This window comes from Aeromonas bestiarum (assembly GCF_000819745.1).
Lineage (GTDB): Bacteria > Pseudomonadota > Gammaproteobacteria > Enterobacterales > Aeromonadaceae > Aeromonas > Aeromonas bestiarum.
Window position 1 is genome coordinate 94,671 of sequence record NZ_CDDA01000030.1, and the last position, 56,664, is coordinate 151,334.

General features: G+C 60.9%; 55 protein-coding genes and 1 riboswitch (2 of these 56 running past the window's edge). Of the genes, 31 read left to right on the top strand and 24 right to left on the bottom strand.

All coding sequences use genetic code 11. From position 1 onward, the window contains the following. Positions 1 to 824, top strand: partial view of a heme biosynthesis HemY N-terminal domain-containing protein gene (locus BN1118_RS15525; protein WP_043134970.1) — the 3' portion only. It extends 340 nt beyond the left edge of the window; the window shows 824 of its 1,164 coding nt (coding positions 341–1,164); its start codon lies beyond the left edge, outside the window; the stop codon is at positions 822 to 824. A gap of 155 nt (positions 825 to 979) precedes the next feature. Here the strand turns inward: BN1118_RS15525 and BN1118_RS15530 are convergent, their stop codons facing one another. Both BN1118_RS15530 and glpX read right to left on the bottom strand, forming a co-directional pair. Then, positions 980 to 1,231, bottom strand: coding sequence for a YkgJ family cysteine cluster protein (locus tag BN1118_RS15530; RefSeq protein WP_043556964.1), 252 nt, complete (start codon positions 1,229 to 1,231; stop codon positions 980 to 982). 184 nt (positions 1,232 to 1,415) lie between these two features. Then, positions 1,416 to 2,426: a class II fructose-bisphosphatase gene (glpX, locus tag BN1118_RS15535; RefSeq protein WP_043134967.1), complete on the bottom strand. Its 1,011-nt coding sequence runs from the start codon at positions 2,424 to 2,426 to the stop codon at positions 1,416 to 1,418. A 218-nt stretch (positions 2,427 to 2,644) separates the two neighbouring features. Between glpX and BN1118_RS15540 the strand changes: the two genes are divergently transcribed. From BN1118_RS15540 to BN1118_RS15570, 7 genes are all read left to right on the top strand, one after another. After that, positions 2,645 to 3,709 carry a porin gene (locus BN1118_RS15540; RefSeq protein ID WP_043134966.1) on the top strand — a complete coding sequence of 355 codons (1,065 nt, stop codon included), beginning with the start codon at positions 2,645 to 2,647 and terminating at the stop codon, positions 3,707 to 3,709. A gap of 132 nt (positions 3,710 to 3,841) precedes the next feature. Further along, positions 3,842 to 4,756, top strand: a complete 915-nt coding sequence (locus BN1118_RS15545; protein ID WP_043556965.1) for an ABC transporter substrate-binding protein — start codon at positions 3,842 to 3,844, stop codon at positions 4,754 to 4,756. Positions 4,757 to 4,986: 230 nt separating this feature from the next. Beyond that, positions 4,987 to 7,029 carry a TonB-dependent receptor gene (locus tag BN1118_RS15550; RefSeq protein ID WP_043134963.1) on the top strand — a complete coding sequence of 681 codons (2,043 nt, stop codon included), beginning with the start codon at positions 4,987 to 4,989 and terminating at the stop codon, positions 7,027 to 7,029. Between the two features lie 65 nt (positions 7,030 to 7,094). Continuing rightward, positions 7,095 to 7,715: a PepSY-associated TM helix domain-containing protein gene (locus BN1118_RS15555; protein WP_043134961.1), complete on the top strand. Its 621-nt coding sequence runs from the start codon at positions 7,095 to 7,097 to the stop codon at positions 7,713 to 7,715. A gap of 177 nt (positions 7,716 to 7,892) precedes the next feature. Further along, the gene (locus BN1118_RS15560; RefSeq protein ID WP_043556966.1) at positions 7,893 to 8,930 is read left to right on the top strand and encodes an acyltransferase; all 1,038 of its coding nucleotides are present in this window, start codon (positions 7,893 to 7,895) and stop codon (positions 8,928 to 8,930) included. Between the two features lie 128 nt (positions 8,931 to 9,058). Beyond that, on the top strand, positions 9,059 to 9,631 hold the full coding sequence (locus BN1118_RS15565; protein WP_043556967.1) for a hypothetical protein: 573 nt from the start codon (positions 9,059 to 9,061) through the stop codon (positions 9,629 to 9,631). Positions 9,632 to 9,758: 127 nt separating this feature from the next. Continuing rightward, positions 9,759 to 10,193, top strand: coding sequence for an N-acetyltransferase (locus tag BN1118_RS15570; protein ID WP_043556968.1), 435 nt, complete (start codon positions 9,759 to 9,761; stop codon positions 10,191 to 10,193). Here BN1118_RS15570 and BN1118_RS15575 read toward each other — a convergent pair. Further along, positions 10,190 to 10,558 carry a winged helix-turn-helix transcriptional regulator gene (locus BN1118_RS15575; protein WP_043556969.1) on the bottom strand — a complete coding sequence of 123 codons (369 nt, stop codon included), beginning with the start codon at positions 10,556 to 10,558 and terminating at the stop codon, positions 10,190 to 10,192. The genes BN1118_RS15570 and BN1118_RS15575 overlap by 4 nt on opposite strands. Positions 10,559 to 10,679: 121 nt before the next feature. Here BN1118_RS15575 and BN1118_RS15580 point away from each other — a divergent pair, with 121 nt between their 5' ends. Continuing rightward, on the top strand, positions 10,680 to 10,985 hold the full coding sequence (locus BN1118_RS15580; RefSeq protein WP_043556970.1) for a monooxygenase: 306 nt from the start codon (positions 10,680 to 10,682) through the stop codon (positions 10,983 to 10,985). A gap of 23 nt (positions 10,986 to 11,008) precedes the next feature. Here BN1118_RS15580 and BN1118_RS15585 read toward each other — a convergent pair whose 3' ends face one another. Then, the gene (locus BN1118_RS15585; protein ID WP_043556971.1) at positions 11,009 to 11,629 is read right to left on the bottom strand and encodes an outer membrane beta-barrel protein; all 621 of its coding nucleotides are present in this window, start codon (positions 11,627 to 11,629) and stop codon (positions 11,009 to 11,011) included. 247 nt (positions 11,630 to 11,876) lie between these two features. On the opposite strand from BN1118_RS15585, the gene BN1118_RS15590 reads away from it, so the two are divergent. Then, on the top strand, positions 11,877 to 12,515 hold the full coding sequence (locus BN1118_RS15590) for an exopolysaccharide biosynthesis protein (protein ID WP_042868709.1): 639 nt from the start codon (positions 11,877 to 11,879) through the stop codon (positions 12,513 to 12,515). Positions 12,516 to 12,581: 66 nt separating this feature from the next. Here BN1118_RS15590 and BN1118_RS15595 read toward each other — a convergent pair whose 3' ends face one another. Both BN1118_RS15595 and BN1118_RS15600 read right to left on the bottom strand, forming a co-directional pair. After that, a complete protein-coding gene (locus tag BN1118_RS15595) occupies positions 12,582 to 13,634 on the bottom strand; it encodes an amino acid permease (RefSeq protein ID WP_244463628.1) in 1,053 nt (350 codons plus the stop codon). 695 nt (positions 13,635 to 14,329) lie between these two features. After that, entirely contained in the window at positions 14,330 to 15,220 is an 891-nt protein-coding gene (locus BN1118_RS15600; RefSeq protein WP_043556973.1) for a sensor domain-containing diguanylate cyclase, read from the bottom strand. A 370-nt stretch (positions 15,221 to 15,590) separates the two neighbouring features. On the opposite strand from BN1118_RS15600, the gene BN1118_RS15605 reads away from it, so the two are divergent. The 3 genes from BN1118_RS15605 to BN1118_RS15615 all read left to right on the top strand — a co-directional run bounded on the left by BN1118_RS15605 (position 15,591) and on the right by BN1118_RS15615 (position 17,333). Further along, positions 15,591 to 15,908, top strand: coding sequence for a DUF6968 family protein (locus BN1118_RS15605; protein WP_043556974.1), 318 nt, complete (start codon positions 15,591 to 15,593; stop codon positions 15,906 to 15,908). Positions 15,909 to 16,054: 146 nt separating this feature from the next. Continuing rightward, the gene (locus BN1118_RS15610; RefSeq protein ID WP_043556975.1) at positions 16,055 to 16,468 is read left to right on the top strand and encodes a GNAT family N-acetyltransferase; all 414 of its coding nucleotides are present in this window, start codon (positions 16,055 to 16,057) and stop codon (positions 16,466 to 16,468) included. A gap of 262 nt (positions 16,469 to 16,730) precedes the next feature. Beyond that, entirely contained in the window at positions 16,731 to 17,333 is a 603-nt protein-coding gene (locus BN1118_RS15615) for a DUF642 domain-containing protein (RefSeq protein WP_043556976.1), read from the top strand. Positions 17,334 to 17,431: 98 nt separating this feature from the next. Here BN1118_RS15615 and BN1118_RS15620 read toward each other — a convergent pair whose 3' ends face one another. Beyond that, positions 17,432 to 18,013 carry a hypothetical protein gene (locus BN1118_RS15620; RefSeq protein WP_043134944.1) on the bottom strand — a complete coding sequence of 194 codons (582 nt, stop codon included), beginning with the start codon at positions 18,011 to 18,013 and terminating at the stop codon, positions 17,432 to 17,434. A gap of 236 nt (positions 18,014 to 18,249) precedes the next feature. Here BN1118_RS15620 and BN1118_RS15625 point away from each other — a divergent pair, with 236 nt between their 5' ends. From BN1118_RS15625 to BN1118_RS15640, 5 genes are all read left to right on the top strand, one after another. Next, on the top strand, positions 18,250 to 18,885 hold the full coding sequence (locus tag BN1118_RS15625) for a Vat family streptogramin A O-acetyltransferase (protein ID WP_043556977.1): 636 nt from the start codon (positions 18,250 to 18,252) through the stop codon (positions 18,883 to 18,885). A gap of 22 nt (positions 18,886 to 18,907) precedes the next feature. Continuing rightward, entirely contained in the window at positions 18,908 to 19,486 is a 579-nt protein-coding gene (locus BN1118_RS15630) for a GNAT family N-acetyltransferase (protein ID WP_052449208.1), read from the top strand. Between the two features lie 304 nt (positions 19,487 to 19,790). Then, positions 19,791 to 20,018 carry a DUF2188 domain-containing protein gene (locus BN1118_RS21305; protein ID WP_084214146.1) on the top strand — a complete coding sequence of 76 codons (228 nt, stop codon included), beginning with the start codon at positions 19,791 to 19,793 and terminating at the stop codon, positions 20,016 to 20,018. A 15-nt stretch (positions 20,019 to 20,033) separates the two neighbouring features. Further along, positions 20,034 to 20,666 (top strand): hypothetical protein, encoded by a 633-nt coding sequence (locus BN1118_RS15635; protein ID WP_043556978.1) that lies wholly within the window; start codon positions 20,034 to 20,036, stop codon positions 20,664 to 20,666. A gap of 108 nt (positions 20,667 to 20,774) precedes the next feature. Beyond that, the gene (locus BN1118_RS15640) at positions 20,775 to 21,836 is read left to right on the top strand and encodes a hypothetical protein (RefSeq protein WP_043556979.1); all 1,062 of its coding nucleotides are present in this window, start codon (positions 20,775 to 20,777) and stop codon (positions 21,834 to 21,836) included. Between the two features lie 412 nt (positions 21,837 to 22,248). On the opposite strand, the gene thiH is transcribed toward BN1118_RS15640, so the two are convergent. The 9 genes from thiH to BN1118_RS15685 all read right to left on the bottom strand — a co-directional run bounded on the left by thiH (position 22,249) and on the right by BN1118_RS15685 (position 32,097). Further along, complete coding sequence (gene thiH / locus BN1118_RS15645; RefSeq protein WP_084214148.1) at positions 22,249 to 23,484, bottom strand: 2-iminoacetate synthase ThiH; 1,236 nt, start codon at positions 23,482 to 23,484, stop codon at positions 22,249 to 22,251. A 35-nt stretch (positions 23,485 to 23,519) separates the two neighbouring features. Further along, complete coding sequence (locus tag BN1118_RS15650; protein WP_043556982.1) at positions 23,520 to 24,287, bottom strand: thiazole synthase; 768 nt, start codon at positions 24,285 to 24,287, stop codon at positions 23,520 to 23,522. Between the two features lies 1 nt (position 24,288). Beyond that, positions 24,289 to 24,501 (bottom strand): sulfur carrier protein ThiS, encoded by a 213-nt coding sequence (gene thiS / locus BN1118_RS15655; RefSeq protein ID WP_043556983.1) that lies wholly within the window; start codon positions 24,499 to 24,501, stop codon positions 24,289 to 24,291. Further along, the gene (locus BN1118_RS15660; protein ID WP_043556984.1) at positions 24,498 to 25,271 is read right to left on the bottom strand and encodes a HesA/MoeB/ThiF family protein; all 774 of its coding nucleotides are present in this window, start codon (positions 25,269 to 25,271) and stop codon (positions 24,498 to 24,500) included. Before BN1118_RS15660 ends, thiS begins: the two co-directional genes overlap by 4 nt. Continuing rightward, positions 25,261 to 26,835: a thiamine phosphate synthase gene (gene thiE, locus BN1118_RS15665; RefSeq protein ID WP_043556985.1), complete on the bottom strand. Its 1,575-nt coding sequence runs from the start codon at positions 26,833 to 26,835 to the stop codon at positions 25,261 to 25,263. Before thiE ends, BN1118_RS15660 begins: the two co-directional genes overlap by 11 nt. Further along, complete coding sequence (gene thiC / locus BN1118_RS15670; RefSeq protein ID WP_043556986.1) at positions 26,832 to 28,838, bottom strand: phosphomethylpyrimidine synthase ThiC; 2,007 nt, start codon at positions 28,836 to 28,838, stop codon at positions 26,832 to 26,834. The genes thiE and thiC overlap by 4 nt, the downstream gene beginning before the upstream one ends. A gap of 279 nt (positions 28,839 to 29,117) precedes the next feature. Beyond that, positions 29,118 to 29,231, bottom strand: a riboswitch (TPP riboswitch). Positions 29,232 to 29,336: 105 nt separating this feature from the next. Continuing rightward, a complete protein-coding gene (gene aerA, locus BN1118_RS15675) occupies positions 29,337 to 30,818 on the bottom strand; it encodes a beta-barrel pore-forming toxin aerolysin (protein WP_043556987.1) in 1,482 nt (493 codons plus the stop codon). 295 nt (positions 30,819 to 31,113) lie between these two features. Further along, on the bottom strand, positions 31,114 to 31,593 hold the full coding sequence (locus BN1118_RS15680; RefSeq protein WP_043556988.1) for a hypothetical protein: 480 nt from the start codon (positions 31,591 to 31,593) through the stop codon (positions 31,114 to 31,116). A gap of 87 nt (positions 31,594 to 31,680) precedes the next feature. Then, positions 31,681 to 32,097, bottom strand: a complete 417-nt coding sequence (locus BN1118_RS15685) for a hypothetical protein (protein WP_043556990.1) — start codon at positions 32,095 to 32,097, stop codon at positions 31,681 to 31,683. 90 nt (positions 32,098 to 32,187) lie between these two features. Here BN1118_RS15685 and BN1118_RS15690 point away from each other — a divergent pair, with 90 nt between their 5' ends. Beyond that, entirely contained in the window at positions 32,188 to 32,856 is a 669-nt protein-coding gene (locus BN1118_RS15690) for a response regulator transcription factor (RefSeq protein ID WP_043556991.1), read from the top strand. On the opposite strand, the gene BN1118_RS21865 is transcribed toward BN1118_RS15690, so the two are convergent. Next, complete coding sequence (locus BN1118_RS21865) at positions 32,835 to 33,098, bottom strand: hypothetical protein (RefSeq protein WP_156995053.1); 264 nt, start codon at positions 33,096 to 33,098, stop codon at positions 32,835 to 32,837. The genes BN1118_RS15690 and BN1118_RS21865 overlap by 22 nt on opposite strands. 24 nt (positions 33,099 to 33,122) lie before the next feature. Between BN1118_RS21865 and BN1118_RS15695 the strand changes: the two genes are divergently transcribed. Continuing rightward, positions 33,123 to 34,382, top strand: a complete 1,260-nt coding sequence (locus BN1118_RS15695; RefSeq protein WP_043556992.1) for a sensor histidine kinase — start codon at positions 33,123 to 33,125, stop codon at positions 34,380 to 34,382. A gap of 88 nt (positions 34,383 to 34,470) precedes the next feature. Here BN1118_RS15695 and brnQ read toward each other — a convergent pair whose 3' ends face one another. From brnQ to metH, 3 genes are all read right to left on the bottom strand, one after another. Continuing rightward, entirely contained in the window at positions 34,471 to 35,805 is a 1,335-nt protein-coding gene (gene brnQ, locus BN1118_RS15700) for a branched-chain amino acid transport system II carrier protein (RefSeq protein ID WP_043556994.1), read from the bottom strand. Between the two features lie 513 nt (positions 35,806 to 36,318). Further along, the gene (gene rimK / locus BN1118_RS15705) at positions 36,319 to 37,215 is read right to left on the bottom strand and encodes a 30S ribosomal protein S6--L-glutamate ligase (protein WP_043134929.1); all 897 of its coding nucleotides are present in this window, start codon (positions 37,213 to 37,215) and stop codon (positions 36,319 to 36,321) included. 239 nt (positions 37,216 to 37,454) lie between these two features. Continuing rightward, entirely contained in the window at positions 37,455 to 41,150 is a 3,696-nt protein-coding gene (metH, locus tag BN1118_RS15710) for a methionine synthase (RefSeq protein ID WP_043556996.1), read from the bottom strand. Between the two features lie 203 nt (positions 41,151 to 41,353). On the opposite strand from metH, the gene BN1118_RS15715 reads away from it, so the two are divergent. Next, positions 41,354 to 42,631 carry a cation:proton antiporter gene (locus BN1118_RS15715; RefSeq protein WP_043556997.1) on the top strand — a complete coding sequence of 426 codons (1,278 nt, stop codon included), beginning with the start codon at positions 41,354 to 41,356 and terminating at the stop codon, positions 42,629 to 42,631. Positions 42,632 to 43,096: 465 nt separating this feature from the next. Beyond that, complete coding sequence (locus BN1118_RS21870; protein WP_098980954.1) at positions 43,097 to 43,273, top strand: hypothetical protein; 177 nt, start codon at positions 43,097 to 43,099, stop codon at positions 43,271 to 43,273. A gap of 152 nt (positions 43,274 to 43,425) precedes the next feature. On the opposite strand, the gene BN1118_RS15720 is transcribed toward BN1118_RS21870, so the two are convergent. After that, entirely contained in the window at positions 43,426 to 43,947 is a 522-nt protein-coding gene (locus BN1118_RS15720) for a GNAT family N-acetyltransferase (protein ID WP_043556998.1), read from the bottom strand. 118 nt (positions 43,948 to 44,065) lie between these two features. After that, positions 44,066 to 44,887, bottom strand: a complete 822-nt coding sequence (locus tag BN1118_RS15725; RefSeq protein ID WP_043134925.1) for an HDOD domain-containing protein — start codon at positions 44,885 to 44,887, stop codon at positions 44,066 to 44,068. 174 nt (positions 44,888 to 45,061) lie between these two features. On the opposite strand from BN1118_RS15725, the gene BN1118_RS15730 reads away from it, so the two are divergent. Continuing rightward, complete coding sequence (locus BN1118_RS15730; RefSeq protein WP_043134924.1) at positions 45,062 to 45,325, top strand: hypothetical protein; 264 nt, start codon at positions 45,062 to 45,064, stop codon at positions 45,323 to 45,325. Positions 45,326 to 45,432: 107 nt separating this feature from the next. Further along, positions 45,433 to 46,278, top strand: coding sequence for a KPN_02809 family neutral zinc metallopeptidase (gene ypfJ, locus BN1118_RS15735; RefSeq protein ID WP_043556999.1), 846 nt, complete (start codon positions 45,433 to 45,435; stop codon positions 46,276 to 46,278). Between the two features lie 64 nt (positions 46,279 to 46,342). Here the strand turns inward: ypfJ and aphA are convergent, their stop codons facing one another. Beyond that, positions 46,343 to 47,053, bottom strand: a complete 711-nt coding sequence (gene aphA / locus BN1118_RS15740) for an acid phosphatase AphA (RefSeq protein ID WP_043557000.1) — start codon at positions 47,051 to 47,053, stop codon at positions 46,343 to 46,345. Between the two features lie 293 nt (positions 47,054 to 47,346). Between aphA and BN1118_RS15745 the strand changes: the two genes are divergently transcribed. The 5 genes from BN1118_RS15745 to BN1118_RS15765 are packed head-to-tail and all read left to right on the top strand — an operon-like array spanning position 47,347 to position 53,835. After that, positions 47,347 to 48,570, top strand: a complete 1,224-nt coding sequence (locus BN1118_RS15745; protein ID WP_043557001.1) for a PAS domain-containing protein — start codon at positions 47,347 to 47,349, stop codon at positions 48,568 to 48,570. Between the two features lie 15 nt (positions 48,571 to 48,585). Continuing rightward, the gene (locus BN1118_RS15750; protein WP_098984970.1) at positions 48,586 to 48,957 is read left to right on the top strand and encodes an STAS domain-containing protein; all 372 of its coding nucleotides are present in this window, start codon (positions 48,586 to 48,588) and stop codon (positions 48,955 to 48,957) included. Positions 48,958 to 48,962: 5 nt separating this feature from the next. Further along, entirely contained in the window at positions 48,963 to 50,027 is a 1,065-nt protein-coding gene (locus tag BN1118_RS15755; RefSeq protein ID WP_043134917.1) for an ATP-binding SpoIIE family protein phosphatase, read from the top strand. Next, the gene (locus BN1118_RS15760) at positions 50,028 to 52,694 is read left to right on the top strand and encodes a response regulator (protein WP_043557002.1); all 2,667 of its coding nucleotides are present in this window, start codon (positions 50,028 to 50,030) and stop codon (positions 52,692 to 52,694) included. 10 nt (positions 52,695 to 52,704) lie between these two features. Next, entirely contained in the window at positions 52,705 to 53,835 is a 1,131-nt protein-coding gene (locus BN1118_RS15765; RefSeq protein ID WP_043134915.1) for an HD-GYP domain-containing protein, read from the top strand. On the opposite strand, the gene BN1118_RS15770 is transcribed toward BN1118_RS15765, so the two are convergent. Then, positions 53,832 to 54,515, bottom strand: a complete 684-nt coding sequence (locus BN1118_RS15770) for a Dph6-related ATP pyrophosphatase (protein ID WP_043557003.1) — start codon at positions 54,513 to 54,515, stop codon at positions 53,832 to 53,834. The two genes, BN1118_RS15765 and BN1118_RS15770, sit on opposite strands and share 4 nt — an antisense overlap. Positions 54,516 to 54,762: 247 nt before the next feature. On the opposite strand from BN1118_RS15770, the gene BN1118_RS15775 reads away from it, so the two are divergent. Further along, entirely contained in the window at positions 54,763 to 56,079 is a 1,317-nt protein-coding gene (locus BN1118_RS15775) for an MFS transporter (RefSeq protein WP_043557005.1), read from the top strand. A gap of 135 nt (positions 56,080 to 56,214) precedes the next feature. After that, positions 56,215 to 56,664: the 5' portion of a MarC family NAAT transporter gene (locus BN1118_RS15780; RefSeq protein WP_043139769.1), read on the top strand. It continues 267 nt past the right edge of the window; 450 of the gene's 717 nt are visible here — the first part of the coding sequence; its start codon is at positions 56,215 to 56,217; the stop codon falls past the right edge of the window.

A 56,664-nucleotide genomic window follows, 5' to 3' on the forward strand; every position in this document is an offset into this window, starting at 1 on the left:
GCGACACACCGCTGCTCAACTACCTGAGCGCCGCCAAGGCCGCCCAGGCCCGTGGCGATGACGTACGCCGGGATCAATACCTGCAAAAAGCGCAGGAGGAGAACCCCAAGGCCGAGCTGGCGCTGACCCTGACCCAGACCCAGTTGCAGATAGAACAGGGCCAGTACGATACGGCGCTGGCCATGCTGGAATCCGTCTATGCCCTCAACCCCCGCCACCCCATGGTGCTGGATCAGCTGCGTCAGGTACACCTGGCGCGCGAAGACTGGACGGCCCTCATCGACCTCATCCCCGCCCTGCACAAGGTGGGCAAGCTGACCCCCAAACAGGAAGAGGATCTGCTGCATCAGGCCTGGCGTGGCCGGCTCAAAGCCGCCAGCGATGCCCTCGATACCCTGCGCCCTGTCTGGCAGGATCTGCCGCGCAAGCTGCGCCAGGATCCGGATCTGCTGGCCTGCTATGGGGATCGGTTGCGTCAGCTGGGGGCCGACAACGAAGCCGCCGAACTTTGGCTGGATGCGCTGCGCAAGCAGGTCTCCCCCCAGTTGCTGACCCGCCTGCCCAGGCTCAAGCTCGACAACTACCAGCCCATGCTGACCCTGTTGCAGAAGATCCAGGATCAACCGGGTGTCGACGCCGCACTGGCCCAGACCTATCTGCTGGCCGGCCAGCTGGACGACGCCCAGCGACTGCTGGAGCAGGCGGTGGCCAAGGCACCGAGTGCCGCGGTCTACCACGCCCTCGGCCAGGTAATGGACAAGCGCCGCCTCACCAACAAGGCCAACGAATACTATCGGCAGGCCCTGCAACTGGCCGACGTCTGACGCCAGTCCGTCGTGAAATAAAGAGAGGCCGCAGTTGCGGCCTCTCTTTATTGGGATTGCTCCGAATGGCTGCTCTCCCTTCTCCCCTCGCGGGATAAGGGGGAACCAGCAACCACCCTCACCCAGCCCTCTCCCTGAGGGAGAGGATCAAGGGTTCAGGCCGTCAGCCGCTCCAGCTCACCTATGAGCCAGATGGCTTCCTCCCTGTGATAGCCGCACACATCCGGCATGGGTCTAAAACCGCTGCACACCAGGGGGCGATCCGGCTGGTCGAAGATCTTGCAGCCCAGCCGCACATCGAGCTGGACGCAGGGCACCCCGGCCGGTTTGCCGGCGGGCATGCCCGGAATGGCACTGCTGATACTGGGGGCAATGCAACAGGCTCCACAACCTTGACGACATTCCATGTAACGCTTTCCTGTGCGTGGCGAACCAGTCTATCAAAGGGCCGCAATTCCCCTTAGCCTTATCCCCCGCGCCCGTGAAATAGTGGCCAGTCAGAGGGATCTGTCAGCCCGCAGACAATAAAAAGCCCGACGGCGGCAGCGGTCGGGCTCTTTATGTTGCAACAGCAGGTTCAACCCACTCTCATCAGAGAATGATGTCGCGCACCACGCTGTCTTTGCGATCCAGGAAGTGGATCGACTTGATGCGACGAATGGTGCGTGACTTGCCACGGATCAGCAGGGTTTCCGTGGTCGCCATGACGCCATCGCTGGTGATGCCATCCAGCAGATCACCCTTGGTGATGCCGGTGGCCGAGAAGATGACGTTGTCATTCTTGGCCAGGTCTTCCAGCTTGAGCACCTTGCTCAGGTCTATGCCGAGCGCCTCGCAGCGGGCAATTTCCTGCTCGCCCAACGCACGCACTTCCGGGCTGTCGCCCTTGACCTTGTGACGGGGTATCAGGCGAGCCTGCATGTCACCATCCAGCGCACGGATCACCGCCGCCGAGATCACCCCTTCCGGCGCGCCGCCGATGCCATACAGCATGTCGACTTCGCTGTCCGGCAGACAGGTGAGGATGGAGGCGGCCACGTCGCCATCGGGAATGGCAAACACCCGCACGCCCAGTCCCTGCATCTCCTTGATAGCCTTGTCGTGACGCGGCTTGGCCAGGGTGATCACGGTCAGGCGGGAGAGCGGCTTGCCCAGCGCCTTGGCCACGGCCTTGAGGTTCAGCTCGAGGGCCTGATCCAGGTCGATGGCACCCTTGGCCTTGGGACCCACGATCAGTTTTTCCATGTACATGTCGGGCGCCTTGAGGAAGGAGCCCTTGTCGCCGACTGCCAGCACGGCCAAGGCGTTGGCCTGGCCCATGGCGGTCATGCGGGTACCTTCGATCGGGTCGACCGCGATATCCACGGCGTCACCCAGACCCGTGCCAACCTTCTCGCCTATGTAGAGCATGGGGGCTTCGTCAATTTCACCTTCGCCGATCACAATCTCACCATCGATCTGGATCTGATTGAGGATATGGCGCATGGCCGCTACGGCCGCCCCATCGGCGATATTCTTGTCACCACGTCCGAGCCACTTGTAGCCAGCCAGTGCAGCCGCTTCCGTCACTCGGGAAAACTCGATTGCCAGTTCACGTCTCATCGCATATCCAACCTTTGGAGCTCGAAAACGGGCGGCATTCTATCACAAGGGCAAACCTTTGCGCGCAAAAGTGGCGGATCGCCACACAAATCACGGCCCTTCACCAAACTGACATCAAATCGCCACCGACACGTCACTTGAGTGTCACCCCGCTGTCATCCCCCTCGCCTAGCATGGCCCCGTCTTTAAAACAAAAGCTTGCAACACAAGGGATTAAGATGAAAAAGCTGACTGTAGTGGCACTGGCTCTCACCGCGGCCTTCCAGGCGCAAGCCGTTGAAGTTTATAAAAATGACACCACCACCCTGGATCTGTACGGCCGCATCTATGCCGGCCAGTTCTTCGGTGACAAGAAGGAAGGGGTCGACACCACCCATCCGAACGGCACCCAGGAGTACAGCGACAAGCAGGGCGCCAACCAGTTTGTCCGCTTCGGCGCCAAGGTGGATAGCCAGATCAACAGCCAACTGAAGGCGCTGGCCCAGTACGAAGTGCAGATGTACATCAACGACAGCGAGAAGACCATCAGCGAGAACTCCGACAACCTGCGCACCCGTCTGGCGTTCGCCGGTGTCGGCGCCGACTGGGGCAACATCACCTTCGGTCGCCAGAAGGGGGCCCCCGGCTTCCTGGCCGACTGGACTGACGTCTCCCTCTCCGATGGCTACGGCAACGAAGCCCTCGGCGCCAAGACCGATACCTTCGCCACCAACCGCGCCGGTTCAGTGCTGAAATACTCGGGTCTGTTCAACGGCTTCCAGGTCGACACCAGCTACAAGTTCGATGGCGGTGACACCGAAGAGACCACCAGCAAGGACAGCGATGCCGCCTACGGCGCCGCCGTGGCCTACACCTTCCCGTTCAACCTGGCGCTGGGTACCGCCTACAACGTGGGTATCCGCGACAAGAACGGGGAAGAGGATGCCAAGCTGTGGCTGCTCTCCGCCAAGTACGACAACAAGGCCGTCTATGCCGCCCTGAGCTATGCGGACGGCACCGACTTCCTGGCCACCGGCAAGGATCACACCGGCTGGGAAGGCGCGCTGGGCTACAACTTCGAGAACGGCTTCGGCCTGATGGCGCTGTGGAACAAGCAGAAGGTGGAGCAGGACGGCAAGAGCGATTACGACTCCATCGACTACTACACCCTGGGCGCCCAGTACAAGTTCAACAAGAACCTGCGGGTCATCGGCGAGTACCGCATCAACAACCTGGACAGCCAGGAGAGCGGCAAGCTCAACGTCAAGGATGACTTCCAGCTGGCAGCCCGTTACGACTTCTAATCTCGGCTCTCAGTCAGAAAACAGCGCGCCGGCTTATGCCGGCGCGCTTTTTGTTGGCCCGCAAAGGGATGCAGGCCAACCGCCGTCCGGCTCATGATCTAGGCTCAACAGAACCACGAAGAGGAGATCATCATGCCGTTACGCCTGCTCATCTGCTGCTGCCTGTTGCTCGCCCTTCCCGTTCAGGCGCTGACCATCGCCATGGTGCTGTGGCGCGGCGAAACAGATGCCGAGCGGGGCTTTCGCGCCGAGCTGATCCGGCTCGGCCATCAACCCACCTTCGTCACCTTCAACGCCAATCAGGATCGCGCCGCCTTCGCGACCCAGCTGCGCCAGCAACTGCTGCCCTCCCTCGCCGACTACGACTACATCTACTGCTTCGGCACCACAGCCACGACCATGGTCAGGAGCCTGATCGGCGATCGCAAGCCGCTGATCTTCAACATAGTGTCTGACCCTGTCGGGGCCGGGATCCTGTCGGAAGACAAGGCGGACAACCGTATGGTGGCCGGCACCAGCAACCTGGTGCCCATGGCACTCCAGCTCGCCAACGCCCGCCAGCACCTGCCCACCGACAAGGGACTGCTGCTGCCCTTCAACCCCCGCGAGCAGAACACCCTGCTGACCGGTGAACTGCTGCTGCGCGAAGCCAAGCGCTATCAATGGGATCTCACCACCTGGCGCATAGCGCCTGACAAGCGGCGGCTGGCCGGCGAGCTCAAGCGTCTGCAACAGGATGCCCGCCAGCGCATCGTCTTCCTCGCCGCCGACAGCTATCTGCTCTCCATCGCCCCCGAGCTGCTGGCCGCCCTCAACGAGGCGGGCATCCCCACCATCTGCAGCGCCGAGCTGTTTGTCGAGCACGGCTGCACCGTCGGCACCATCAGCAGCTATGAAACCCTGGGCCGGATGACGGCCAACATCATCCACCGCAACCTGCAGGGCACGCCGCTGCAAGACATTCCACTGCAGACGGATCCGGCACCCCGGCTGGTGCTGGGCAAGCAGCTGGCATCCGCCGGCAACCAGGGCACCCAGAGCCGCTGACCACCCGGCCTGTCCCATGGGGCCCAAACCGCCCCTGACACCCAGTGGCACGGCGCTGCCGGCCGCTGCGTTCCATCCGATCCCCTTGCCAATACTCATCACATCTTTATGTTGCAGAGCTAATGAAAATCAATATCATTAGCATCCTCTCGCAGGAGAGAAACCAATAATTATAAATAAATCAATAAGTTCAGACCATCAGGTCGCTTCCTCAAGAGTCAACACGCAACATGTACACACCCAATCACCCACGCGCCCTGCTGGGCGTCGCTCTGCTGGCCCTGAGTGCCGGCGCCCGTGCCGAAGACGAGACCATGACGGTCGTCGGCAAACGCAGCCAGCATGAAGAGGTCGCCACCGCGACCCGTACCAACACCCCGGCCAAGCTGGTACCGCAGGCCATCGACAGCGTCAAGGCCAGCGAGCTGACCGCCTTCGGCCAGCCCACCCTGAGCGAGGCCCTGACCGGCATCCCCGGCGTCAACGCCAGCGGCGACACCCGCTTCGATGGCGTCAACATCCGCGGCTTCAGCGCCAGCAACGACTTCTATCTGGACGGTTTTCGCGATGACATGCAGTACACCCGCGACCTTGGCAACATAGAGCGGGTCGAGGTGCTCAAGGGCCCGGCCGCCGTGCTCTATGGCCGCGGCAGCACGGGTGGCATAGTCAACCGGGTCAGCAAGAAGCCGCAGAAGGGGCAGGAGTCCAGCGTCAGCGCCCTGGTCGGCAGCTTCGACAACCGGCGGCTGGCCGCCGACCTCAACGGCGAGGCGGGTGAGCGGGTGCAGGTGCGCCTCAACCTGGCCCAGGAGGACAAGGAGAGTTTCCGCGACGGCGTGACCAGCAAGCGCACCCTGCTGGCCCCCTCCGTCAACTGGGAGATCAGCGACAGGCTGAACTGGCTGGTGCAGTACGAGCGCAACGAGCACGACCGCACCCCGGATCGCGGCATCCCCGGCGTCAATGGCCGCCCGGCCGACGTGCCGAAGGAGTACGTCTACAGCGACACCCGACGCGACTTCATCGACGATGTGGCCCAGTCCACCCGCTCCCGCCTCTCCTGGGACATCAATGATCAGTGGCAGCTGCGCCAGCAGCTGGGCTACACCAGCCTCGACAGCCAGTTCGACAACACCTATGTCACCAGCGTCAAGGGCGACCAGGTGACCCGCTCCCGCTGGCAGCAGGATCTCAAGGCCAACAGCCTGATCAGCAACACCGAGGCCGAAGGCCAGCTGCAGACCGGCCCCATCGAGCATCGCCTGCTAATCGGCTTCGAGCAGAACTGGCAGGAGCGCACCCCCAAGCTCTACCAGAACGCCACCGCGATCCCGGCCGGCAACCTTTACGATCCTGGCTCTCTGCCCACCTATGATGGCGCCATGAAGCTCTCCAGCGACGCCAACCACAAGGTGCGCGGCTACGGTCTCTATCTGCAGGATCAGCTCAGCCTGGGCGACTGGCACCTGCTGGCGGGTCTGCGCCGCGACGACTTCACCGTCACCAGCCGCCGCAACGACCTCAACAAGGAGGAGACAGTGTCGGTCACCAGCCTGAGCCCGCGGCTGGGGCTGGTGTGGAACCCCATAGAGGAACACGCCTTCTACACCTCCTACAGCAAGACCTTCACCCCGGTGGGTGGTGAGCTGATCGGCATCACTCCGGGTGACAAGAACAACCACCTGGATCCCCAGCACACCCGGCTGTACGAGGGCGGCGTGAAGAGCGACTGGCTGGATGGCCGGCTGGCGACCACCCTCTCCGTCTACCGGCTGGAGATGTACAACAAGCGCAGCAAGGATCCGCTGGATCCCACCAAGGTGATCCTCACCGGCCTGCAACGCACCGAGGGCATAGAGCTGAGCGCCCGCGCCCAGCTGACCGACGAGCTCTACCTGCGCGGCGGCATCGCCATCCAGGACGCCGAGCAGGTCAAGGCGGATGCGGATCTGCAGGGCAAGCGGCCGATGAACGTCTCCCGCCAGAACGGCCAGCTGTTCGCCGGCTACCAGAGCGGCAAGCAGGGCTGGTTCGGCGAGACAGGGGTGACTGCGGTGGGCGATCGCTTCGCCGACAACGCCAACACCACCACACTGCCCGGCTATGCCCGTTTCGATGCCCGCGCCGGCTACCGCTGGCAACAGTGGGAAACCCAGTTGAGCGTGGAGAACCTGACCGACCACGACTACTTCGTCAGCGCCACCAGCGCCTCCCAGATCATGCCGGGCACGCCCCGTCAGCTGAATCTGAGCGCCGCCTACCGCTTCTGATCCCACCCTCTTCCCTGATCTCTCTGGCCAGCCCTCGCTGGCCAGATTTTTATGAAGCGCAACCGATGAAACGCAGAAGACTCCCCCTTCACAACAACAAGTGGGTGCGCCGCATCCACGCCTGGGCCGGCTTTGCCACCCTCACCCTGATGCTGCTCTACGGCCTGACCGGCCTCTGGCTGCAACACAGGGCCGTGCTGCCAATTCCCGGCCCACATACAGACAAATCGAGTGAGGAGATAGGGCTGGACGCGCCGCTGGCCAGCCCGGACGAGCTGAAAACCCTGTTGCAGCAACGCTACCCGGACAGTTTCGAGGAAGGCCGCGCCATGATCACCCCGGCGCAGACCCTGCCCACCCCGGCGGGCCCCCTCACACTGCCGGCCCGCTGGGAGATGCGCGGCGTCACCCTCAGCCAGAGCCTGGCCGCCAGCTATGTGGAGGGCACATTGCTGGTGCACACCGAGCGGCAGCAGGCCAACTTCGCCGCCAGCCTCAACCGGCTGCATCGCGGCATGGGCACAGGCCTCTCCTGGCAGCTGTTCGGCGATCTGGCGGCACTGGCCATGTTGTTGCTGGCTCTCACCAGTTTGCTGATGTGGAACAAACTGCACGGCCCGGCCGGTCGCGGCATAACCCTGCTGCTGCTCGGAGCCCTCGCCACTGTGCTGATTGCCCTGCTCTAGCGCGTTTACCGACACCAAAACGGGATCTGGCGCCCACGAGGGGTAACCTTGCCCGCACCCGAGGTAACAAAAGGTAAGCGGGTGCCGATGGGGGTCACACTTGTCGGCGCCATGACTGGATGGGGGCCGCTCGCGGCTGTTAGGGTGCGGCCAGAATTCCTGGCGCCAAGAGGTATCATGCGCATCTCCAGCATAGAGTGCGGGCGAGTAGTGGCCATCATGGCCGTGATGACCATTCACCTCTCCCCCTTCAGCAATCCGTTCGATCCCGCCCTGTGGGACGGCACCCTCTACTTCTGGCTGGGGGGCGTCATCAACCAGCTGTGCCGTTTCGCGGTGCCGCTCTTCTTCCTGTGCGCCGGTTACTTTCTGCAACCCGCCCTCGCCGCAGGCAACCCCATGGCGGTGGCGCTGCGCTACTGCCGCCCCCTGCTGGGGCTCTGGCTGGTGTGGAGCCTGCTCTATCTGCTGATCCCCTTCAACCCGCTGGCGGCACTGAGCGATGGCTATCTGCCGGCCATGGCGAGCCAGTGGCAGATGCAGCTGGGGGATCCTCTCAACGCCTGGTGGGTGGGCGGCATGATCCATCTCTGGTTCCTGCCGGCCCTGATGTTGGCCGTCTTGCTGCAGGCACTGTGTCATCGGATTGGGCTGCCCCGGCTGGCGCTGGTGCTCGGCGTTCTGCTCTACCTGCTGGCCCTGCTCGGCGGCTCCTATGGCCAGCCGCTGCTGGGGGGCGAGTGGGCCCTGCTGACCCGCAACGGCCCCTTCTTCTCGCTGCTGTTCGTGGCGCTGGGCGCCGAGCTGCGCTTTCGCGCCTGGCAGCCGGATGCCAAGCGCAGCGCCCTGCTGCTGATCGTGGGGATGGCACTCTACGCCCTGGAAGCCTGGGGCCTGCTGCACTGGGCCTCGGTGCCCCTCAGTCGCCACGACTTCCTGCTCGGCTCTCTGCTCTGGGGCCTGGGCCTGTTCGGCCTGCTGCTGGCCAACCCGGGCTGGGGCCGGGGCAGCTGGCTCGAGCGCCAGGCCCCCAAGGTGCTGGGCCTCTACTGCCTGCACATGATGCTGGTGGTGTGGCTGATGATCTTCGGCCCGCAGGGTAAGTTGCTCTGGTGGGAATTGCTGAAGGTGCCGGTGCTGCTGGCGCTCTCCCTGCTCGGCTACCGGTTGCTGGCGCTGGGGGCGGCCAGTCGCTGGCTGCTGCGGGCCCGCTGAGGGGAACAGGGGATGGGAGGGAGGCCGATCCCTCCCCACTCAAGGCTGAATGGGTGGTTCAATTTTTATTCATCGCGGATAGATAAACTCCGGGTCTCCTTAAACGCGAACCCAGGAGTCATCATCCCATGACGTTGTTCACCAAAACGCTGTTCACCAAGAAATCCGGCCTTGTCCTCGTTCTGCTCGCGGCCAGCGGCTCTCTCAGCGCCGCCGAGATCGCCAACAACAACATCACCGAGGCCGAGATCAAGGCCGCGCAGGATGCCTGGGGCAAGGCCCTGATCCAGATCAGCGATGACTACCGCAGCGGTGGCATAGCGAAGGCCAAAACGACGGCCACTGCCGTGCTCGACGGCGCCTACGGCTACAACAATGGCCCTGTCCTGTTCAAGCCCACCCTGGCCGGGGGCGAACAGACCTTCCGCCTCAACCAGGAGGGGGCGCTGGCCTACTTCGTCGGCAACAATCAGGCCTATCCCGCCGACACCGGCTTCGCCCTCAAGAACTGGAAAAGTTACAACTACGACAACGCCGCCGTCTATATCAACGGCGACATGGCCCTCACCATGGGCAAGGTTCACCTGATAGACAGGGACAACAAGGAGACCACAGTCGACAAGACCTGGGGCTTCAAGAAGGGGGACGACGGCAAGGTGCGCATAGTGCTGCACCACTCCTCCCTCCCCTACGCCGGTTAAGCGGCAACAGGCGACCCGCGGGTCGCCTTTTTTGTTATGGGGGCGCCACTTTGGCCAACCGCCGGGTGACGGCCAGGCTGGCGCTGTTACCATGCCCCCTCTTGTGACGAACCCAGACGAGACAGCCATGCAGATCCGCCCCTTTACCCCGGCCGACACCGAGGCCGTCCTCGCCATCTGGCTGGAAGCCTCTTTGCAGGCCCACCACTTCATCGACCCGGCTTACTGGCACGCCAACCTGGCGCCGATGCGGGAGACCTACCTGCCCGCCGCCGACTCTCATGTGCTCTGGCAAGATGGTGCTGCGCTGGGGTTTTATTCCCTGTATGAAGAGACCCTGGCCGCCATCTTCGTTACCCCGGCGCAGCAGGGACGCGGCTATGGCAAGGCCCTGCTGGCCCACGCCAAACGGCAGCGGCCGGCCCTGCGACTGCAGGTGTACCGGCAGAACCTGGCCGCTTGCGACTTCTATCTATCTCAGGGCTTTCAGATCGAGGGTGGACAGCAGGATACCCACACCGGCTGCGCCGAGTGGGTGATGGTCTGGTCGGCGCCAGACTAACCCCGTTCAATGACAGCTGAGTGTGGCTCGCTCGCCGGGCCATCCCCGGCCCGCACCAGCAGGTCGACATGGCTCAGCGCGAAGTCGTGCATCTGCTGTAGCAGGGGCAGCAGGGCGACGCCAAGCGGGCTCAGAGCATACTCCACCCTGGGGGGCACATCGGGATGGAGGGTGCGAATGATGACGCCGTCGCTCTCCAGCTCCTTGAGCTGGGCGGTGAGCACCTTCTGGCTCACCTCGGGCAGGCAGCGGCGCAGGTCGCCAAAACGCAGGGTCTGGCTGCTCAGATGAAACAGGATGGCCGGTTTCCATTTACCGGTCAGCAGCCGCAGCACCCGGTAGGCGGGGCAAGGGAGTGGGGACACGTGATGGCTCGCGAGTGGTTACGTTGCGGTAACTATGCCACGAAAAGGTGCCTTCTTGCGGACAAGATGCCGGCTTCCTATGATGCGGACTCTGTCACTCCATCCGCACGAGAGGTGCATCATGCCCAGTTTGCTGCAAATCCATTTCAATTTCCCCGCCGAGCAGATGGGGCCGGCCCTGACAGCCGCCGCCATACCGCTGGCCGAGTCCATCACCCGGGAGCCGGGCTTCATCTCCAAGATCTGGACCGAGAACCCGCGCACCGGCGAGGCGGGCGGCATCTATCTGTTCGAGGATGAGGCCAGCGCCCTCACCTACGCGACAATGCACGAGCAGCGGGTGCTCGCCATGGGCGCCAGCGCGGTGCAGTACAAGCTGTTCGACGTCAACGAGCCCCTTAGCCGGATCACCCGCGGCATTGCCTGACATGGCACGTCACAGGGCTGGCATCAAAACCTCAGAGTCAGGCCGATATTGGCCTGCCACTGGGTCACCAGCTCGCCGCGCACCTTGAACACGCAGTTATCCGGGTTGCAGAGGAACTGGCTGTTGTCGTTGACCAGGGTGCCGTAGCCGCGCACCTCGGCCCGCAGCGCCAGATGCTCGGTCAGACGCGGCTGTACCCCGAGCGCCAGCGACATTGAGGGGGCCACCTCGCTGTCGTAGGCGGCGAAGCGCGTCGCCCCTATGCCGGCGCCTATGTAGGGAGCCATCAGGTTGTCAGACAAGGTGAGTGCCCCGGCGAAGTGCAGCGTGTCCACCGTCAGCCGCTCCGACTGATCCGGGGAGAGGCGGGTGGATTGGTGGCTGTAGAGCAGCTCTATCATGCCGGGGTCATCCACCTCCTTGCTGATGAACAGGCCCCAGCTGCCGGAGCCCTCCCCCTGCAAGGATTGCAGCTGGGTGGAGACTGGCATGGGCTGCGGGTCATCGTTCGCCTCGAAGTCGATGGACGAGCTGTAGCCGAAAAACGGCGTCACCTGCCAGCCAAGCCCAGCCTCGCCGTCGGCGCTCCAGGCCTGCCCCAGCGGCAGCAAGAGCCCCATCATCATGATCCCTGCTCGTTTCATCGCAATCCCTCTGCTTGTGCACCAGTGCCCACCAAGCATATCAGAGCCCCCTGACCCCCATCCTAAACCTGGCCTGTATCAACCCATTTTCGCAGGGAGGATCACACTCTGTTGCCGCGACCATCTCCCGCCACCACCCCGCTCATCGCCGCTGCCGTTATTCATCGGGGATTAACCTCTGCCACGTATGCTGGCGCGCAACCGGCTCATGGTGAGCCGGTTCAAGTCACCAGAAGGACATACGGGAATGGTTGCCGCGCAGCTCAAAGACCCACAACACAAGCTCTCCGACACCCTGCGGGCGACCGCCCACGCCATCGAGGAGAGCCATATCAGCCTGCGCCAGATGCTGGCCCTGGTGGGTGAGCAGGGCATGCTGCTGTTTTGCGTGCTGCTCACCGTGCCCTTCCTGCTGCCGGTCTCCATCCCGGGCGTCAGCACCCCGTTTGGCCTGCTGATCCTGTTTATCGGCATAGGCATCACCCTCAACCGGGTGCCCTGGCTGCCCGCCATCCTGATGGAGCGCCGCTTTGCCGCCGATCAACTCAAGCCGACCCTGCACAAGGGCGCCGACCTGCTGGCCCGCATCGATCGCTTCATTCGCCCACGCCTCCTGCTACTGACCGGCAGCGGCACCATCAACCGCTGCAACGGCCTGCTGCTCATGCTGGCGGCCCTGCTGCTGATGCTACCGCTCGGGGCCATTCCCTTCACCAATGCCATGCCCGCTTGGGCCATCTTGCTGCTGGCCATCGGCATGCTGCAGCGGGACGGCCTGTTCGTCGCCAGCGGCTACCTGCTGGTCAGCGCGACCCTGGTCTGGTTCAGCGCGCTGGCCATAGGCCTGCTGATGGCGGGGCAGAGCGTCTCGACCCTGCTGAGCTGACGACGCAGGCATGAAAAAGGGGCGACCAAGTGGTCGCCCCTGTTGTTTTGCGCCATCTCTCGCTCGTCAGAGCAGATCGTAGATGAGGGCCGAGATGGCGAGCAGCCCCACCACCATCACGAACAGTGTGCTGGGCCCGCGATAGCGCGCGAGCGCCGGCAGGCGATAGATGGAGCAAGCCGGCAGCAGGAACAGGATCACAGCGATCAGCGGTCCGCTTACCTTCTCTATGATGTCCAGCACATTGGGGTTCAGATAGGTGATGACCCCGGTCACGACAAACAGGATGACGGACGAGACCCGGGCTATGGTGGTCTCCCTGAGGGAGAGCCCCAGCCCCTGACAGGCACCGCTCACCATGCTCACAGTCCCCTCGCTCACCCCCATGGAGGTGCCGAGGAAGGATTTGGACATGGCCAGAATGGCGATGAGCGGACCCACATAGGCAATCAGCGGATTGGAAAACTTGTTCGCCAGCGCCGACAGCACGGAAATATTGTCGGTGCGGGCCAACGCCATTTCCGCCTGACTCAGGCTCATTACGCAGCTGATGACAAAAAACAGCACGCTGCCGCAGATCAGCAGACTGCTGCACTTGATGATGCGCTTGCTGCGCACGTCGGCGCTCACATGGCAGCGCTTCTTCTGGGCGGCGGTAAAGGAGGAGATGATGGGGGCATGACTGAACGAGAACACCATCACGGGCACTATCAACCAGAGGGATTTCCAGAAGGCGGGATCGCGCCACTCCACCGGCTGACTCTCGGTGAAATAGGAGAGGCTCCACTGGGGCAGCAGATAAATGGAGATGCCGAGCAGGAAGGCGACCATGGGCAGCGCCAGCACGCTGATGGCCGACACCACCACCTGTTTGCCGGTCAGCAGGATCAGATGCAGACCCAGCATCACAGCCAGCACCAGCCAGCCACGGCTCAGCACTGCGCCCCCCAGCTGATGCACCATGAAGCTCTCGATGGCATTGGTGATGGAGATGCTGTAGACCAGAATGATGGGGTAGAAGGCCATCAGATAGACCAGCATCAGCAGCTTGCCCGCCTTGGCACCGAAGTGCTCCTCCACCACATGGGTAATATCCCCTTCCCGATGGGAGCTGGACAATACCAGGCGACTCAGCGCTCGGTGGGAATAATAAGAGAGCGGGAATGCCATCAATAATATAAACAGCAAAATGACCGGCGAATTACTGCCTACGGTAATAGGGAGAAAGAGTGTACCGGCACCAACTGCAGTGGCATACAAGCCCATGGTCCATACCGAATCACTTTTCTCCCATTTCAACTTTGAAGCTGGGTTCTTCTTTTCAGCAATAGCAATACTCATTGCGATATACACCTTATTTGTCTGTCATCTTTGTTATTTTATTAGCCCGTGTAATAGGCGGGTGATATGTCTGTGCACATCACCAGATTGTAGAAAAAGCAAACCCGCCAGCGGTCAATAAGACAGCCAATATGAAACGGGAATGTCACGCTACCATCGTTGAAATCGCCATAAAGGTCAAGGTTAATAATTCATGACTGTTTGAATAAAATTGTTTCAAAAGACAATGAGATGTATCATTTTGGTCTCAATATGACCAGTTCATTCCCGGCTGATAACATAAGACAAAACCTCTGCGCGTTGTCCAACAACATGAATAAAATCAGCAATCAGGCCGATAATATTAGCACCATCAAGCCGGGAATATCAGCGGAATAAGCGAGTCATATTTCGACCCAATTGACATCGGTGTCATTGATGGATTTTACCGATATAAATCAACTTGTTTCATGCAACAAGTACAGTCCCCGTCATCAGGTTGCCGGGCAATGAGCAACCCGGTTGCGCCCCGCCCGCTTGGCCCGATACAACCACTCATCGGCACGCGCCAATGCCAGGTTGATCTCTTCCCCCGGCGTCACCAGAGTCGTGCCCAGACTGACGGTGAAGGCCACAGGATCAGGCGCCAGCGCCTCCACGGCGGCACGGATCCGCTCCGCTATCATGCATAGCTCTGACTCACCCAGCCTTGGCAACAGGATCAGGAATTCTTCGCCACCACTGCGCACAAACAGGTCTTCGCTCCGCAACTGGGCCGCCACGCACTCGCAGAAACGCTGCAACGCCCTGTCACCCTGCTGATGGCCGAAGCGATCGTTGATCTGCTTGAAGTGATCTATATCCAGCATGATGAGGCCACTGCTCTCGGGGTTCACCCTTTGCTGCTGGCAGTGTTCAAAGAAGAAGCGGCGGTTGTAGAGGCCGGTGAGCTGGTCGGTCTCGCTCTGCAGCTTGAGCCGCTGCTGCAGCTCGTACTGGCGGGTGATGCTGCGGGTCACCCAGGCCACCGCCCGCTTGCCATCGTAACGAGATGGCAGCGGGGCTATCTTGCCCTCGAACCTCTGCTCCCCCTGCGGCCCCACCGAGGAATCGATCCCCACCACCTCCACCGCCGCCAGGCCGTATTCCACCACCTGCACCTGGCCCGAGCTCAGGGCCAGGGCAACTTGCTCCATCACCCACTGCGCCATATCGGCGGGCAGCACATCGGTCAGCCGCTTGCCCGCCAGCGGATTGCCATCCTGATAGGATTGCTGCTCCATGCCGCCTATGTATTCGATGTAGTAACCATCCTCGCTCAGGATGAAGACAGGATCAGGCAGCTGGGCCATCACTTCGTATAGTTGTTTGACCGAGAGAGCCATACCATTTCCTTAATCCGATTGCCGAGAGGCGGCGCCAGACTTGCCACCTGATCCCGATTATCGTACCCAGGCTGGCTATGGGCCAATAACGGATCCTGTCATTAATGGATATTAATCAACACATTCAAGAAAATAAGATGCGCAGTCAGCTTGGGGCGGATGAAAAACAGGCAACAAGCCAGACTCGTCGGCTGCGGCACGCGGATATTCAAGCCACCTCACAGGCCGTGCGTGCGCAGATTGTTTCCCGCCCTCGCTTCCATTAGGCTGGCCTTCCTGAGTCTGTCTTTGCTGTCTGTCCAGACTCACCATTTCATGCTCATCGCCTTGGCGAAACAGGATTGTGGGCAAGCGGAGAAAGGATATCCAGATGAAGAAGAGCATAGTGACCGCCAAGTTCGAGGCCGTGAGCATCGAAGGCGAGCAAGTGACCCTGAAAATGGCGATCAAGGCGCCGGAGCCGGACCCCAAATCCGCCAGTGGCGACTGGCGCTGCAAGGTGAAGCTGGAGGGGCTGAGCGACAAGACCTTCATCTATGGCATCGATGCCCTGCAGGCCCTGAGCCTGGCCCTGAGATTCGTCGAAAATGAGCTGCGTGCCTTCTCCGACGCCGGCTGGCAATTCTACCTGCCCGGTTGCCCCGATCAGCCCGTGGATATCGCCGCCTGCTATTTTCCCGAGATTTGACGAGCCCCCGGTAGCAACGCCTTTATCTACTCATCGAAACGGGTCACAGGGCAATAGCGGATGTCCGGTTCCGTGGTCAGAGGACTTGACTAGATTGAGTCCAAGCCATTATTTATTGAGGCTATTTTCATGGACCTGGAGCCAATATGCGACTGACCCCACCCCTACCGCCGCAGGATGAGGAGCTCGATGCCCTGCGGATCGGCCTGTCTGGCTACAACACGGACAAGGCGGGCACACATCCGCGCGAGCGGATCGCCAGCTTTATCAAGGATGAACAGGGCAAGGTGCTGGGCGGCATCCTAGCCGATATCAAGTGGGGCTGGCTGCACGTGGACTGGCTCTGGATCGACGAGCGCATCCGCCAGGATGGCTGGGGCGCCCGCCTGCTCGGCGCCATGGAGCAATATGCCCGCGACCAGGGCATCACCCACTTTCATCTGGAAACCACCAGCTTCCAGGCGCTGCCCTTCTACCAGAAACAGGGCTACACCGTCTTTGGCGAACTGCCGGATATGCCGCCGGGGCATATCACCTATTTTCTGAAGAAGATTGAATAGGCCCGAGCAGCTCAGCATAGAACTGCGAATAAAATATTTTTAAATCAAAACACTTAATGACGCCGCATGAAAAATGCGGCGTTATCGCATGCCACTTTATTAATGGGTAGCAGTGATTAAAACTGACATTAACACAGCATCCTACAATAAATCCCATTGTATATAGCCACCTAATACACCTTCCTTATCAAGCCCCATATGGACATATGACATATGTGTTGTCTGTTATAAAATCACCTTTTAAAACAAAGAGGGTTTATCTATGAAAAATTTCCTATTAATACTTGGCATCATTTTTAGCAATCTTGTTTATGCCAATGAGTGTGACCAATTGATAGTCAACGGCAGTTTCGAAAACTCGCCTGCCAGACCCTCCATTTGGGAAACCTTGTCCGGTAATGACGAGACCAGCCTCCCTGGCTGGAAAACCTTGGGTGAGGGTGTTGAGTGGTCTTCTCACGTGTCCGCGTCAGGTGGCAGCAAGATCTACACACCAGACGGCGATTATGTGATTGATCTCAACAATTATTATTCAAAAAATGGTGGTGGTATCGAGCAATCATTTCCAACCAAGATTGGATCCAAGTACTTGGTCACATTTCACGCTGGCACTCAAAAAAACTATAACAGGGATGGAACAGCCAAACTGAATGTCATGATCGGCGATGAACACTATGTTTATAACTTGAAGACTGAACGCAGCGATGCTATTGACTGGACTTATTTCTCATTCTCTTTTGTGGCAAGCCAAGCGAGTACAACTATAAAATTCACAACAGATACCAACTCATTGGAGCACTTTACCGTCCTTGATGATGTCAATGTTGTTCCACTCAACAAACCTCGTGCCATTCTCGTCAACTAATATGCCTTGGCATTCACATAGCCGAGTTATCAATTGTCCTTAGAACAGGGAAGGCAGGAGCAATCATGCAACGTTGCTCCTGCAACCCTTTCTAGCTATCAGTGACTGGCAGAGCGGCTGCCGTTCCAGAGCAGCTCGCCACTGCGCAGCTCCATCAGGCTCATGGTGAGCCGATAGCGACTTCCCTCGGACACCAGATCCCCATAGAGCATGTAACCGGCTCCTGTCTGGCGGCCAAGCCGCACCAGAGATGCCGGGTTCATGCCCCCCTGCTGATACTCGAGCTGCCCCGTGATGGCGGCCACCTGACCGGGATCGACGAAACGAAAACCGCTTTTTGACTGGATCCGCTTGCTCATGGCCGCCGCCATGGTGCGGGTATCGATCTCGTCATTGGTACCGTCTCGGGGCGGGGTGAGCAGCAGCACGGGATTGCCGCTCTTCACCAGCTCCCGCACCTCGGGGGCCTGCACGAAGGCATCCGCCATGGCCAGCGCCAGCCCGGTCGGGGCCACCGGCTTGGGCAGGGGCGCCCCCGTATCCGGCTTGGTAACAGGTTTGTCCGGCTGGCTCACTGGCTGGTCCGGTTCACTGACCGGGGCCTGAGTGCCACCGTAGGGATTGACCGCACAGCCGCCCAGCAACAGAGCCCCTACCATCAACAAGGAACGCAGCTTCATCTTTTCTCTCCGCCAAAAGTCCGTAGGACGGACTTTGCCAAAAGCCCGTGGCGGAGCCCTTGCCCCGCATCGGCTCCATGCTAGAGACAAACCCGTCCCGGGTCGATACGCCAGATGACACGGGACGACAGAGCCTGGCCAACCCGCACCCGGCCAGTGCTGCAGCACAAAAAGGTGGCAGACCGCCATCAACTTCCTTTACGGTATTGTGCTGACAGATTCGAAAGGAGAACACCTTGCACGGACCCGATCCCGCCAACCCCCACCCCATGAAGGGCTTTCCCCAGGTGTGCTTTATCAAGAACACCATCAAGGGGCCCAATATCGAGGTGGGCGATTACAGCTATTACGACGACCCGGAAGACTCGGCAGGCTTTGAGCGCAACGTCCTATACCACTTCCCCTTCATCGGCGACAAGCTCATCATCGGCAAGTTCTGCGCCATCGCCCGCGGGGTCAAGTTCATCATGAACGGTGCCAACCACCAGAGCTCCGGCTTCTCCACCTACCCCTTCTTTATCTTCGGCAACGGCTGGGAGAGCGCAGCCCCCGCACCGGGCACGCTTCCTTACAAGGGAGATACCGTCATCGGCAACGATGTCTGGATAGGCTATGACGCGCTTATCATGCCGGGCGTCAAGGTCGGCAACGGCGCCATCATAGCCGCCCGCTCCGTGGTCACCACAGATGTGCCCGCCTACGCCATCGTCGGCGGCAACCCCGCCAAGGTGATCCGCTACCGCTTCGACGACGACACCATAGCCCGCCTCAACACCCTCGCCTGGTGGAATTGGCCGGTGGAGCAGATCAGCCAGAATTTGCAGTTGATTGGCGGCGGCGAGATAGCCGCGCTGGAAGCTGCGGCACGATAAACACCATCAAGCAGGAAGCCAAATGCAAATCACCACACCCCTTGCCAATGCCAATATAGTGATTCGCCCCTTCCAACCGGCTGATGCCGATGAGTTTGTCCGCGCGGCGCACGAATCCATCGACACGGTCGGTATCTGGATGAGCTGGTGCACCCACTCATTCACTCGGGACAAGGCGCTGGGGTGGTTTGCCACCTGCGATCAGGATCGTGAGGCGGGGCGAGCCTATGATATGGGCCTCTTCTGCGCCGCCACCGGCCAACTATTGGGTGGCGCCGGCATCAATCAGCTGGCAGCTCATCATCGCTACGGCAATATCGGCTATTGGGTGAGGCAATCCCGACAAGGCCAAGGCATAGCCCGACAGGCGGTCGCCCTGCTGCGTGATTTTGGCTTTCAGCAGTTGGGTCTCTTTCGGCTGGAGATCGTGATGGGGGTTGGCAACACAGCCAGCGAAGCGGTTGCCATCGCCGCAGGGGCCACCTTCGAATGCCGGGCAAGGAATCGCATCTTCCTTCATGACCAGCCCCTTGATGCACATATCTACGTCCTTGTTCCCGCAGACTGGCTTCTATCGCAAGACATCCCCTGCAGGTCATAGCGACCTAAATCTTCCCCTAAGCCAATCAGCCCATTGCAAGAATGTCACAATAGTGGTGAGCATAAAGCCACCCGTGGCGGGAAGACTATTGAGCATGGAAAGCAAGATCAGAGAATTTTATCTGGTTAATGGCATTGACTTACAAGACTAATACCCTATAGATGGAATATAACTGCTTCTCATCCATGTAATAAAGCAGACCACATCACACTATTACATCCAAACACTTCATACAGTCTCTGGCTAGACCTATACTGATTCACATACTGCAATCATAGTGTCACAACGTATTTAAGGAGATATCATGGCTAAACCATCACAACATGTTGTAAGTAACATTAAAGGCGGGTGGGATGTGAAACGTAGCGGTTCTGACAAAGCGTCTAAACACTTCGTAACACAGGCAGAAGCGATCGAATGGGGTAAACAAGTTGCGCAAAATCAAAGCACAGAACTATATATCCATAGCAAAGATGGAACTATTAGAGAGAAGAATAGCTACGGCAATGATAAATGCCCACCCAAAGGTTAAAGGTAGACTTCAACTATGGAAAACTTTGATAGGAATGTTTTTGTTAACTGTCCTTTCGACCGCGATTACAAACCGTTGCTACTTTCTATTATCTTCACCATAAAGTATCTAGGTTATCTCCCTCGCCTATCTCTTGAAAGTCTGGATTCTTCGGAATCACGCATATCAAAAATTGCGAACCTAATTAATGAGTCTAAGTTTGGAATCCATGACTTATCAAGAATTATGTCTTCTACCGAAAATGAACCATATCGAATGAATATGCCTTTTGAGTTAGGTATAGATTATGGTACTAAATTTTTAAAAGGTGGTGCTTGGTCAAGAAAAAAGATCCTTATCCTAGAGAAAGAAAAATATAGATATCAAGTGGCATTATCTGATCTTTCAGGGTCTGACATAATAAATCATAATGATGATGCTGCCACAGTAATGAAAGAGGTCAGAGACTGGTTTGTTGTCAGCGAGAGCATTAGTGCTCATAGCGGAAATAAAATATGGCAAAAGTTCAATGAGTTTCATGCTTATTTATATGATCGAGCTGTTATAAACGATGGTCACGAAAGTATCGAACATCTACAAATAGCCGAAATTTTAAAACATATAGACAATTGGTTACTCGTTAACACTGATATGAAGGATGTTGCATGACCAGCTATCAATGGCACCGATGCCATTCGGTCACAACCAACATATGACGTCTCAGTAAAAAACACGATCTTTTTATTGCGCTCATATCTTCATTGAAAGGAGATAATTTTGCAGATACTTTATAGCGCCCCAGAATACTTCCTTGATATCTTTGAGCGTTTAGTTGAAAGAAAGTGGTTGATTCATAACTTTCCAAATCTAGATGACGACATGGAGTATGATTTTTCAGGATACTTATATAACCGTGAGGTGAATCAAGTCGAGTACACAATATGCCTAGATGTCAATGTATATCAATTCCTTTTGAATAGCACAAAAAAACACATACCAAAACAGGAATATAAAGATGCTATTGGCCTGGTATTATTTTGCCAAATAGCAAAAATTGAGCTAGACCCTACGCTAGCTGTTTATGAAAAATTAAACTACGAAACCAATCAATGTAAGCTTTCTGAAATAACACATGATTTAGAACTTTTTCACAGAATAAACAACACTAGCAATGAGCAATTGGTTAGATATTTTTATGGTGAATTAGAAAGAGTCATACCTGATAACTTTCATGAGATTGACCACTCATCTACCCAAGAAAATCTTACTAGGTACGAAAGGCTAACTGATTGGGACTCTCTATATGTAATCATACAGTACATTGTTTATATGTCCCTGCATACGAACAAAAAAAGAGAGGAAAAACTGAAGAATGTCATCGAATGGATGATCACAGACTTTAGATTGTCTCTTGTATGTATTACATATGCATCTGTATTTTTCAGTAAAAAGCCAATAAAACGAATGATGAAGTACAAGCACACTGATACGGCTTTAACAAGAAAGCAGGCGTTATACAACATGACATGGGATTTATATGCCATGAATAAATACTTCCAAGATTGGACAAAAAGAAAAGGAGAGCAAGAGTGTCTTTATGCAAGTGATGACAAGGCATTCAGACACCTATTAAGAAGTGCTGTTGATATACAAAACTCAGGGAGTTTAGAACCACTTCTTTGTTATCTAGATGATAGCGAGCTAAAGTATATAAATAAAATAACGAAAGAACCGAGTGGATTTTCCAAAAGAATTTACAGAAAAGAAAACTGGACAATTGAGTATCGCCAATCATTAATAGCTGATTTAAATAACAAGTTAGATATAGCATCTATATAGGTTGTAACAGCGATGCAGTGCACTCCGCTTAATTTGCCCTACGATGCCCCGAGGTTATGGCGGGTACGGTTTTAGTTCCCCCTCCAATCAGCCGAGGGGAAGGGGCAAGGTCAGGAGCGCCATCAGGGATGATGGCGCAGACGCAGCCGGCACAGGGATGTGCCGTCTGCGGCGCTCCGTCCGACCTTGTACCTGACCCGAGGGAAACCGCGTAGCGGTCGGATTGGTGGGGGAGAAGACCTTTGGTGACTTTGGGTCTTTCCAAAGTCACTCGCCCAAGCCCGAAGGGCGGGCGAAACCCCTTCGAGGCCAACGGCCTCGCGTCCTGCACGGCGCAGCCGTGCCTCTCACCACAGGCACGGAGTCTGGCTGGACGCCCGGATGCCACCGGCAAAGGGGGGCCTGGCCGCCCCTATCGGCCCAAAAACGCCTCCCAGTCCTTGAACACCGGCTGCAACCCAGCCTGCCTGACAGCATCGGCGACCTCACCCAGCGGGCGAGCGTCGTGGATGGCGAACTGCTCCAGCTCCTCTTTGTCCCCCTCCGCATAGCCACCCGGCTGGGTGCGCGATTCCGCCGACATCTGGGTGATGCCGAGGCGCAGGGCGCCGTTGCGAAACGCAGGCGACTCGCGGGTGGAGAGCGACAACTCCAGGGTCGGCGAGAAGAGGCGCCAGGCACAGATAAGTTGCACCAGCTGCCTGTCCGACATCACCACCTCGGGCTGCAGGCCGCCGGTGCAGGGACGCAGGCGCGGGAAGGAGAGCGAATAGCGGCTCTGCCAGTGGTGGCGCTCAAGCCAGCTCAGGTGCTCGGCCACGAAATAGCTGTCGGCGCGCCAGTCCGAAGAGAGGCCGATCAGCACCCCCAACCCTATCTTGTCGATGCCGGCCCGGCCCAGCCGCTCCGGGGTGGCGAGCCGCCACTCTATGTCCTGCTTGTTGCCGCGCAGGTGATGGCGGGCGTAACTGGGGGCGTGATAGGTCTCCTGATAGACCATGACGGCATCCAGCCCCAGGGTTTTGAGCTCGGCGTAATCGGCCTGCGACAGTGGCTGCACCTCCATCGCCAAGGCGCTGAAATGGCGGCGGATCTGCGGCAAGTGCTCACGAAAATAGGCCATGCCCACCTTGCTCTCGTGCTCGCCGGTCACCAGCAGCACGCTGTCGAAGCCGCGCGCCTTGATGGCCAGACATTCGCGCTCAATTTCCTCTGCATCCAGCGTCTTGCGCTTCAAGCGATTGCTCATGGAAAAACCGCAGTAGGAGCAGTCGTTGGCACAGAGGTTCGACAGATAGAGGGGCACATAGAAGCCCACCGTATTGCCGAAACGCTGGCGGGTGAGGCGCTCGGCCTCGGCCGCCATCTGCGGCAAAAACGCCTCGGCGGCTGGCGAGATCAGCGCCATAAAATCCTGCAGATTGCGACGGGGCTTGCCGAGGGCCAGCTCCACATCCCGGGTCGTCTTGGCGCGGATCTGCATGCCGATATCGTCCCACTCCAGCTCGCGCCAACGGTCTAGAAAGGAGGGAGCGGCTTCCTTCGATTCAAACTCCCTCACCCCCGGAGCCCTCACCCCCAGCCCCTCTCCCAAAGGGAGAGGGGGGCGCAGTGCGGCAGAGTCGGGGGACGCGTCGAAAGAGGACATTACGATTGGCTCTCGCCCTGAGCCCGTATCATGACTCATAAGGCCTCCAGAAAATCGGTAAGCGGGCTGGAGGCGCTGGCTTGCAGGCCGCGCGCGCCGAGGCCCGCCAGATAGGCGCTGCGACCAGCCTCACAGGCGAGCGCGAAGGCGCGGCCCATGGCGACCGGATCCCGACTCACGGCGATGGCTGTGTTGACCAGCACAGCATCGGCGCCCAGCTCAAAGGCCGCGGCGGCGTGGCTCGGCGCACCTATCCCCGCATCCACCACCACGGGCACCCGCGCCTGTTCGATGATGATGGCGAGGAAATCCCGGGTCACCAGCCCCTGATTGGAGCCGATGGGGGCACCGAGCGGCATCACAGCGGCGCAGCCCACCTCTTCCAGCCGCTTGCAGAGCACGGGATCGGCCCCGCAGTAGGGCAGCACCACGAAACCCTCTTTCACCAGCTGTTCGGCGGCCTTGAGGGTCTCTATGGGATCGGGCAGCAGGTATTTGGGATCGGGGTGGATCTCCAGTTTCAGCCAGTTTGTGCCGAGCGCCTCCCGGGCCAGATGGGCGGCAAACACCGCCTCGGCGGCTGTCTTGGCGCCCGAGGTGTTGGGCAGCAGCTTGACCCCGAGTGCCAGCAGCGGGGTGAGGATATCGTCGTGGCGCTTGCCGGGTTCGAGGCGCTTGATGGCCATGGTCACCAGCCGGGAGCCGCTTGCTTCGATGGCGGCAGCCATCAGATCCGGGCGGGCAAACTTGCCGGTGCCGGTAAAGAGACGGGACGAAAATTCATGGTCGGCTATGGTCAGCATCTCAGCCTCCGGCGATGGCGGTGAAAAGGTGGATCTGGTCCCCGTCATTGAGTCGGGTGTCTGGCCAGCGGCTGCGGGGCAGCACGGCACCGTTGAGGGCCACCGCCACCCCCTGCGGGGCAACCTCGCGGGCCGCCAGCAGCTCGGCCACGCAGATCTGGCTATCCGGGCTGGTCGTCAGCACCAGCTCGCTGTCGTTCAATCGGATCTTCATTGCGCATCCTCCATGGGCTGGGCAAAGGTAACGCCGCCGCACACAGGGCAGGCGGGATCGGGGGACAACCCCAGGGTCAGCCACTCGTGGGTCAGGGCATCGAAACGGCGCAATGTGCCCGCCACCGGGCTGGGTTTGCCCAGCAGCAGACGCAGGGCTTCCAGCGCCTGCAGGGCGCCCATCACACCCACCAGCGGGCCTGCGACACCGCTGCTCTGGCAGCTCTCCGTGATGCGGGTATCCAGCGGATAGAGGCAGGCATAGCAGGCCTGTTCGGGAGCAGTTCGCACCATCAGCTGACCCTGCCAGCCGACGGCGGCGGCCGAGATCCAGGGCTTGTTATAAGCCACGCAGGCGGCGTTGATGGCGTGGCGGCTGGCCAGGTTGTCGCAGCAGTCGACAACCAGATCCACCTCGGCCACGAAGGCTGGCAGGTTCTGCTCATCGAGCCGCTGATTGATGGCGATCAGCTCCACATGGGGGTTGTGGGCTGCCAACCGCTCGCGGGCCAGCTCGGCCTTGGAGCGATTGACCGCCTCGGAATCGAACAGGATCTGGCGCGGCAGGTTGCTGGAATCCACCACGTCGCCGTCGGCCAGCCAGAGGGTGCCCACCCCGGCTCCGACCAGATAGAGCGCCAGCGGTGAGCCGAGCCCGCCGAGGCCGATGATCAGCACGGATGCCTCTTTCAGCCTCGCCTGCCCCGCTTCGCCGATTTCGCTCAGCATCAGTTGCCTGCCGTAGCGCAGGTATTCAGCATCAGAGAGCATGATCGGCCTCCTGCTGCGTGATGGCCTTATGGGTAAGCGCAGAGCAGGGCTCATCCCCCGCCCCCACGGCCGCCAGCAGTCGGGCTGTGGCCCCCTGCCAGTCGTCGCTGGCCGTGATGGCAGAGACCAGGGCAATGCTGCCCACCCCGCTTGCCTGCACCGCAGCCACTCTATCCTCGCCGATGCCGCCGATGGCGACCGTCGGCCAGTCGCACATGAGTGCCTGGTAGCGTTGCAGCCGCACCAGCCCCTGCGGGCGGGACGGCATCTGCTTGGTGGTGGTAGGGAAGATATGACCCAGCGCTATGTAGGAAGGGGCCAGCTCCCGGGCCCGCATCAGCTCGAAGTAGCCGTGGGTGGAGAGACCGAGGCGCAGGCCGGCGGCCTGGATGGCGGCGAGATCCGCCGTCTCCATGTCCTCCTGCCCCAGATGCACGCCCCAGGCACCGGCGGCTATGGCCTGCTGCCAATAGTCGTTGATGAAGAGCCGCGCACCAAAGCGGCGACCGAGCGCCACCGCCTCGGCTATCGCTGGCGCCACCTGAGCGGCGGGCAGGTTCTTGATGCGCAGCTGGATGGTCTTGACCCCGGCCCCCAGCAGGCGCCTGAGCCACTTGACCGAATCCACCACAGGATAGAGGCCGAGCCGATGTTCGGTCCGGGCGAAGGGGCCATCCGGCAGGCGGGCCTCGCTGGCGGGATAGAGACCAAAGCGGCGATCGAGATTCGACCCCACCAGTACGGCGCGGGGGAAGTGCGCGAGGCTGGTCGGCCAGCCGAGATGGGCTATGGGGCCCGGGCCGGCCCCCACCCCTTGCGCCCCCGCCAAGCCTTGCTGCAGGTAGGCGCGCGCCAGCGTGATGGCGTCATCGACCGGATGATCCTGCGCCACCACGGCGGCGATGGCGCTGGCGTAGCAGCAGCCGGTGCCGTGGCCATGGCGGGTGTCGAGGCGTGGCGCCCCTAGCCAGAACTCGCGGTGCTCGTCCTGGTAGTAATCGAGGCAGAGCTCGTCGCTCCAGCCCAGATGCCCGCCCTTGACCAGCACGGCGCGGGCGCCGAGTTCCCGCAGTCGCGCCGCCCCCGCCCGCACCAGTTCAGGGCTGCTGGCGGGAATGCCGGTCAGCGCTTCCAGCTCGGGGCCGTTGGGGGTGATGAGGGAGAGGCGCGGCAGCAGGTGCTCACGCACCGCCGCCAGCATGTTGGCTTCGGCCATGGGGGTGCCAGTGCTGGCGATGGCGACCGGGTCGTAGACCACAAAGGGCGCAGTCAGGGTGTCGAGCCGCCGGGCCAATACCTCCACATGGAGCCGGGTCGGCAACAAGCCTATCTTGATGGCCGCCGGGGGCAAGTCGACGCCGAGAGCGTCGATCTGGGCGGTGAAAGTCTGCATCAGCACGGGATCGACCATCTTCACCGCCACCGAGTTCTGGGCCGTGATGGCGGTGATGACAGAGCAACCGTGCACGCCGAGATCGTGCAAGGTATGCAGATCGGCCTGAATGCCGGCACCGCCCCCGGAATCTGAACCGGCTATGGTCCAGACGATGGGTCGGCTGTTCATGCCTCCTCCCGCGCCGGTTTGAGGGCCGCCGCCTGATGGTAGAGTTCGCTCCCCTTCTCTTTGAAGGTTTCTGCCATCTGCGCCATGCCGCTTTCCACCTCGGCCACTACCCGCTCCTGCTGCCCATCCATGCCCACCAGTTTCACCTCGACCGCCTCCAGACTGGCCGCGTAGTCGCGCACGTCCTGGGTGATCTTCATGGAGCAGAACTTGGGACCGCACATGGAGCAGAAGTGCGCCACCTTGCCGGACTCCTGGGGCAGGGTCTCGTCGTGATAGGCGCGGGCGGTTTCGGGATCCAGCGCCAGGTTGAACTGATCCTCCCAACGGAACTCGAAGCGCGCCTTGGACATGGCGTTGTCGCGGATCTGGGCACCGGGGTGACCCTTGGCCAAGTCAGCGGCGTGGGCGGCGATCTTGTAGGTAATGAGGCCCTGCTTCACGTCCTCCTTGTTCGGCAGCCCCAGGTGCTCCTTGGGGGTGACGTAGCAGAGCATGGCGCAGCCATACCAGCCGATCATGGCGGCGCCTATGCCGGAGGTGAAGTGATCATAACCGGGAGCTATGTCGGTGGTGAGCGGGCCCAGGGTATAGAAAGGCGCCTCGTGACAGTGCTCAAGCTGCTCCGTCATGTTGCGCTCTATCATGTGCATGGGCACATGGCCCGGCCCCTCTATCATCACCTGGACGTCGTACTCCCAGGCGATCTTGGTGAGCTCGCCCAGGGTGCGCAGCTCGGCAAACTGGGCCTCGTCGTTGGCGTCATAGACTGAGCCGGGACGCAGGCCGTCCCCAAGCGACAGGGCCACGTCATAGGCGGCGCACAGCTCGCAGATCTCGCGAAAATGCTGGTAGAGGAAGTTCTCCTTGTGGTGCGACAGGCACCACTTGGCCATGATGCTGCCGCCCCGGGAGACAATGCCGGTGAGGCGTTTGGCGGTCATGGGTACGTAGCGCAGCAGCACGCCGGCATGGATGGTGAAGTAATCCACACCCTGCTCGGCCTGTTCAAGCAGGGTGTCGCGGAACAGCTCCCAGGTGAGGTCTTCGGCGATGCCGTTGGTTTTTTCCAGCGCCTGATAGATGGGCACAGTGCCGATGGGCACAGGGCTGTTGCGCAGGATCCACTCGCGGGTCTCGTGGATGTTGCGACCGGTGGAGAGATCCATGACGGTGTCGGCGCCCCAGCGGGTGGACCAGACCAGCTTCTCCACCTCCTCTTCAATGCTGGAGCTGACCGCAGAGTTGCCTATGTTGGCGTTGATCTTCACCCGGAAGTTGCGGCCTATGATCATGGGCTCGGTTTCCGGGTGGTTGATGTTGTTGGGAATGATGGCGCGGCCAGCGGCAACCTCATCGCGCACGAACTCGGGGGTGATGTTCTCGGGCAGGCGGGCACCGAAACCCTGACCCGGATGCTGGCGCAGCAGCAGTTCGGAGCGCACCCGCTCGCGGCCCATGTTCTCGCGGATGGCGATAAATTCCATCTCGGGGGTGACCAGCCCCTGACGGGCATAGTGCAGCTGGGTTACCCGGCGGCCAGGCTTGGCACAACGGGGCTTGGGCAAGTTATCGAAACGCAGGTGGTCCAGCCCCTCATCGGCCAGACGCTCCTGGGTGAAGGCGGAGCTGAGATCATCGAGCTCTTCGGTGTCACCGCGCTCCCGTACCCAGTTTTCCCGCAGGCGCGGCAGACCGAGACGCACATCGATGACAGCATGCTCATCACCGTAGGCACCCGAGGTATCGTAGACGGGGACTGGCTCGTTGGCTTCGAACTGCGGGTTATCCTTGCTGCCCCCCACCAGGGTGTCGGCCAGAGCAATTTCACGCAGCCCCACCCGGATATCGGGGCGAGAACCTTCGATAAAGATGCGGCTGGAGTTGGGATGGGCCATCCCCTTGAGATTGTCGATAAAACGCTGGGCACTGGCGCGCTGCTCGCGGCGGCCGACGGGGACTGACTTGGCATTTTCCGGCACGGAAGTTTTTGAGGTAGACATAGCAAAACTCACATTAACTGATTGAAGTTATGGGTGTTTGCTTGCCTGGAGTTCGAGGAGAAGTGATGAACCTGTGGGTGAGTTGTGCCGCAAGAGGGAGCGAGCCCGGGATCTGTTCCTCCCTGCTCTGCTGACCGGCTCCCCCCTTGTCAGGTGGGTCGTACGGCGCCCTCCTGGGCAGACCGGACGGGACAGACTCCCTCTTGTGCGCCCTGACTCATCGAGGAATGGCTCCTCTTGATGAGCGGGAGAGGCTTGTCCCTCCCCCGGCGCGGCAACCCGCAAGTTACCCTTGTTTCCCTTCGCAGGTGCTAGCCTGATCAGGTTCCACGGATCCCGAATTAACGGTCTCAGCCTCGCGTCGTTCGACGGTCGGCACTCCGACAAGATGGCGCCAGTATAAGTGGGGAAATGGAAAGCACAAGCCTTTAACAAGCCCGACCAGTGCAAACAAAAACCGGGCCAGAGGCCCGGTTCCATCACTACAACGCGCTGCCGTTATTGATTGGCAGCAGGGGTCACGCTGAGGCTGACGTTGTTGAAGCCAAGCCCGGAGAGCTCTTGCGCATCGAGCGGGATCTCCAGCCTCAGGCCCTGACCAGCGCCGTCAACACTGCGAGCACGACGCACCTTGCTGTCAGCCGCAAGCGGCACGGGGGCACCGATCTCTATGTTGCCGGCAAACTGGCTCTCGGCACTGAAATCACCGGTGATCCCCGCCCGCACCGGGCGCAGCACTCTGGCCAGGTTGTTCTGCATGGTAGACAGACCGTTCTGCTGTATGGTCCAGTTCCAGTCCCACCACTTCACTTCACCCGGGATGTAACGCTTGTCCCACTGGTAGCGAATGCTGCTCGCCTTGTCCTTGTACGGACCTATGACGAAGGTGTGGTTCCAGTTCGGACGGTTGTCCGGATGGGTATACCAGGCGTTGCCGCCCCAGCGCAGGAAGCCGCTCAGGGTCAGGTCATAGCTGACATCGGCCTTGAACTCATAGGGATAGGAGATGTCGGCCTTGTAGAGCTCGATCTTCACCGGGATCTTGGAGCGGGCCGGCACAGTCGGTCGCACGGACTGAGACAGGGAGGTGGTAGTCGAGCCCCCGTTCTGGGACGCCCAGGACTGGTTGGCAGCAATCTCGATGGAGAGTTCGGTTTCCCCCACCAGTGGCCACTTGAACTTGTTCTTGGTGGTCACCTTCTCGCTCAGGCCATAGGTGTTGGTCTTGGACCAGTTGGTGGCTGTGTCGTAGCGCAGGGTGACGTCATAGCCGGATTGGGGGGTGTCGCTGTCGTTGACCGCCCAGCCCACCACTGTCTTGACCAGCTGGCGGTCGGACTGGGTGACATCGCCATGCTTGAAGCTGTCGGGATCCAGGTTATAGGCGAAGTTGCTGACCTTGATGGCGGTCTTGTCACCACAGCGATAGCCGTCACAGCCGCCGTCATTGTTGCCACGGATCACCCAGCCATCGCCATCACGGGTCACGTCCATGTCTTCACCGACATATTGGCTGTGATTGCCGCCCACCCAGGCATAACCGAGGTAATGGGCCAGATAGCTGGTTGGTTTGATGAAATTCGCACTGTCGTGTACCAGCCGCCACTGCACATCGACTTCGTCACCATCTGGAATATCCAGGGCAGACAGTGTCGGTATTTCACCGGTAACAGGACTGGTCGGATAACACCAGGTATTGGACGCTGTCCCTGGTTTTATTTCACCGTTATAACCCGGCCCCATAATGACCCATCCGTTGGCCAGCCCGCTTATTTGCCATTGTCCCATCATGCCGACAATATTGCTTTTAACACTCTGGGCTTCTTCTCGATTGACGGGGCGATACTTGTCGCCACAGACCCCTTGGCCCAATGAAAACAAGCGAAGCTGGTCTGGATAGACGGGCTCAGCCGCTTGCGCCTGTGCCATCAGCAGGCCGGATATGATTAATGACAAGCCAGTTAGTTTTAATTTTTGCATAGCAACCCCAATATATTGAACATTGACATGCATTCACCAACTTTATATATCAGCGGGTGGCATGTGAGTACGACAATATCAGTCATATTAATCTCAATATGCGATCCAACCCACACTTTAATATGCACAACATATTAACAAAATCATAAATTGAACTTCATTCAATATTGATTGGTATAATATCAGAGCACTCACTCTATTATTTTATTCGTCACTTAATCATCTTTTGGAATATAGATAAAAAAGATATTTCTAATTTAGCAAAATAAATATTAAGCGTTTGGCTGCATGATCCTTATTCCGGTTCATCCTCGGGGTTGGGGATCAGGATCTCGGTTACCCGGCCCGTTTCATCGCGGCTCAGCACCAGCTGGCGACCCGGTTGCAGATCGGCGGGACCGCCGTTGAGCCAGCGGGTGTCGTCATCGAAGGCCAGCACGCCGAGGCCCTCCAGCCGCAGGACGCTGCCCGTGACGGCCAGCAGGGAGGCTTCGGCCCGGCACCACTGGCTGGTCGGCAAGAATCCGGCGATGGCGTCGGCCATGTCTATCCGTTCGGCGACCCCGTCACGGCTGAGGATGGCGAGCCGCATGCCGGGTCTGAGCTCGCCAGCGTGGCTAACCCCGCTCAGGCGTGCACTGCCCAGTTCCAGTTCAGCGCCCTGAAATTGCAGGCGAATGCCGTCGTTGTGTTCCAGTTCCACCAGCCAGAGCTCGCCATCGGCGGCCAGGGTGCAGAGCGGCAGTGCCAGCAACAGAAGGGAGGTGCGCGTCATAGCAATAAGCCCATGGTCAAACTCGTGTCGAGGTTTAACTATGGATCTGGGCAGGCCATTTTGCCGGTAGACAATTGAAGCTGATGTTCAGTCGTCCTCGCGGCAGCGGCTCAACCGCATGCCGTCAAACTTGCACTCCAGCTCCAGCCAGCGGCCTTCGAAGGGGGCCAGGCTGTCATCCGAAGTGACATATCCCCAGATACGCCCCTCTGCGACCGGCCCTTCCAGCTCCATCTCATCGCCCTCCTCCAGCGCCTCCACTTCTCGGATCACCCTCAGCTCGCCCTCCATCACCCCTTCCAGATCGACCCAGGTGCCACCGAGATCGTCCTCGCTCAGCCCGTCCTTGAAGCGGGTCCCTTCATCGAGCACGAAGGGAATGCCGTTGACCATCAGCTGGCCCAGCTGCCAGGTGGTGCGGCCGGTCAACTTGAACTCGGCCGACTGCGCGGTGCCAAGTGGCAACAAGATAAACAGCAAGAGCGCGCAGAGAGACTTCTTCATCGGGGATCCTCGGGGTTACACTGCCACACAGGATGGCTTGTCCGGTGTGAGACGAGCGTGAAATGCCGGTCAAAACCAGGAGATCAAAACATGAAAATACTGGTGGTGGAAGACAATCCCCAGGTGGCGGAAACCATCATGGATTACCTGGAGCTGGCCGGGCACAGGATGGACTGTGCCTATCACGGTCAGGCAGCGCTGCAACTGCTGGCGCAGCAGCGCTTCGACGTCATCATAATGGACGTCATGATGCCACGCCTGGACGGTCTGAGCACGGTAGAGCGGCTGAGAGCCGACGGGGTCGCGACCCCGGTGCTGTTTCTCACCGCCCGCGACAGCCTGGATGACAAGCTGGCGGGCTTTCGGGCCGGTGGCGATGACTATCTGGTCAAGCCCTTCGCCATGGAGGAGCTGGAAGTGCGGCTGCAGGCGCTGGCCCTGCGCGGCCCCCGCAGCGACATGGGGGCGCTGTGCGTGGGCGAGCTGACGCTGGATCCCGCCAGCGGCCGCGCCACCCGGGCCGGGGTCGAGCTCAAGCTCGGCAAGATCCCGTTCCAGATCCTCACCCTGCTGGTGCGTCGCGCCCCCCATCTGGTAAGCCGTCAGGAGGTGCTCGACACCGTCTGGGGCGATGAAGAGCCCGACTCCGATGCCCTGCGCAGCCACATCTATGCCCTGCGCAACGCCCTCGACAAGCCCTTTGCCACCCCCATGCTGGAAACCCTGCACGGTCAGGGCTATCGGCTGGTGACCTCATGACCAAACCCGGAGGCCATGACCGACCAGCGACTGGTGACCCCATGACCAAACCCGGAAGCCATGACCGACCAGCGACTGGCGACCCCATGACCAAACCCGGAAGCCATGACCGACCAGCGACTGGTGACCCCATGACCCAACCCGGAGGCCATGACCGACCAGCGACTGATGACCCCATGACCAAACCCGGAGGCCATGACCGACCAGCGACTGGTGACCCCATGACCAAACCCGGAGGCCATGAGCCATCCCCATCGGGTGACTCAATGGACCAGCCTGCAGAGGGCCTTGACCAGACACGGCCAGATGCCCAGGACAGCCTGCCCAGCTTGCGCCGTCGCCTGATCCTGACCCTGAGCGGGGCCGGCATGCTGCTGCTGATCATCATCAGCCTGCTGATGGTGGTGGCCGAAGACAAGATGGAGGAGCTGAGCCTGCGTCACTGGCTGGAAGCCGAGGTGACCCGCTACAACGATGACTGGCTGCGGCTCGGCGTGGCGGCCCCCGCCCCCAGCCCGCGTCAGTTCTCCAGCTACTGGACCCAGGCCGGCCGGCTGCCCGCCTGGCTCAAGCCCTATCAGAGCCCGGGCTTCTACGAACATGTGCTGGGGGATGAAGACAAGCACTTCCTGGTGCGGCCCCATCCGTCCGGCGAGGGGCTGCTCTATCTGGTATTCAACGATGACGCCGACGATTACCTTGATCCCTATGAAGACCAGCTGCATCTGGCGACCCGGCTGATCGGGCTGGCCCTGCTGCTCGCCTGCATCGGCTTCGGCATCTGGCTGGTGCGCCACATCACGCGCCCCCTTGAGCGATTGCGTCAACGGGTGGCTCATCTCACGCCGGATCAGGCGGATTTCGTACCCGACGCCCCCTGGCAGGAGCTGCGGGACATAGAGCTGGCGCTGCTGACCGGCAAGCACGAGGTGGCCGCCGTGTTCGCCCGCGAACAGGAGTTCAGCCGCTTCGCCAGCCACGAGCTGCGCACCCCCAACATGGTGATCCAGGGGTCCGCCGCCCTGCTTGGCAAGGTGACTGACCTGCCGGCTCCGGCCGCCCGCGCCACCCTGCGCATTCGCGCCGCCGCCGACGAGATGGCACTGCTCACCGAGACCTTCCTGCTGCTGGGCCGCAAGGAGGCGGTGGAGCGTCCCCCACAACGGGTAGCCCCACTGATCCAGCAGGAGCTGGCGCGCCTGGCCCCGCTGTTGCAGCGGGGGACGCTGGACATCCGGCTGCATCTGGACGAGGAGAGCGAGGTGAACGCCCCCCTCTCATTGCTCGCCATCGCGCTCGGCAACCTGCTCAAGAACGCCCTCAGCTATGCCGAGGGACACATAGAGATCGAGCTGTGCGGGCCCCTGCTCACCATCAGCAACCCGACGGCGGCCGCGCCGGATCAGATCCTGGGCTACGGCTGCGGCCTCACCATCATCCAGCGCATCTGCGAGAAGCTGGGCTGGCAGATAGAGACCCGGCTGGAGGACGGCATCTTCAGCGCCAGACTGGCGATGCGAGAGTAAAAACAACAAGGCGCCCGAGGGCGCCTTGTTGATTGCCGAAGCGCTAGCCCGGCAAAATAAAAACCGGCCAAGGGGCCGGTTTTTTCATTCAGGCCGCGCTCTTACTGACAGACGCCACCTGTGGACGACCCTGCAGGCGATCCCAGAGGGCCGCCAGCAGCAGAGCGCACAGCGAGGGCGGCAGCCAGGCCAGCCCCTGCTCGTTCAGGGGCAGAGCCAGGCTCCAGGCAGGCAACAGGTCGGCCAGGGCCGAAGCCTTGAGCCCGTCGATCAGACCGAACAGCAGGCTGATCAGCATGACAGGCCCCACCACCCGGGTGCCATTGCCCCACCAGCGCAGGGTGAAGCTCAGCACCACCAGCACTATGCAGGGGGGATAGATGGCGGTCAGCACCGGCACCGAGAGCTGGATCAGGTGGCTCAGCCCCAGGTTCGAAACCAGCATGGAGAAGCCGCCCAGCAGCAACACCAGGGTACGGTAGGAGAGCGGCAGGTACTGGGCGAAGAACTCGGCACAGGCACAGGTCAGGCCAACGGCCGTCACCAGACAGGCGATGAAGATGAGCAGCGCCAGGAAACCGCTGCCCATGCTGCCGAAGGTGTGCTGGACGTAGGCGTGCAGGATCTCGGCGCCATTCTGGGCATGGGGCACAAGTTCACCGCTCACCGAGCCGAGGCGGAACAGGCTGAGGTAGACCAGGGTCAAGCCCATCCCGGCGATGAGGCCGGCCAGTATGGTGTAACGGGTGAGCAACTTGGCGCTGCTCACCCCGCGCGAGCGGGCCGCGTTGACGATGACGATGCCAAACACCATGGCCCCCAGGGTGTCCATGGTGAGGTAGCCATTGACGAAGCCGTTGGAGAAAGGCTGATGCTGGTAGATCTCGATGGCAGGGATGGCAGAACCGGCAGGCCACAACAGAACGGCGAGGCCCAGCGCCGCCAGCGCCAGGATCTTGATCGGAGCAAGCACGTGGCCCACTGTGTCGAGCAGCCGGCCCGGGTAGAGGGAGATGCCGATCACCAGGCTGAAGTAGACCAGGCTGTAGATCAGCAGGGCCGAGCCATCGTCGCCGAACAGGGGCGCCAGCCCCACCTCGTAGGAGACGGTCGCCGTGCGCGGAGTGGCAAACAGCGGTCCCACGGCCAGATAGCAGACGGTGGCAAGCAGCAGCCCGGCCTTGCGGCCGATGGGCGCACTCAGGGCATCCACACCGCCCCCCACCTTGGCCAGCGCCACTACTGTGAGCACCGGCAGACCGACCGCAGTCAGCAGGAAGCCGGCGGCGGCGCTCCACACCTGCTCACCGGCCTGCAATCCGACCATGGGTGGGAATATGATGTTGCCTGCGCCGACGAAGAGCGCGAAGGTCATGAAGCCCAGAGCGACTATGTCTCTGGATGTTAATTTTTGGTTATTCATGCTGCGTAGTCTGCCTATGACAAGGTAAAATCATGACGGAAGTCGGCGCGAATGGGGTATTCGTGCAAGAAATCCGCAGATAGTTTTATTAAATTTTTATGTTCCGCGACGTGCGAAGGGCGCCAAGTAGAGCGTTTGTGCCACCGAGAGGCAAGTGCGGCACCGCAATCCAGTCACTTCATCCAGAAAATAATTAAGCCTTGGTGTTTGATCTTGAGGTGGTGCAATTTTGCAACAGATGATAACGCAAGCATGAGCGCCATTTGCCCCCCTGCTTTGCCGCTCGTTCAGCCGGCCTGAGCCTACTGGAACCCTCCTTCTCGCGCAGCGCTATGACCTTCTCCATCCCCTCTTGCTCGACCCCTCGGCAACCTGATTGAGGGGGCGTTGAGCTACGCCGACGGCCAGATCGAGCTCACCCTGGCGGCCCGCTCCCTCACCCGAGCGGCGAGCCAAAAAACGACGAGGCGCCCGAAGGCGCCTCGTCTGTTCCAACCATTCCGGTTGCTGCACTCATTCGGCAGGCTTGTTCTTGCGGCTCGCCTTGAGTTCGAGGAACTCGATGATCTTGCCCGCCACATCCTTGCCGGAGGCCGCTTCCACCCCCTGCAGGCCGGGGGAGGAGTTTACCTCCAGCACCAGCGGGCCACGGGCACTGCGCAGAATATCCACCCCGGCCACATCCAGCCCCATGATCTTGGCGGCCTGCACCGCAGTCGCGCGCTCTTCCGGGCTTATCTTGATCGCCTCGGCGGTACCGCCACGGTGCAGGTTGGAGCGAAACTCCCCCGGCTGAGCCTGACGACGCATGGCAGCCACCACCTTGCCATTGACCACCAGACAACGAATGTCGGCGCCGTTGGCCTCGCGGATATACTCCTGCACCAGGATGTTGTTGTTGGTCTGGATAAAGGCCTCGATCACGCTCTCGGCGGCCTTCTGGGTCTCGCACAGCACAACGCCTATCCCCTGGGTCCCCTCCAGCAATTTCACCACCAGGGGCGCGCCCCCCACCATGGTGATGAGATCCGGCACATCGTGGGTGCTGTGGGCATAACCCGTGATGGGCAGACCTATGCCGTGGCGCGACAGCAACTGCATGGCACGCAGCTTGTCACGGGAACGGGAGATGGCCACCGAGCTGTTGAGGGCCATGGTGTTCATCATCTCGAACTGGCGCAGCACTGCGGTGCCGTAAAAGGTGATGCTGGCGCCGATGCGCGGGATCACGGCGTCGTAACTCTCCAGCTCGCGTCCTTCGTAGTGAATGGAGGGGCTGTGGGAGGCAATATTCATGTAGCAGCGCAGGGTGTCGAGCACCTCTACCTGATGACCGCGCGCCTGTGCCACCTCGACCAGACGGCGGGTGGAATAGTTTCTGGGCTCACGGGATAAAATGGCGATCTTCATGAAAATTCCGCTAGAAGGCAGTGCCTGGGCAGGATGGGGCGGGAGAGTATAAGGTGCCACAGCGCCAAGACAACGCCAATTGTTTCTCCTGACAACAAGACAAACCACACAGAACTGCACACTGCAATCCCGTTGTCACCGATATGTCAAACGGCGGCCCTAAGCTGGTCTGTCCACCAGCCCAAGGATGCCGCCGTTTCTCGTCAAAGATCAACCCGTGTCACGGGGGAGATCACCCTTCAGTTCAGGTTTGGCCCCAGCCAGCGCTCGGCTTCCACCAGCGTCATGCCCTTGCGCACGGCGTAGTCTTCCACCTGATCCTGCTGGATCTGCGCCACCGCGAAGTATTTGCTGTCGGGGTGGGAGAAGTACCAGCCCGACACGGCAGCCCCCGGCCACATGGCGTAGGACTCGGTGAGCTTCATGCCGATGGCCTGCTCCACCCCCAGCAGCTCCCAGATGCTGCCCTTCTCGGTGTGCTCGGGGCAAGCGGGATAGCCCGGCGCCGGACGTATGCCACGGTAGTTCTCGCGAATAAGCTCCTCGTTGGAGAGCGCCTCGTCCTGGGCATAGCCCCAGTGCACTTTGCGCACCTGCTCGTGCAGGTACTCGGCGAAGGCCTCCGCCAGACGATCGCACACCGCCTGAATGAGGATGGCGTTGTAGTCGTCGTGATCGGCCTTGTAGGCCTGCGCTATGGCCTCCTCACCTATGCCACCGGTCACCGCGAAGGCACCGATCCAGTCCGGCTTGCCGCTCTCCTTGGGTGCCACATAGTCCGCCAGACAGTAGTTGGGGAAGCCCTGCTTCTCGCTCTGCTGGCGCAGGTGGTGCAGCACCTTGCGCACCTGGGTGCGCGACTCGTCGGTGTAGACCTCTATGCTGTCCCCCACCCCGTTGGCGGGGAACAGGCCTATGATGCCGGCGCAGCGCACGCTTCCATCGCGCTCGAGTTTATCCAGCATGGCGTTGGCGTCGGCAAACAGCTTGGTCGCCTCCTCACCTACGATCTCGTCCTCCAGGATGCGCGGATACTTGCCCGCCAGCTCCCAGCTGAGGAAAAACGGCGTCCAGTCGATGTAGGGACGCAGCACAGAGATGGGCACGTTTTCGAACTTCTGTACCCCGGGTTCACGGGGAGCCGGCGGCTGATAGCCGACCCAGTCCAGCTGGTGGCGGTTGGCGCGGGCGTGGGCCAGGCTGACCGGCTTGGATCTCGGCTGCTTGCGGGCATGCTGATCCCGAGCTATCTCGTACTCCTTGTCGATACGGGCGACGAAGGCGGGCTTGAGCTCAGGGCTCAGCAGGCTCTGGGCCACCCCGACGGCGCGCGACGCGTTCGACACATAGACCACGGGCTCGCTGTAGTTCTGCTCTATCTTGACCGCTGTGTGGGCCTTGGAGGTGGTAGCCCCGCCGATCAGCAGCGGCAGCTTGAAGCCCTGGCGCTCCATCTCCTTGGCCACGTGCACCATCTCGTCGAGAGACGGGGTGATCAGACCCGACAGCCCTATGATGTCGGCATTCACTTCCCGCGCCGTCTTGAGAATGGTCTCGCAAGAGACCATGACACCGAGATCCACTATCTCGTAGTTGTTGCACTGCAACACCACCCCGACGATGTTCTTGCCGATGTCGTGCACGTCGCCCTTGACAGTGGCGAGCACTATCTTGCCGTTGCTGTAACCGCCCTGTTTCTCGGCTTCGATGTAGGGTTGCAGATAGGCCACAGCCCGCTTCATCACCCGCGCCGACTTCACCACCTGGGGCAGAAACATCTTGCCCGCGCCGAACAGATCGCCGACCACATTCATGCCGTCCATCAAGGGCCCTTCGATCACGTGCAGCGGCTTCTCGGCGCCGGCCCGCGCCTCTTCGGTATCCTCCTCGATGAAGTCGGTGAGCCCCTTGACCAGGGCGTGCTCCAGCCGCTTGCCCACAGGCCAGCTGCGCCACTCCTGATCCCGCGGATCCTCCGCCTGTGCACCGGCACCGCGATAACGCTCGGCGATGGCCAGCAGATCTTCGGTGGCGTTGTTGTTCAGGTTCAGCACCACGGCCTCGACCTTCGCCTTCAGCTCCGCCGGAATGTCTTCGTAGATGGCGAGCTGACCGGCGTTGACTATCCCCATGTCCATGCCGTTCTGGATGGCGTGATAGAGGAAAACGGCGTGGATCGCCTCGCGCACCGGCTCGTTGCCACGAAACGAGAAGGAGACGTTGGAGACACCGCCGGAGATCATGGCGTGGGGCAGGTGCTGCTTGATGTCCTTCACCGCCTCAATGAAGTCCACCGCGTAGTTGTTGTGCTCGTCGATGCCGGTCGCCACCGCAAAGATATTGGGGTCGAAGATGATGTCTTCCGGCGGGAAGCCCACCCGATCCACCAGGATCCGGTAGGCGCGCTGACAGATCTCGAACTTGCGGGCACGGGTATCGGCCTGACCCACCTCGTCGAAGGCCATGACGATGACGGCGGCGCCGTAGCGACGCAGCAGCTTGGCCTGGGCGATGAATTTCTCCTCCCCCTCCTTCATGGAGATGGAGTTGACCACCGGCTTGCCCTGCACGCACTTGAGGCCAGCTTCCAGCACCTCCCACTTGGAGGAGTCGATCATCACGGGTACCCGGGCTATGTCCGGCTCGCCGGCGATCAGGTTCAGGAAGCGCACCATGGCCGCCTCGGCGTCCAGCATCCCCTCGTCCATGTTGATGTCGATGATCTGGGCGCCGCTCTCCACCTGTTGCTTGGCGACATCCAGCGCCTCGTCGTAGAGCCCCTCCTTGATCAGCCGCTTGAACTTGGCCGAGCCGGTGACGTTGGTACGTTCCCCCACGTTCACGAACATGGACTCCGCCGTGATGATCAGCGGCTCCAGGCCCGACAGTCGGCAAGCCACCGGCAGATCTGGCAAGACGCGAGGACGGATGCCCGCCACGGCGTCGCTCATGGCGCGGATGTGGGTCGGGGTGGTGCCGCAGCAGCCCCCCACCAGGTTGAGGAAGCCGCTCGAAGCCCACTCGCGGATGTGCTCCGCCATCTCGCCCGCGTCCAGATCGTACTCGCCGAACGCATTGGGCAGGCCGGCGTTGGGGTGGGCGCTGACATGGGTTTCGCTGATGCGCGACAGCTCCTCCACATACTGGCGCAGCTCGTCCGGGCCGAGCGCGCAGTTGAGGCCGAAGGAGATGGGCTTGACGTGGCGCAGCGAATGGTAGAAGGCTTCCGTGGTCTGACCGGAGAGGGTACGGCCCGAGGCGTCCGTGATGGTACCGGAGATCATCACCGGCAGGGCATAGCCCAGCTCCTCGAACACCAGGTCCACCGCGAAGGCGGCGGCCTTGGCGTTGAGGGTATCGAAGATGGTTTCGATGAGGATGATGTCGGCGCCGCCCTCGATCAGGGCGTGGGTCGATTCGGTGTAGGCGGCCACCAGCTGGTCATAGGTGACGTTGCGCTTGCCGGGATCGTTCACGTCCGGCGAGATGGAACAGGTGCGGTTGGTGGGGCCCAGGACCCCGGCCACGAAGCGCGGCCTGGTGGGGTCCTTGGCCGTCCACTCGTCCGCCACGGCGCGGGCCAGACGGGCGGCCTCGCGGTTGATCTCGGCGGAGAAGTCCTCCATCTCGTAATCGGCCATGGCGATACGGGTGGCGTTGAAGGTGTTGGTCTCGAGAATGTCGGCGCCGGCGGCGCAGTACTGATCGTGGATCTCGCGAATGACGGCGGGCCGGGTCAGCACCAGCAGATCGTTGTTGCCCTTGATGTCGGTGTGCCAGTCGGCAAAGCGCTCGCCCCGATAGTCCGCCTCACCCAGCTTGTAGCCCTGGATCATGGTGCCCATGGCACCGTCGATGATCAGGATCCGTTCCTTGAGACAGGATTCCAGCTTCTTCTTTATGTCCGACTTTTTATTCGACTCTATGCTCGACACCGCTCGTTCCTCTTACATCCATGCAACTGCGTGAACTTCATCCTAGCAGCAAACAAATCAAATGGAAATCTAGCCGTCTATCTGTCCGTAATTGCGACCTATATACTCATAAATGGGTAATGAGTAACATGTGACCCCAGAGTACCCTATGCCCGTCCTCAATAGGGATACGTGCTTGCTGTTTACTAAAGAGAAAAATAACTATGAGCGTCTACTACACACTCTGCTTCCTGGCAGCCTTGGCGATCTTCATCGCCTTTGCCAATCAGTATGTTGTGAAGATCCAGACCACCATCGCCATCACAGCCGGATCCATGCTGATCTCCGCGCTGCTGGTGCTGTTCGGTAAGCTGGGCTGGTTCAATCTCGAACCCCTGGCCGTCAAAACCATGGAGAGCATAGACTTCCAGAACTTCCTGCTGAAGGGGATCCTGGGCTTCCTGCTGTTCGCCGGTGGTCTCGGCATCAACCTGAAGGCATTGCGTAGCCAGAAGTGGGAGATCACCATTCTCTCCATAGTGGCGACCCTGCTCTCCACCTTCATGGTCGGCTACGGTTTCTGGTTCATCGCCAAGCTGCTGGGCTGGGAGCTGCCGCTGGTCTATTGCATGCTGTTCGGGGCCCTGATCTCCCCCACCGACCCCATAGCCGTGCTGGCCATCGTCAAGAAGATGAAGGCGCCGCCCCAGATCGCCATCCAGATCGAAGGGGAGTCGCTGTTCAACGACGGTGTCGGCCTGGTGATCTTCGCCACCGTGTTTGCCGTCGCCTTTGGCGGAGTTGAACCCACCTTCGGCAGCGTGGCCGGCCTGTTCCTGCATGAGGCCCTCGGCGGCATCCTGTTCGGCGCCGTGCTAGGCCTCATCGCCCACGTGATGATCAGCGCCACCGACGACGGCTCCCTGGAGCTGCTGCTGACCCTCTGCATCCCCACCGCCGGCTTCGCCTTCGCCAACATGATCGGCGTCTCCGGCGCCCTGGCCATGGTGGTCACCGGCATCATGATCGGCAACTGGACCCGCCAGTCCGGCTTCTCCGAGCAGAGCAAGCACCACCTGGATCACTTCTGGGAGTTGATGGATCAGTTCCTCAACGCCCTGCTGTTCCTGCTGATCGGTCTGGCGCTGGTGTTGCTGGAGCTCGCCTGGCAAGACTGGATCCTGCTGGTCATCGCGGTTCCCCTCTGTCTGGCCGCCCGCTTCATCAGCGTGTCGCTGCCCTACATAGCCTTCCGCCGCTATCGCAGCTACAACAAGTTCTCAGTGCGGATCCTCACCTGGGGCGGTCTGCGCGGCGGTCTGGCCATGGCCATGGCGCTGGCGTTGCCCTCCGGCGTCATGATGCTGCCGGAACACGGCGTCGATCTGCGGGAAGTGATCCTGGTAATGACCTACTCGGTGGTGATGTTCTCCATCGTGGTGCAGGGCATGACCATCACCCCCATGATCACCGCCGCCAAGAAGGCCACCGGCGACTACTGAGTCACCCGCTGACCCCGGCAGGCATCATGCAAAAGGGCTCCCGACGGGAGCCCTTTTTGTGGCTGGCGATACTGAAAAAACGGATTTGAGACAAAATCGCCAAATAATTGTTTGCTTTTTATTCATATCGAGGAGAGAATGCGCACCGGCTAGTTAATCAGCCCTGTTTATGTTCGCAATGCTTCAACGTTAGATGAATCCTGCCAGTACCTACATAACCTTCCTCTGATTTACTCGCCTCGAGAACCGTCAGGCTGTCTGCCTGCGTTGCCCGGCTCTCACGGCGCAGACCCGTTCTGCCCACCCAATTTGATTTATGCATCAGCATATTCCTTGACAGTGCAGACGCCCGTGACTCGGGCTGGGTATTCCTGCGCGCTTGTCGACCCTGGCGGTTGACCGCGCCCATTAACCTGAAATTTGCAAAAACAAGGAGCGAACACTTAATTTATATAGAGAAATACCATGATGAAAGCCATACATACACACAAGCCCCTGCGTCGCAGCAAACCCATCAACCTGCCTCCACAAGAGCAGGATTCCGATGCGTTCCTGATCCAGTTCAGCACCCGCTTCAGCGGCGGTTTCGCCATCTCCTGTGATGGTATCGCTGGCGAGTTCTCCATCGAAGACCTCAACTGATCCTGCCTGCCAACCGGCAGCGCCCGATGCAGACAGGCCGCAACTCACGGCGGCCTCTTTGTTTCACCTCTTGAACTTAATTTCTCCCGCACCAGCGCCACTCACAGCGCCTTCCATCACAGACTGTCAGCCACGCCTCGCCGCTGCACGCTTCAGACCGGACAGGTTTGAGTTCCGACCGCCTCCAGCAGCAGACACTCATCAGCATCCTCGCTCAGCTTGACCAGACGACTGCGCACCAGCCCCAGCTTGGCCAGTAGTGCCACCGATCGCTCGTTGCCCGGGGTGACGATGGCGATCACTCGCTCTATCCCCAGCCTCTCCCGACCATCTTGCAGCGCAGCCTGCGCCGCCTCTACGCCGTAACCCTGACCCCGATAGGCGGGCAGGAAGGCATAGCCTATGTCCTCGCAGGGCAAGGTATCGCGCTTGATAAGGCCGCAGATGCCGAGCCTGGCCTCATCGCTCCTGCGCGCGACCAGATAGAGGCCGTGGCCATGGCGGGCATAGCTGACCGCCGGCCCCTGCTGGATGTAGTTTTCGGCGTCGAGCAGGGTGCGTATGCCGCGATCACCGATATAACGGTGAAAGTCGCTGTCGTTGAGCAGTTCGAGAATGAAGGGGGCATCGGCTGTGGTCAGTTCGCGCAGCAGCAGGCGCTCGGAGAGGATCATGGCAAGGACTCTTTTCAGCAAAAACAGGCTCTCAAGACTGCCCCTGCTCCGCCTCATTGGCAAGGCAAACCCCATGAAAAAGGGCCGCAGTGCGACCCCGATAACAGGATGAGCAGGTTCAGGCCGCCAGCAGACCCGCATAGCCATTGCCCTGCTCGCGCAAGGCCATGAACACGGCGGCACAATCCGGCCAGGCCAGGCCTAGTCGCTCGGCCACCTGGACTGGCCACTCGGGTGGTGCCTCCTCCCCCACATCCGACTGCGCCGCCAGCACTATGCCCAGGTGGATCAGCGCAGCCTCGGCAGAGAACTCCTTGGCCAGCAAGGGGTTGTAGTGATACTCCACCGCATGGCAGATGCTGAGGGGAAATTGCCAGCGCCTGGCCATCTCGGCCCCTGTCTGGGCATAGTTGAAGCCGACCACCAGCTCCTCGGCCTTGGCGCGCCCCTTGCTGGGCTCCAGATCCTTGATGTGGTTCACCATGTTCTCCGGCAGTCCCACATGCATGATGAGCCGCCCCATGTCGTAGAGCAGGGCGCAGGTGAACACCTCCTCCCCCTTCATGCCCTTGAGCTTGGCAAGCCGCCTGGCCAGCTCGGCCACGTCGAACACCTTGCCCCAGAAGTGCTTGAGGTCGATGCCGGGCACCGCATTGATGGAGCCTGTCAAACCGCAGGCCAGCACCATGTTGCGCACCACATCGACCCCGAGTCGCACCACAGCCTCGTTGACGGTGGCGACCTGGCGACTGCCGCCAAACTTGGCGGAATTGGCCAGCCGCAGCAGCTTGGCCGAAATGACGGGATCCTTGTTGATCTTCTTGGCGATCAACAGGATATCCGGTTCCTTCTCACTGAAGGTCTGCACCAGATCGCGCATGACTTCGGGCACATTGGGCAGATTTTGGGGCTTGGATAACAGCGAGTCTATGGTGGGCATCTTGATATCCGTCCATGCAATTTTATGATGTCTTTCGTTTGCCGACAGCAAACCCTCAGTAAGTATGGGTAACAAAAAGCGGCCTCACAGGAATGTTTTTATCGACATATTTCAATGTGTTAATAACATTGTGGCTATACTGGCACCCTTTATGACATGACGAGGAAGTTGAACATGAGCGAACCCACCGAGTTCTTTGACGAACAGACCCTGCTGGAGATGGTCGACAACCAGCTGATCGATGGTCACCCGTTGCAGGTCAAGGCGACCCTGATGCGGCTGGTGATGAAGGGCACCCCACGGGAAGAGGCGCTGCAATACATCGCCTGTGCCCTCGGCGCCGAACTGATGGCGATGGAAGCGGAACAGGGTCCCTTCAACCTCGAGCGTTACGCCCAGTTTCTGGACTCCCTGCCCGAGATGCCCTGGGCCGAATAAACGCGCTTGCCAGCCGATTGCGGCCCTGCCGCAGGCCTGGCCCCGTTAGGCAAGCCGCACCGCCAGCCATTATCATTACTGCCATTGCACATGAGGGGAGCAAGGCTATGCGCTGGCAGAATCGCCGTGAGAGCAACAATGTTGAAGACAGGCGCCAACAGGGCGGCGGCGGTGGGCTTCCCATCGGCGGCAAGGGTCGCCTGATCCTGCTGGTGGTGGTCATGGTGGCCGGCTACTACGGGGTGGATCTCTCCCCCCTGCTCAACGAGCCGACGACCCAGAGCCAGCCCAAGCGTCAGGAGGTGTCTCAGCCGGCCAAGGATCCCCTGGCCAAGTTCACCTCGGTGATGCTGGCCTCCACCGAAGATGCCTGGGGCGAGATCTTCCAGCAGAGCGGCAACCCCTATCAGGCCCCCAAGCTGGTGCTCTATCGCGGCGCAACCCGCACCGGCTGCGGTCAGGGCCAGTCGGTGATGGGTCCCTTCTACTGCCCGGCGGATCGCACCGTCTACATAGACCTCTCCTTCTATCAGGAGATGCGTGACAAGCTGGGAGCCGACGGCGACTTCGCCCAGGGCTATGTGGTGGCGCACGAGGTGGGTCACCACGTGCAGAACCTGCTCGGCATAGAGCGCAAGATGCGCCAGCAACAGCAGGGGCTGAGCCGCGCCGAGCAGAACAAGCTGTCGGTCAAACTCGAATTGCAGGCCGACTGCTTCGCCGGTGTCTGGGGCCACTACATGGAGCGGGAGCAGGTGCTGGAGCACGGCGATCTGGAAGAGGCGCTCAATGCCGCCCAGGCCATAGGTGACGACCGCCTGCAACAGCAGAGCCAGGGCCGGGTGATCCCGGACAGCTTCACCCACGGCAGCTCGGCCCAGCGTTACGCCTGGTTCAAACGCGGCTTTGACAGCGGCAAACCCGCCAGCTGCAATACCTTCGCCGCCCGCTAGACGCCAGGAAAAAAGGGCCGGCTCCTGACAGGAGCCGGCCCTTTTGCCCACCGCAAGACGGCGATCAGAACTGGGAGTCGACTATCACCTCTTCCCCCAAAGCGCCAGCCAGCGGCAGCGGCCGATAGGTGGAGTTGGCTGCCCGCAGCAGGCGTATGCCGCGCACACCCACGGCCTGCGCCGCCTTGATATCCCCGTCCGCATCGCCGTAGAAGATCTTCATCTGTTTATCCTTGAGCCACTGCACCTTGGTGTTCTGACCCGGTTGATCGCCGGCGAAGATCACCGGATTGAGCCGATCGGCCGGGATCCCCATGGTCTGCTGCAGCGTCTGGCTCACCGTTTCGGTCTTGGTGGCCGAACGGCCGGTGACGAAATAGATGTGATCGCCGCGCTTGAGGTGCATGGCGATCAGCGCCTTGCCCACCTCTTTCGGCACACTGAACGCATCCCAGCCGTTGTTCATCTTCTCCCAGAAGGCGGGATTCTTGAGGTAGCTCTCGTCGTTGGGCGAGAACTCCTGCTTGCCGCGATAGAAACCCGGGCTGGAGAAGAGCAGGGTGTCGTCGATGTCGAAGCCCACCGCCGTCGGCGGCAGGCCATCCAGACTGGCGGCAATCTGCACCACCGACACCCAGTGAATGGGCGCCTGCTGGGCCAGAGTCACAGTCGTGACACCGGTCGGGCTGGTCACGGCCTGATCGGCCAGGGCGGGCAGGCTGAGGGTTGCTGCGAACAGGGAGGCTAGCAGGGCAAGACGGGGGAAAGCGGGCATGGTAGGACTCGTGACGTGAATAAAACAGGGTGCCAATCCTGCCCCATGCTGTCGACCGAAACCGTGAAACCGGCCACAAAACGGAACCAGGTGACTCGCGCCAACCGGCGTTTTCCACGCGGGATAAACGCCAGGCGCCGCGTGAATGTGGCCTCACCCGAGCGATCGTCGCATCTGATCGCCACCAGCCCCTTTTGACCCTTAATTCAGGCCTAAAGAGCCCGAGTGAGCTATAACTGCTTAACACCCTTTATTGATATCAACATCAACGACATTCTCTCACTGGAGATGCCATGGACGCACACACCTCTGCCCATTCCCCCAAGACCGGCTCAGCAGCATCCCATCACCAAGCCCAGATGGACGCCATCGACAAGATGCTGGCGCGGCTCGAACTCTCCCCCGACGGGCAGATCCTGGACGCCAACCCGCGCTTCCTCGCCCTCATGAGCTATTCGCTGGACGAACTCAAGGGTCAACACCACGAGGTGCTGCTCTCACGGGATGAGGCGCAATCCCCATCCTATACCGCCTTCTGGGAGGCACTGCGCAGCGGTCAGCCACAGGAGGGAGAGTTCCACCGGCTGGACAAGCAGGGGCGGGATGTGTGGACCCTGGGCACCTGCAGCCCGATGCTGGATGCACAGGGCAAGCTGATCCGGATCATCGAATACGCCATGGATCTGACCGAACAAAAGCAGCTCAACGCCAACTTCGAGGGCCAGATCAATGCCCTGAGCCGGGTCATGGGCAAGGTGGAGTTTTCCCTGGATGGCACCATTCTGGATGCCAACTCGCGCTTTCTCGACATAGTGGGCTATCAGCTGGAGGAGCTGAAGGGTCAGCACCACAGGTTGCTGGTCGACCCGGATTACGCCCAGTCGCCCGATTATCGCGCCTTCTGGGAGACATTGCGCCGCGGCGAGTACCTGGCCGGCGAGTTCTGCCGGCTCGGCAAGCAGGGCGAGGAGGTCTGGATCCAGGGCTCCTACAATCCGGTGCTGGATCTGAACGGCAAGCCCAGCAAGATCGTCAAGTTTGCCACCGACATCACGGCCCAGGTGGAGCAGCACCGTCAGCTCAAACGGGCTATGGAGGAGGCGGAAGAGGCCGCCAGGGTGCGCGAGGAGCTGCACAAGTCGCTGCAGGAGATGTCGACCCCGGTCACCCCCATCTGGGACGGCATTCTGCTGCTGCCGCTGGTGGGGATCATAGACTCCATGCGTACCGCCGATGTGATGAACAAGTCGCTCATCAAGATTGCCGAGACCCGGGCCCGGGTCTTCGTGCTGGACATAGCCGGCGTCGCCACCGTGGATACCGGGGTCGCCAACCAGTTGATCAAGATCACCAAGGCGACCCAGTTCATGGGGTGCGAGGCCATCATCTCAGGGGTCTCTCCCGCCATCGCCCGCACCATGGTTGAGCTGGGGGTCTCGGTCGGCGATATCCGCACCACGGCGACCCTGAGGGATGCCTTCGAAATTGCCCTCAAGCGGGTCGGATCCACCCTCTAGGAGCCGACCATGACCATGCAGCTCAACAACGATCTGGGCATAGCCAATGTGGCTGACTGCGTCGTGGTCAGCATGCGTCCCGATCTCGGTGACGACGGCATGCAACTGCTGATGCAGACCCTCTCCCAGCGACTGGTACAGGGCCGTCAGCGCGCCGTGCTGCTCGACTTCTCCGGCGTCATGCTGCTCGATCACCACGAATTCAGACAGGTGTGCAAGCTGGCCGACGTGTGCCGCCTGCTCGGCGCCATCTGCCTGCTGGTCGGGTTGAATGCAGGGATCGCCGCCTTTCTGGCGCTGGCCGAGGCGCAGCCGGGACAGCTGCGCTGCTTCATCGACATGGACGATGCCTTCGCCCATGTCAATCGCCTCAAGGCCGAGGAGTAAATCCCATGCAACTGGAACAGACAGCGCAGGAAGCCAGGTATCCGTTGCGCCACGACATCGACCTGCACCTGACGGTGATGGCGGTGCGTCGTCTCCCCTTCATCGCCAGCCTGTCCGAGGTGGACCGCGCCATGCTCTCCACCGTGGTCTCCGAGCTTGGCAGCAATATCCTGAAATACGCCACGAAGGGGGAGATCACCCTGGCTCTCCATCACCCCAAGGGACGCCCCTGCATCGACATCATCGCCCGTGACAAGGGGCCCGGCATCCCGGACGTGCACCAGGCCATGCAGGATCACTACAGCACCTCGGGCACGCTTGGGCTGGGGCTGCCCGGCGTGCGGCGCATGATGTCCGAACTCACCATCAGCACCCCGCCCGAGGGGGGCACCCTGGTACAGGCCCGCAAGTGGCTCGGGGCGGCACCCTCGATGGCCCGCGTCACCCTGCCCACTCAGGTGTCGAACCCCCGCACGCTGACACTGGAGTGGGCCAGCGAGAACCGGCCCTGCTATCCGGAGCGGGTCTCGGGCGACTTGGCCTTTATCCGTCCTGGCCCCGACGGGGTCTCGTTGGTGCTGATCGATGTGAGCGGCCACGGTGCCTCGGCCAACAAGCTGGTGCAGATCCTCGAGGAGGCGCTGCACAACAGCCAGGAGCAGGAGCCTGCCCGTCTGCTGCAACTGCTCCACCAGCACTGCATCGGCACCCGGGGAGCCGCCGCCGGCGTGGCGCTGATCAATGGCGAACGCGGCGAGCTGAGCTATGCCGGCATCGGCAATACCCGCATCTGCCTGCGTGGCCACGAGCCCTGGCGCGGCATCTCCCGCGATGGCGTGCTGGGGGAGCGTTTCCCTACCCCCTTGCTGCAACGTCAACCCATAGTGCCGGGGGATGTGGTGATGCTCTACTCGGATGGCATCAGCGAATCACTCAACCTGCGCGACGGCGCACTGGAACTGGGGGCGGATCCCGCCACCCTGGCTCGCCAGGTCATAGCTCACAGCGGCCGCAGCACGGACGATGCGAGCTGCATAATATTGCGGGTGCAACCGGAGGAGGAAGGCTAGATGCAACAGCTGATAGGTGACATCCGGCTCTCTGGCCCGGCGGCGGCCCTCACCGCCAGACGCAAGGTAATTCAGGTTCTCACCTGCATCGACAAGAGCCCCACCTTCGTGGCCCCGCTGGCGGGGGCCACCTCGGAGCTGGTGCGCCAGCTGGCGGCGACGACCGGCTGGTTGCAACTACGGCTGTGGCTGGAGAGCAAGACGCAGGAGCTCTGGCTCTCTCTGGCCGCCGATGAACCGCTGCAACCCGGTTCCTCTGGCGCCTCTCATGGCACCATACGGCTGGTATCTCACTCGGACAGTGCCATCGCCCTGGTCTGCCACCTGCCCCACTGGCCGGATGACGGCATGCTGCAACAGATGCAGCAGCAGTTCGCCGAGCCGACCCGGGAAGAGCTGTTCGCCGTGATGCAGACCAAGAATCAGGAACTGGAACAAGCCTATGAACTGGCGGAGAGCGCGACCCGGGCCAAGAGCGACTTTCTCGCCAACATGAGCCACGAGATCCGCACTCCCATGAACGCCATCCTCGGCATGGCCCACCTCGCCCTGCAAACCCGGCTCGACCCGCAGCAGTTCGACTACGTGGGCAAGATCCAGCGCTCCGCCCAGCACCTGCTCGGCATCATCAACGACATCCTCGACTTCTCCAAGATCGAGGCTGGCAAGCTGGATCTGGAGCGGATCGAATTCGATCTCGACCATGTACTGGAAAACCTGGCGACCCTGGTGGGCGAGAAGGCCGAAGCCAAGGGCATAGAGTTGCTGTTCGAGGTCGACCACCAGCTCGATACCCTGCTCTATGGCGATCCGCTGCGCCTCGGCCAGATCCTGATCAACTACGCCAACAACGCGGTCAAGTTCACCGAGCAGGGCGAGATCCTGGTCAAGGTCAGCTGCCTGGAGAAGCTGCCGCAGGAGGTGCTGCTGCACTGCTCGGTGCAGGACACGGGGATCGGCATGAACCAGGAACAGCAGCAGCGGCTGTTCCAGTCCTTCCAGCAGGCGGACAGCTCCACCACCCGCAAGTACGGCGGCACCGGCCTCGGACTCGCCATTTCCCGCAAACTGGCTGGGCTGATGGGAGGCGAGGTAGGGGTGCAGAGCGAACCGGGCCAGGGCAGCACCTTCTGGTTTACCGCCCGCCTTGGCCGGGGCAGGTACAGATCCCGCTACCTGCCCAGCCTGGATCTGCGCGGCCGCCGCATGTTGGTAACCGACGACAGCGCCAGCTCCCGCACCATACTGGCCGCCCTGCTGAGCAGCATGAGCTTCGTAGTGGACACAGCAGAGTCTGGCCAGCAGGCGCTGCAGATGATCGCCAGCGCCGAGCAGGAGGGGAGACCCTATGAGGTGGTGCTGCTGGATTGGCACATGCCGGGGCTGGATGGCATAGAAACGGGTCGCCGCCTCATCGCCCGCGGCTTCACCCAACGCCCCTACCGGGTCATGGTGACGGGTTACGGACGGGAGGAGGTGTTTCGCGAGGCGGAGGCCGCCGGATTTGACCGGGTACTGGTCAAGCCGGTGTGCGCCTCAGTGCTGTTTGATACCGTCATAGGTCTGTTTGGCCAGCAAGCCACGCCGGTCGCCTTCAAGTCACAACAACCGGCCCACAGCTACCGCTTCGACGGGCTCACCATACTGCTGGCGGAAGATAACGAGCTGAACCAGCAGGTGGCGCGGGAGCTGCTGCGAGCGGTCGGGGCCAAGGTCGACATAGCCGCCAATGGCGCCATCGCCCTGAAAATGGCGGAGCAAGCGCACTACGACCTGATCCTGATGGACATGCAGATGCCGGTGATGGACGGGCTGGCCGCTACCCGGCTACTGCGCCTGCAGGAGCGCGAGGGGCATCACATCCCGATCCTGGCGATGACGGCCAACGTCATGGCCGGCGATCGGGAGCGCTGCCTGGAGGCTGGCATGGATGACCACATCGCCAAACCCATAGATCCCGACAAGCTTTATGCCGCCCTGCAGCGCTGGGCGACCTCCTTCAGCCATGAAACCGGGGGGCGGATCAAGTCCTCGGTGACCCAGCGCGAGGAGCCCTTGCAGGCGCAGTTGCAGGCGCTCGGGTTCAAGGCAGAGACAGCACTGCAGCGCCTGATGCACAACTGGGAGTGGTATCGGGACCTGCTGCGCCGCTTCGCCCAGCAGGGCGCTCAACCCATGCAGCATCTGATCGCCGCCCTGCAGAACAACGATAGCGAAGAGGCGCATCGGCAAGCCCATACTCTCAAGGGCATAGCCGCCACCCTGGGCGCCGACCCGCTACGGGACATAGCGGCCCGACTGGAGAGTGCCATCGCCCGGGGAGACGATACCAGCAGCCTGTTACCCCTGGCCGAGCAGGGGTTGCAGATGCAGCAACAACTGACCGATGGCTTGCTCCCCCTGCTGCCCCCCCAGGCCTCCCCGGCTCGGCCCGAGCTGCCGCAACCGGACATAGCGTCCGTGCTGACACGGCTGACCCAGTTGCTGCTGGAGGATGATGCCGAGGCCTTCATCCTGTTCCAGCACCATCAGGCCAGGCTCGCCCCCTTGTTGGAGGAGGCCGCACCGGCCATGGCCAACGCCATGACCCGGTTCCGCTTCACCGACGCATTGGCACATCTGCAACAAGTCCGGGCCCTCAAGCCCGATCTGTTCAACCAAGAGTGAGGGCACCATCATGCTCAATTTGCTGGATCCCGACACCAAACCCACCCTGCTGGTGGTCGATGACACACCGGAGAATCTCTCCCTGCTCAGCGCCTTGCTGAGCCCTCACTATAGAGTCAAGGTGGCCATCAGCGGCCGGCGGGCGCTGGAGATACTGTCGGCCGGCACCCGGGTGGATCTGATCCTGCTCGATGTGGTGATGCCCCTGATGGATGGTTACCAGGTGATGCAGGCGCTGCAGGAGATGCCACAGACGCGGGACATTCCAGTGATCTTCCTGACCGCCAAGGTGGAGGAGAGCGCGGAGGCACACGGGCTGGCGCTGGGCGCTGTGGACTATATCCACAAGCCGATCACCCCCGCCATCGTGCTGGCCCGCGTCAGAAACCATCTGGAGCTGAAAGCCGCGCGGGACCTGCTGCACGACCAGAACGCCTATCTGGAGCAGGAGGTGGAACGGCGCACCCGGGAGAACGAGCTGATCCAGAACATCACCATCCACTCCCTTGCCTCTCTGGCCGAGACCCGCGACAACGAGACCGGCAACCACATACTGCGCACCCAGCACTACGTGAAGCTGCTGGCGGAGACCCTGTGCGATCACCCCCGCTTTCGCGCCGAGCTGACCCCCAAGACCATAGAACTGCTGTTCAAGTCGGCGCCCCTGCACGACATCGGCAAGGTCGGCGTGCCGGACCGGATCCTGCTAAAACCCGGCAAGCTGGATGCAGACGAATTTGCTCAGATGAAGCATCACTCCATCCTCGGCAAGGAGGCCATAGTCCATGCCGAGGAGGCGCTGGGGGTGGAGGTCGAGTTTCTGCGCCTGGCCAAGGAGATCGCCTGTTACCACCATGAGAAGTGGGATGGCACCGGCTACCCCTATGGCCTGATGGGGGACGAGATCCCCCTCTCGGCCAGGCTGATGGCGCTGGCGGATGTGTACGATGCCTTGATCAGCAAGCGCTGCTACAAGGCCGCCATGTCCCACGATGAGGTGGTTCCCATCATATTGGCGGGGCGCAGCAGCCACTTCGATCCCGACATCACGGATACCTTCGCCCGCATCCACTCGCAGTTTCACGATATAGCCTTGCGCTACAACGACGACAAGGGCGAGCGGGAGACCAATACCGACTAGACGATGGGGAGGTCGGCAGGCAGCAGGTCGGTGAAAACGAAGCCGTCCCGTAGCACAGTCTCCCCGACCCGTATGGCCAGCGGCCGGTGGAACATGGGGCCGTCCCAGGCCAGGGTATGAAACTCGCCATTCTCGCCACACGGGTCCACCCCGGCTGGCAGGGCCGCCAGCAAGGCGGGATCAAACTCGTGGCCGCCCAGGCTGGCATCCAGCTTTTTCGGATCCAGGGCGCTGATCCTGGCTTTCAGGCCGGCCGCCATCATCTGCTGCGCCAGCTTGGCCGTGTCGCTGCCCCACAGCGGAAACAGTGGCTCAATGCCCGTTCCCAGCAGCTGTTTCTCCCGATAGACGCGCACATCCTCGAGAAAGAGATCGCCAAACGCCATCTGGTGGATCCCCTCTGCCACCACGCCCGCGATGAAGTCGGTCATGATGCGGGCGTAATCCTCATTGGTGCAGGGCCAGGGCAGATCGATGGCGGTCAGCGGCAAGCCAACGCACTCGGCCTGCTGCATCAGCAACTGCTTGCGCACCCCGTGCATGGCCACCCGCTCGAAGGCCTGATTGAGGGAGGTAAACAGACCCACCACCTCGATGGCCGGATCCTGCCGCAATGTGTGCAGCGCCCAGGCGCTGTCCTTGCCGCTGCTCCAGGAGAGCAACACCTTGGTTTTCTTCATGATTTCTCCAGCTGTCTTGTACCCGAAAACTGGTTGAGTACCCGGGTATAGTTGTAGTCATTTGCCCCGGGAGCAGGCTCCTGGATATGGGCCCGGTTCCCCGCCTCGCTGCACCAAAAAGCTGCAAGACAGTGTTGCGAATTGTGCGATTTACATACCGGGATGCAAAAGCATACCCTCGGTAATGAGCGTCTCCCCTGAAAGGATGGGGAACAATAACTAAAAAAGCGATGGGAAACATAAGGATATGACGACAGTCACGCAAGCTTACGACCACAGCCGCCCCCTCAACCGACAGGATTACAAGACACTGAGCCTGGCAGCCCTCGGCGGAGCCCTCGAATTCTACGACTTTATCATCTTCGTCTTCTTCGCCGTGGTGATCGGCGAGCTCTTCTTCCCGGCCGATATTCCCGAGTGGCTGCGCCAGTTCCAGACCTTCGGCATCTTCGCCGCAGGCTATCTGGCTCGCCCCCTTGGCGGCATCATCATGGCCCATTTTGGCGATCTCATCGGCCGCAAGCGGATGTTTACCCTGAGCATACTGCTGATGGCGCTACCCACCCTGATGATCGGCCTCTTGCCCACCTATGCGGTACTGGGCATAGGTGCACCGCTGGCCCTGCTGGGTTTGCGCATCCTGCAAGGAGCCGCCATCGGTGGTGAAGTACCGGGCGCCTGGGTGTTCGTGGCGGAGCATGTACCCGCCCGCCGGGTCGGCGTCGCCTGCGGCACCCTCACCGCGGGATTGACGGCCGGCATACTGCTTGGCTCCCTGGTGGCCACCGCCATCAACCGCGGCATGAGCCCGGCCGAGGTGAGCGACTGGGGTTGGCGTCTGGCCTTCGTACTCGGCGGAGCATTCGGCATAGTCGCCATGTACCTTCGCCGCTGGCTGCACGAGACCCCTGTCTTCGCCGAGATGCAGGCCAACAAGGCGCTGGCGGAAGAGCTGCCGCTCAAGACTGTGCTGCGCAACCACAAGGGCAGCGTGCTGATCTCCATGCTGCTGACCTGGTTGCTCTCCGCCGGCATAGTCGTGGTGATCCTGATGACCCCCACCTACCTGCAGAAGGTTCATGGCATCAGCCCCGCCGATGCCCTGACCGCCAACTCCCTGGCTATCCTGGCCCTGACCCTGGGCTGCATCTTCTATGGCCGGCTGATCGATGCCCTCGGCAGCGGTCCCACCTTCATGCTGGGCTCCCTGTTGCTGGCCGGTGCCAGCTACGCCTTCTACCACGGCCTGGCGGCTGGCATGGATCAGCTGATCCCGCTCTACATGCTGGCGGGCTTCGCGGTCGGGATCGTCGGCGCCGTGCCCTACGTCATGGTCAACGCCTTCCCGGCAGTGGTGCGTTTCTCCGGGCTGTCGTTCTCCTACAACGTGGCCTACGCCATCTTCGGCGGCCTGACGCCCATGCTGGTGACCCTGTGGATGAAAAACGACGTGCTGGCCCCCTCCCACTATGTGGTGAGCCTGTCGGCACTGGGCTTTGCCATCGGCCTGCTGCTCTGGCTGCAACAGCGCAGCCAACGGCAGGCTGCGCCGCAAATCGCCTGACCCCTCGCAAGCCCCGCTGAAATCGGGGCTTTTTTCATATGGCTGGTGTTCAGCCCAGCCGACATAAGATAGCCTCCCTCTCGGGCCTGTCGACGGCCCGGGACACTCCTCCACTCTAGTCATCCGAGGTTCATGATGTTCTTTCAGGTCGTATTTCTCGCCTTGCTTGCCCTGCTGCCCATGGTCAATCCACCCACCACGGCCACCCTGCTGCTGGGGCTGAGCAAGGGCATGTCCCGTGAGCACGTGCGCCGCCAGATCAATCTGGCCGCCATCTATCTGTTCTGCACCCTCTGTGTCAGCTTCTTCATCGGCTCCTCCATCCTGGATCTGTTCGGGATCTCCATTCCCGGCCTGCGCCTGGCCGGCGGTCTCATCATCGCCTTCATCGGCTTTCGCATGCTGTTCCCGGCCCCCAGCCAGGCGGCCGGGGTCGATATCAACCAGAGCATCGCCTTCGTGCCGCTGACCATGCCCAGCATGTGCGGGCCGGGCACCATGGCGCTGGTGATCAGCGGCGCCGCCCAGATAGCCGAGCTGCCCGACGAGTACAACCGCTTCACCATCTATGCCGCCATGGTCACC

Coding starts and splice junctions, on each gene's coding strand:
- BN1118_RS15530 (WP_043556964.1), bottom strand. CDS start 1,231: ATGGAATGTCGTCAAGGTTGTGGAGCCTGTTGCATTGCCCCCAGTATC.
- glpX (WP_043134967.1), bottom strand. CDS start 2,426: ATGAGACGTGAACTGGCAATCGAGTTTTCCCGAGTGACGGAAGCGGCT.
- BN1118_RS15540 (WP_043134966.1), top strand. CDS start 2,645: ATGAAAAAGCTGACTGTAGTGGCACTGGCTCTCACCGCGGCCTTCCAG.
- BN1118_RS15545 (WP_043556965.1), top strand. CDS start 3,842: ATGCCGTTACGCCTGCTCATCTGCTGCTGCCTGTTGCTCGCCCTTCCC.
- BN1118_RS15550 (WP_043134963.1), top strand. CDS start 4,987: ATGTACACACCCAATCACCCACGCGCCCTGCTGGGCGTCGCTCTGCTG.
- BN1118_RS15555 (WP_043134961.1), top strand. CDS start 7,095: ATGAAACGCAGAAGACTCCCCCTTCACAACAACAAGTGGGTGCGCCGC.
- BN1118_RS15560 (WP_043556966.1), top strand. CDS start 7,893: ATGCGCATCTCCAGCATAGAGTGCGGGCGAGTAGTGGCCATCATGGCC.
- BN1118_RS15565 (WP_043556967.1), top strand. CDS start 9,059: ATGACGTTGTTCACCAAAACGCTGTTCACCAAGAAATCCGGCCTTGTC.
- BN1118_RS15570 (WP_043556968.1), top strand. CDS start 9,759: ATGCAGATCCGCCCCTTTACCCCGGCCGACACCGAGGCCGTCCTCGCC.
- BN1118_RS15580 (WP_043556970.1), top strand. CDS start 10,680: ATGCCCAGTTTGCTGCAAATCCATTTCAATTTCCCCGCCGAGCAGATG.
- BN1118_RS15585 (WP_043556971.1), bottom strand. CDS start 11,629: ATGAAACGAGCAGGGATCATGATGATGGGGCTCTTGCTGCCGCTGGGG.
- BN1118_RS15590 (WP_042868709.1), top strand. CDS start 11,877: ATGGTTGCCGCGCAGCTCAAAGACCCACAACACAAGCTCTCCGACACC.
- BN1118_RS15600 (WP_043556973.1), bottom strand. CDS start 15,220: ATGGCTCTCTCGGTCAAACAACTATACGAAGTGATGGCCCAGCTGCCT.
- BN1118_RS15605 (WP_043556974.1), top strand. CDS start 15,591: ATGAAGAAGAGCATAGTGACCGCCAAGTTCGAGGCCGTGAGCATCGAA.
- BN1118_RS15610 (WP_043556975.1), top strand. CDS start 16,055: ATGCGACTGACCCCACCCCTACCGCCGCAGGATGAGGAGCTCGATGCC.
- BN1118_RS15615 (WP_043556976.1), top strand. CDS start 16,731: ATGAAAAATTTCCTATTAATACTTGGCATCATTTTTAGCAATCTTGTT.
- BN1118_RS15620 (WP_043134944.1), bottom strand. CDS start 18,013: ATGAAGCTGCGTTCCTTGTTGATGGTAGGGGCTCTGTTGCTGGGCGGC.
- BN1118_RS15630 (WP_052449208.1), top strand. CDS start 18,908: ATGCAAATCACCACACCCCTTGCCAATGCCAATATAGTGATTCGCCCC.
- BN1118_RS21305 (WP_084214146.1), top strand. CDS start 19,791: ATGGCTAAACCATCACAACATGTTGTAAGTAACATTAAAGGCGGGTGG.
- BN1118_RS15635 (WP_043556978.1), top strand. CDS start 20,034: ATGGAAAACTTTGATAGGAATGTTTTTGTTAACTGTCCTTTCGACCGC.
- thiH (WP_084214148.1), bottom strand. CDS start 23,484: ATGTCCTCTTTCGACGCGTCCCCCGACTCTGCCGCACTGCGCCCCCCT.
- BN1118_RS15650 (WP_043556982.1), bottom strand. CDS start 24,287: ATGCTGACCATAGCCGACCATGAATTTTCGTCCCGTCTCTTTACCGGC.
- thiS (WP_043556983.1), bottom strand. CDS start 24,501: ATGAAGATCCGATTGAACGACAGCGAGCTGGTGCTGACGACCAGCCCG.
- BN1118_RS15660 (WP_043556984.1), bottom strand. CDS start 25,271: ATGCTCTCTGATGCTGAATACCTGCGCTACGGCAGGCAACTGATGCTG.
- thiE (WP_043556985.1), bottom strand. CDS start 26,835: ATGAACAGCCGACCCATCGTCTGGACCATAGCCGGTTCAGATTCCGGG.
- thiC (WP_043556986.1), bottom strand. CDS start 28,838: ATGTCTACCTCAAAAACTTCCGTGCCGGAAAATGCCAAGTCAGTCCCC.
- aerA (WP_043556987.1), bottom strand. CDS start 30,818: ATGCAAAAATTAAAACTAACTGGCTTGTCATTAATCATATCCGGCCTG.
- BN1118_RS15680 (WP_043556988.1), bottom strand. CDS start 31,593: ATGACGCGCACCTCCCTTCTGTTGCTGGCACTGCCGCTCTGCACCCTG.
- BN1118_RS15685 (WP_043556990.1), bottom strand. CDS start 32,097: ATGAAGAAGTCTCTCTGCGCGCTCTTGCTGTTTATCTTGTTGCCACTT.
- BN1118_RS15690 (WP_043556991.1), top strand. CDS start 32,188: ATGAAAATACTGGTGGTGGAAGACAATCCCCAGGTGGCGGAAACCATC.
- BN1118_RS21865 (WP_156995053.1), bottom strand. CDS start 33,098: ATGGCCTCCGGGTTTGGTCATGGGGTCACCAGTCGCTGGTCGGTCATG.
- BN1118_RS15695 (WP_043556992.1), top strand. CDS start 33,123: ATGGACCAGCCTGCAGAGGGCCTTGACCAGACACGGCCAGATGCCCAG.
- brnQ (WP_043556994.1), bottom strand. CDS start 35,805: ATGAATAACCAAAAATTAACATCCAGAGACATAGTCGCTCTGGGCTTC.
- rimK (WP_043134929.1), bottom strand. CDS start 37,215: ATGAAGATCGCCATTTTATCCCGTGAGCCCAGAAACTATTCCACCCGC.
- BN1118_RS15715 (WP_043556997.1), top strand. CDS start 41,354: ATGAGCGTCTACTACACACTCTGCTTCCTGGCAGCCTTGGCGATCTTC.
- BN1118_RS21870 (WP_098980954.1), top strand. CDS start 43,097: ATGATGAAAGCCATACATACACACAAGCCCCTGCGTCGCAGCAAACCC.
- BN1118_RS15720 (WP_043556998.1), bottom strand. CDS start 43,947: ATGATCCTCTCCGAGCGCCTGCTGCTGCGCGAACTGACCACAGCCGAT.
- BN1118_RS15725 (WP_043134925.1), bottom strand. CDS start 44,887: ATGCCCACCATAGACTCGCTGTTATCCAAGCCCCAAAATCTGCCCAAT.
- BN1118_RS15730 (WP_043134924.1), top strand. CDS start 45,062: ATGAGCGAACCCACCGAGTTCTTTGACGAACAGACCCTGCTGGAGATG.
- ypfJ (WP_043556999.1), top strand. CDS start 45,433: ATGCGCTGGCAGAATCGCCGTGAGAGCAACAATGTTGAAGACAGGCGC.
- aphA (WP_043557000.1), bottom strand. CDS start 47,053: ATGCCCGCTTTCCCCCGTCTTGCCCTGCTAGCCTCCCTGTTCGCAGCA.
- BN1118_RS15745 (WP_043557001.1), top strand. CDS start 47,347: ATGGACGCACACACCTCTGCCCATTCCCCCAAGACCGGCTCAGCAGCA.
- BN1118_RS15750 (WP_098984970.1), top strand. CDS start 48,586: ATGCAGCTCAACAACGATCTGGGCATAGCCAATGTGGCTGACTGCGTC.
- BN1118_RS15755 (WP_043134917.1), top strand. CDS start 48,963: ATGCAACTGGAACAGACAGCGCAGGAAGCCAGGTATCCGTTGCGCCAC.
- BN1118_RS15760 (WP_043557002.1), top strand. CDS start 50,028: ATGCAACAGCTGATAGGTGACATCCGGCTCTCTGGCCCGGCGGCGGCC.
- BN1118_RS15765 (WP_043134915.1), top strand. CDS start 52,705: ATGCTCAATTTGCTGGATCCCGACACCAAACCCACCCTGCTGGTGGTC.
- BN1118_RS15770 (WP_043557003.1), bottom strand. CDS start 54,515: ATGAAGAAAACCAAGGTGTTGCTCTCCTGGAGCAGCGGCAAGGACAGC.
- BN1118_RS15775 (WP_043557005.1), top strand. CDS start 54,763: ATGACGACAGTCACGCAAGCTTACGACCACAGCCGCCCCCTCAACCGA.